Origin of the sequence: Leucobacter chironomi DSM 19883 (genome assembly GCF_000421845.1) — a bacterium.
GTDB lineage: Bacteria > Actinomycetota > Actinomycetes > Actinomycetales > Microbacteriaceae > Leucobacter > Leucobacter chironomi.
This window is the reverse complement of the sequence record NZ_ATXU01000005.1, coordinates 1-57671: the sequence shown is the minus strand read 5'-3', so window position 1 is coordinate 57671 and position 57671 is coordinate 1. Positions and strand designations below refer to the sequence as shown.

The 57671-nt window shown below is 70.7% G+C and carries 47 protein-coding genes and 2 pseudogenes (1 of these 49 running past the window's edge); 34 read left to right on the top strand and 15 right to left on the bottom strand.

Features of this window, described 5'->3' with window-relative positions; all coding sequences use genetic code 11:
- On the bottom strand, positions 1-2079 hold the 5' portion of the coding sequence (gene purL / locus H629_RS0106565; RefSeq protein ID WP_024356497.1) for a phosphoribosylformylglycinamidine synthase subunit PurL. It extends 255 nt beyond the left edge of the window; only the first 2079 of its 2334 coding nucleotides appear in the window; the start codon lies at positions 2077-2079; its stop codon lies off the left edge, out of view.
- 209 nt (positions 2080-2288) lie between these two features.
- Between purL and H629_RS0106560 the strand changes: the two genes are divergently transcribed.
- The 6 genes from H629_RS0106560 (at position 2289) to H629_RS0106535 (ending at position 8016) form a co-directional block, all read left to right on the top strand.
- A complete protein-coding gene (locus H629_RS0106560) occupies positions 2289-3290 on the top strand; it encodes a hypothetical protein (RefSeq protein WP_024356496.1) in 1002 nt (333 codons plus the stop codon).
- Positions 3291-3313: 23 nt separating this feature from the next.
- Positions 3314-3790, top strand: coding sequence for a GNAT family N-acetyltransferase (locus tag H629_RS0106555; protein ID WP_029746660.1), 477 nt, complete (start codon positions 3314-3316; stop codon positions 3788-3790).
- A gap of 173 nt (positions 3791-3963) precedes the next feature.
- Positions 3964-4962 carry a siderophore ABC transporter substrate-binding protein gene (locus tag H629_RS0106550; RefSeq protein WP_024356494.1) on the top strand — a complete coding sequence of 333 codons (999 nt, stop codon included), beginning with the start codon at positions 3964-3966 and terminating at the stop codon, positions 4960-4962.
- Positions 4959-6128 (top strand): ABC transporter permease, encoded by a 1170-nt coding sequence (locus H629_RS0106545; protein WP_240471067.1) that lies wholly within the window; start codon positions 4959-4961, stop codon positions 6126-6128. Before H629_RS0106550 ends, H629_RS0106545 begins: the two co-directional genes overlap by 4 nt.
- Before the next feature lie 2 nt (positions 6129-6130).
- Positions 6131-7162: an iron chelate uptake ABC transporter family permease subunit gene (locus tag H629_RS0106540; protein WP_240471065.1), complete on the top strand. Its 1032-nt coding sequence runs from the start codon at positions 6131-6133 to the stop codon at positions 7160-7162.
- A 137-nt stretch (positions 7163-7299) separates the two neighbouring features.
- Positions 7300-8016, top strand: coding sequence for an iron ABC transporter ATP-binding protein (locus tag H629_RS0106535; RefSeq protein ID WP_051137835.1), 717 nt, complete (start codon positions 7300-7302; stop codon positions 8014-8016).
- Between the two features lie 193 nt (positions 8017-8209).
- On the opposite strand, the gene H629_RS0106530 is transcribed toward H629_RS0106535, so the two are convergent.
- Positions 8210-9517: a glutamyl-tRNA reductase gene (locus tag H629_RS0106530; RefSeq protein ID WP_024356490.1), complete on the bottom strand. Its 1308-nt coding sequence runs from the start codon at positions 9515-9517 to the stop codon at positions 8210-8212.
- 109 nt (positions 9518-9626) lie between these two features.
- Between H629_RS0106530 and hemE the strand changes: the two genes are divergently transcribed.
- The 6 genes and pseudogenes from hemE to H629_RS0106500 all read left to right on the top strand — a co-directional run bounded on the left by hemE (position 9627) and on the right by H629_RS0106500 (position 16548).
- The gene (gene hemE / locus H629_RS0106525; RefSeq protein WP_024356489.1) at positions 9627-10745 is read left to right on the top strand and encodes a uroporphyrinogen decarboxylase; all 1119 of its coding nucleotides are present in this window, start codon (positions 9627-9629) and stop codon (positions 10743-10745) included.
- Positions 10735-12153, top strand: a pseudogene (locus H629_RS15640) (protoporphyrinogen/coproporphyrinogen oxidase); the annotation flags it as partial. The gene hemE and the pseudogene H629_RS15640, both read left to right, overlap by 11 nt.
- Positions 12154-12228: 75 nt before the next feature.
- The gene (hemC, locus tag H629_RS15560) at positions 12229-13362 is read left to right on the top strand and encodes a hydroxymethylbilane synthase (protein WP_051137834.1); all 1134 of its coding nucleotides are present in this window, start codon (positions 12229-12231) and stop codon (positions 13360-13362) included.
- Entirely contained in the window at positions 13359-14222 is an 864-nt protein-coding gene (locus H629_RS0106510) for a uroporphyrinogen-III synthase (protein WP_024356488.1), read from the top strand. Before hemC ends, H629_RS0106510 begins: the two co-directional genes overlap by 4 nt.
- Complete coding sequence (gene hemB, locus H629_RS0106505; protein WP_024356487.1) at positions 14219-15208, top strand: porphobilinogen synthase; 990 nt, start codon at positions 14219-14221, stop codon at positions 15206-15208. Before H629_RS0106510 ends, hemB begins: the two co-directional genes overlap by 4 nt.
- On the top strand, positions 15196-16548 hold the full coding sequence (locus H629_RS0106500; protein WP_076623944.1) for a glutamate-1-semialdehyde 2,1-aminomutase: 1353 nt from the start codon (positions 15196-15198) through the stop codon (positions 16546-16548). The genes hemB and H629_RS0106500 overlap by 13 nt, the downstream gene beginning before the upstream one ends.
- A gap of 159 nt (positions 16549-16707) precedes the next feature.
- Here the strand turns inward: H629_RS0106500 and purQ are convergent, their stop codons facing one another.
- From purQ to H629_RS0106485, 3 genes are all read right to left on the bottom strand, one after another.
- Positions 16708-17412: a phosphoribosylformylglycinamidine synthase subunit PurQ gene (purQ, locus tag H629_RS0106495; RefSeq protein WP_024356485.1), complete on the bottom strand. Its 705-nt coding sequence runs from the start codon at positions 17410-17412 to the stop codon at positions 16708-16710.
- Positions 17412-17669: a phosphoribosylformylglycinamidine synthase subunit PurS gene (purS, locus tag H629_RS0106490; RefSeq protein WP_024356484.1), complete on the bottom strand. Its 258-nt coding sequence runs from the start codon at positions 17667-17669 to the stop codon at positions 17412-17414. The genes purQ and purS overlap by 1 nt, the downstream gene beginning before the upstream one ends.
- Positions 17670-17771: 102 nt before the next feature.
- Entirely contained in the window at positions 17772-18701 is a 930-nt protein-coding gene (locus H629_RS0106485; protein ID WP_029746658.1) for a phosphoribosylaminoimidazolesuccinocarboxamide synthase, read from the bottom strand.
- A gap of 147 nt (positions 18702-18848) precedes the next feature.
- On the opposite strand from H629_RS0106485, the gene H629_RS0106480 reads away from it, so the two are divergent.
- Entirely contained in the window at positions 18849-19877 is a 1029-nt protein-coding gene (locus H629_RS0106480; protein ID WP_024356482.1) for an SRPBCC family protein, read from the top strand.
- 78 nt (positions 19878-19955) lie between these two features.
- Here H629_RS0106480 and purD read toward each other — a convergent pair whose 3' ends face one another.
- On the bottom strand, positions 19956-21218 hold the full coding sequence (gene purD / locus H629_RS0106475; RefSeq protein ID WP_024356481.1) for a phosphoribosylamine--glycine ligase: 1263 nt from the start codon (positions 21216-21218) through the stop codon (positions 19956-19958).
- 42 nt (positions 21219-21260) lie between these two features.
- On the opposite strand from purD, the gene H629_RS0106470 reads away from it, so the two are divergent.
- The 4 genes from H629_RS0106470 to H629_RS0106455 all read left to right on the top strand — a co-directional run bounded on the left by H629_RS0106470 (position 21261) and on the right by H629_RS0106455 (position 22736).
- Positions 21261-21614 (top strand): sterol carrier family protein, encoded by a 354-nt coding sequence (locus H629_RS0106470; RefSeq protein ID WP_024356480.1) that lies wholly within the window; start codon positions 21261-21263, stop codon positions 21612-21614.
- Positions 21615-21736: 122 nt separating this feature from the next.
- A complete protein-coding gene (locus H629_RS0106465) occupies positions 21737-22132 on the top strand; it encodes a hypothetical protein (protein ID WP_024356479.1) in 396 nt (131 codons plus the stop codon).
- A 32-nt stretch (positions 22133-22164) separates the two neighbouring features.
- Complete coding sequence (gene tatA / locus H629_RS0106460; RefSeq protein WP_024356478.1) at positions 22165-22431, top strand: twin-arginine translocase TatA/TatE family subunit; 267 nt, start codon at positions 22165-22167, stop codon at positions 22429-22431.
- A gap of 32 nt (positions 22432-22463) precedes the next feature.
- The gene (locus H629_RS0106455; RefSeq protein WP_024356477.1) at positions 22464-22736 is read left to right on the top strand and encodes a twin-arginine translocase TatA/TatE family subunit; all 273 of its coding nucleotides are present in this window, start codon (positions 22464-22466) and stop codon (positions 22734-22736) included.
- 78 nt (positions 22737-22814) lie between these two features.
- Here H629_RS0106455 and purF read toward each other — a convergent pair whose 3' ends face one another.
- The gene (gene purF / locus H629_RS0106450; protein WP_024356476.1) at positions 22815-24275 is read right to left on the bottom strand and encodes an amidophosphoribosyltransferase; all 1461 of its coding nucleotides are present in this window, start codon (positions 24273-24275) and stop codon (positions 22815-22817) included.
- A gap of 123 nt (positions 24276-24398) precedes the next feature.
- Between purF and purM the strand changes: the two genes are divergently transcribed.
- Positions 24399-25508: a phosphoribosylformylglycinamidine cyclo-ligase gene (purM, locus tag H629_RS0106445; protein WP_024356475.1), complete on the top strand. Its 1110-nt coding sequence runs from the start codon at positions 24399-24401 to the stop codon at positions 25506-25508.
- A gap of 107 nt (positions 25509-25615) precedes the next feature.
- On the opposite strand, the pseudogene ispD reads toward purM, so the two are convergent.
- Together ispD and H629_RS0106430 are read right to left on the bottom strand one after the other, a co-directional pair.
- Positions 25616-26892 (bottom strand): annotated as a pseudogene (gene ispD, locus H629_RS15730) (2-C-methyl-D-erythritol 4-phosphate cytidylyltransferase).
- Positions 26893-27092: 200 nt separating this feature from the next.
- Positions 27093-27578 carry a CarD family transcriptional regulator gene (locus H629_RS0106430; RefSeq protein ID WP_017883579.1) on the bottom strand — a complete coding sequence of 162 codons (486 nt, stop codon included), beginning with the start codon at positions 27576-27578 and terminating at the stop codon, positions 27093-27095.
- 163 nt (positions 27579-27741) lie between these two features.
- On the opposite strand from H629_RS0106430, the gene H629_RS0106425 reads away from it, so the two are divergent.
- Positions 27742-28323, top strand: a complete 582-nt coding sequence (locus H629_RS0106425; protein WP_024356472.1) for a hypothetical protein — start codon at positions 27742-27744, stop codon at positions 28321-28323.
- A gap of 262 nt (positions 28324-28585) precedes the next feature.
- Here the strand turns inward: H629_RS0106425 and H629_RS0106420 are convergent, their stop codons facing one another.
- Both H629_RS0106420 and H629_RS0106415 read right to left on the bottom strand, forming a co-directional pair.
- Positions 28586-29281, bottom strand: a complete 696-nt coding sequence (locus H629_RS0106420) for a response regulator transcription factor (protein WP_024356471.1) — start codon at positions 29279-29281, stop codon at positions 28586-28588.
- A gap of 22 nt (positions 29282-29303) precedes the next feature.
- Complete coding sequence (locus H629_RS0106415; RefSeq protein WP_024356470.1) at positions 29304-30518, bottom strand: sensor histidine kinase; 1215 nt, start codon at positions 30516-30518, stop codon at positions 29304-29306.
- A gap of 138 nt (positions 30519-30656) precedes the next feature.
- Between H629_RS0106415 and phoU the strand changes: the two genes are divergently transcribed.
- From phoU to rlmB, 3 genes are all read left to right on the top strand, one after another.
- Positions 30657-31298: a phosphate signaling complex protein PhoU gene (gene phoU / locus H629_RS0106410; protein WP_024356469.1), complete on the top strand. Its 642-nt coding sequence runs from the start codon at positions 30657-30659 to the stop codon at positions 31296-31298.
- Positions 31299-31385: 87 nt separating this feature from the next.
- Entirely contained in the window at positions 31386-32894 is a 1509-nt protein-coding gene (gene cysS / locus H629_RS0106405) for a cysteine--tRNA ligase (protein ID WP_024356468.1), read from the top strand.
- Positions 32891-33880 carry a 23S rRNA (guanosine(2251)-2'-O)-methyltransferase RlmB gene (gene rlmB, locus H629_RS0106400; protein ID WP_024356467.1) on the top strand — a complete coding sequence of 330 codons (990 nt, stop codon included), beginning with the start codon at positions 32891-32893 and terminating at the stop codon, positions 33878-33880. The genes cysS and rlmB overlap by 4 nt, the downstream gene beginning before the upstream one ends.
- 132 nt (positions 33881-34012) lie before the next feature.
- Here rlmB and H629_RS0106395 read toward each other — a convergent pair whose 3' ends face one another.
- Positions 34013-34552 carry an Rv3235 family protein gene (locus tag H629_RS0106395; RefSeq protein ID WP_024356466.1) on the bottom strand — a complete coding sequence of 180 codons (540 nt, stop codon included), beginning with the start codon at positions 34550-34552 and terminating at the stop codon, positions 34013-34015.
- A 309-nt stretch (positions 34553-34861) separates the two neighbouring features.
- Between H629_RS0106395 and H629_RS0106390 the strand changes: the two genes are divergently transcribed.
- Positions 34862-36400, top strand: coding sequence for a sensor histidine kinase (locus tag H629_RS0106390; protein ID WP_024356465.1), 1539 nt, complete (start codon positions 34862-34864; stop codon positions 36398-36400).
- Positions 36401-36472: 72 nt separating this feature from the next.
- Here the strand turns inward: H629_RS0106390 and H629_RS15480 are convergent, their stop codons facing one another.
- A complete protein-coding gene (locus H629_RS15480) occupies positions 36473-37072 on the bottom strand; it encodes a hypothetical protein (RefSeq protein ID WP_169447471.1) in 600 nt (199 codons plus the stop codon).
- Complete coding sequence (locus H629_RS0106380; protein WP_024356464.1) at positions 37069-38847, bottom strand: PspC domain-containing protein; 1779 nt, start codon at positions 38845-38847, stop codon at positions 37069-37071. Before H629_RS0106380 ends, H629_RS15480 begins: the two co-directional genes overlap by 4 nt.
- Positions 38848-38961: 114 nt before the next feature.
- Between H629_RS0106380 and H629_RS0106375 the strand changes: the two genes are divergently transcribed.
- Both H629_RS0106375 and H629_RS0106370 read left to right on the top strand, forming a co-directional pair.
- Positions 38962-40530 carry an ATP-binding protein gene (locus tag H629_RS0106375; RefSeq protein ID WP_024356463.1) on the top strand — a complete coding sequence of 523 codons (1569 nt, stop codon included), beginning with the start codon at positions 38962-38964 and terminating at the stop codon, positions 40528-40530.
- Positions 40527-41228, top strand: a complete 702-nt coding sequence (locus H629_RS0106370; protein WP_024356462.1) for a LuxR C-terminal-related transcriptional regulator — start codon at positions 40527-40529, stop codon at positions 41226-41228. Before H629_RS0106375 ends, H629_RS0106370 begins: the two co-directional genes overlap by 4 nt.
- Positions 41229-41280: 52 nt before the next feature.
- Here H629_RS0106370 and H629_RS0106365 read toward each other — a convergent pair whose 3' ends face one another.
- Positions 41281-42858, bottom strand: a complete 1578-nt coding sequence (locus H629_RS0106365) for a phospholipid carrier-dependent glycosyltransferase (protein ID WP_051137828.1) — start codon at positions 42856-42858, stop codon at positions 41281-41283.
- A 230-nt stretch (positions 42859-43088) separates the two neighbouring features.
- Here H629_RS0106365 and H629_RS0106360 point away from each other — a divergent pair, with 230 nt between their 5' ends.
- From H629_RS0106360 to infB, 9 genes are all read left to right on the top strand, one after another.
- A complete protein-coding gene (locus H629_RS0106360) occupies positions 43089-44870 on the top strand; it encodes a proline--tRNA ligase (RefSeq protein WP_024356460.1) in 1782 nt (593 codons plus the stop codon).
- A gap of 244 nt (positions 44871-45114) precedes the next feature.
- Positions 45115-45408 (top strand): WXG100 family type VII secretion target, encoded by a 294-nt coding sequence (locus tag H629_RS0106355; protein ID WP_024356459.1) that lies wholly within the window; start codon positions 45115-45117, stop codon positions 45406-45408.
- A 40-nt stretch (positions 45409-45448) separates the two neighbouring features.
- Positions 45449-45754: a hypothetical protein gene (locus H629_RS15130; RefSeq protein ID WP_152485654.1), complete on the top strand. Its 306-nt coding sequence runs from the start codon at positions 45449-45451 to the stop codon at positions 45752-45754.
- Complete coding sequence (locus tag H629_RS14975; RefSeq protein ID WP_084705355.1) at positions 45751-47703, top strand: alpha/beta hydrolase; 1953 nt, start codon at positions 45751-45753, stop codon at positions 47701-47703. The genes H629_RS15130 and H629_RS14975 overlap by 4 nt, the downstream gene beginning before the upstream one ends.
- Positions 47700-48422, top strand: coding sequence for a hypothetical protein (locus tag H629_RS0106345; RefSeq protein WP_024356457.1), 723 nt, complete (start codon positions 47700-47702; stop codon positions 48420-48422). The genes H629_RS14975 and H629_RS0106345 overlap by 4 nt, the downstream gene beginning before the upstream one ends.
- Before the next feature lie 35 nt (positions 48423-48457).
- Complete coding sequence (locus tag H629_RS0106340; protein ID WP_024356456.1) at positions 48458-53173, top strand: FtsK/SpoIIIE domain-containing protein; 4716 nt, start codon at positions 48458-48460, stop codon at positions 53171-53173.
- A gap of 121 nt (positions 53174-53294) precedes the next feature.
- The gene (gene nusA / locus H629_RS0106335; protein WP_024356455.1) at positions 53295-54290 is read left to right on the top strand and encodes a transcription termination factor NusA; all 996 of its coding nucleotides are present in this window, start codon (positions 53295-53297) and stop codon (positions 54288-54290) included.
- Positions 54291-54584: 294 nt separating this feature from the next.
- Positions 54585-54860 carry a YlxR family protein gene (locus H629_RS14770; protein WP_240471063.1) on the top strand — a complete coding sequence of 92 codons (276 nt, stop codon included), beginning with the start codon at positions 54585-54587 and terminating at the stop codon, positions 54858-54860.
- Between the two features lie 74 nt (positions 54861-54934).
- Complete coding sequence (infB, locus tag H629_RS0106330; RefSeq protein WP_024356454.1) at positions 54935-57643, top strand: translation initiation factor IF-2; 2709 nt, start codon at positions 54935-54937, stop codon at positions 57641-57643.
- The last annotated feature ends 28 nt before the right edge of the window (positions 57644-57671 follow it).

Genomic DNA, 57671 nt, shown 5'->3' with positions numbered 1-57671 from the left:
GCCGTCGCGCGAGATGATCTCGTCGATCCACACGCGGACGCCCACGCCGAAGCGCAGCGCACCGTCGGCGATGGCCTGTGCGAGGCCTCCCTCGGAGAGGTCGACGGCGCCCGAGATCAGGCCGCCCTGCGAGCCCGCCTGCAGCAGCTCCGCGAGCGCGCGCTCGTCGTCGAGCACCGCCACGGGCGGGCGCCCGCCCAGGTGCTCGTGCACGGCCTCGGCCCAGGCCGAGCCGTCGAGTTCGTCGCGGGTGACGCCGAGCAGGTAGAGGTGCTCGCCCTGATCCTGCCAGCCGGTGGGGATGCGGCGGGCGACGTCGTCGATGATGCCGAGCACCCCCACCACCGGGGTCGGGTGGATCGGGGTGTCGCCCGTCTGATTGTAGAGCGAGACGTTGCCGCCGGTGACCGGCACCTCGAGTGCGAGGCAGGCGTCGGAGAGGCCCTCGACCGCGCGCGAGAACTGCCACATGACCTCGGGGTTCTCAGGGCTGCCGAAGTTGAGGCAGTCGGTCACCGCGGTGGGCACGGCACCGGCGGCGGCCACGTTGCGGTAGGCCTCGGCGAGTGCGAGCTGCGAGCCGACGTAGGGGTCGAGCTGGCAGTAGCGGCCGTTCGCGTCGGTGGAGATGGCGACGCCGAGGCCGCTCTCCTCGTCGACGCGGATCATGCCGGCGCCGTCGGGGAAGGAGAGTGCGGTGTTGCCGAGCACGTACTTGTCGTACTGGTTGGTGATCCAGTCGACGGAGGCCTGGTTCGGCGAGCCGGCGACGGCGAGCATCTGCGCGCGCAGCTCGTCGCCCGAGGCTGCGCGGGCGAGACCGGCCGCGCGCACGCCCGAGGCCTGCAGCCCGTCGATCCATGACGGGTAGGCGACGGGGCGCTCGTAGACGGGGCCGTCGACGGCGACCGTACGGGGATCGACGTTCACGATCTCCTCGCCGCGCCAGTTGATGATGAGGCGACCCGTGTCGGTGACCTCGCCGAGCACGCTGGTCTCGACGTCCCACTTCTTCGTCACCTCGAGGAAGGCGTCGAGCTTCTCGGGCGCCACGACCGCCATCATGCGCTCCTGGCTCTCCGACATGAGGATCTCCTCGGCGGTGAGCGAGGGGTCGCGCAGCAGCACGCTGTCGAGCTCGATGAACATGCCGCCGTCGCCGTTCGCCGCGAGCTCGGAGGTGGCGCAGGAGATGCCGGCCGCGCCGAGATCCTGGATGCCCTCGACGAGTTCGCCGCGGAAGAGTTCGAGGCAGCACTCGATGAGCACCTTCTCGGCGAAGGGGTCGCCGACCTGCACGGCGGGGCGCTTCGTGGGGCCGCCCTCGCTGAAGCTGTCGGAGGCGAGGATCGAGGCGCCGCCGATGCCGTCGCCGCCGGTGCGCGCACCGAAGAGGACGACCTTGTTGCCGGTGCCGGAGGCGTTGGCGAGATGGAGGTCCTCGTGGCGGAGCACGCCGACGCCGAGCGCGTTGACGAGCGGGTTCTGCTGGTAGACGCGGTCGAACACGGTCTCGCCGCCGAGGTTCGGCAGGCCGAGGCAGTTCGCGTAGGAGGAGATGCCGGAGACGACGCCGTGCACCACGCGGGCGGTGTCGGGTTCGTCGATGTCGCCGAATCGCAGCTGGTCCATCACGGCGACGGGGCGGGCGCCCATCGAGATGATGTCGCGGATGATGCCGCCGACGCCGGTCGCGGCGCCCTGGAAGGGCTCGATGTAGGAGGGGTGGTTGTGGCTCTCGACCTTGAAGGTGACGGCCCAGCCCTCGCCGATGTCGATCACGCCGGCGTTCTCGCCCATGCCGACGAGCAGACGCTCGCGCATCTTGTCGTTGACCTTCTTGCCGAACTGGCGCAGGTAGATCTTCGACGACTTGTAGGAGCAGTGCTCCGACCACATCACCGAGTACATGGCGAGCTCGCCCGAGGTGGGGCGGCGGCCGAGGATCTCGCGGATCTGCTCGTACTCGTCGGGCTTGAGACCGAGCGCGCCGTAGGGCTGCTCCTTCTCGGGGGTGGCGATCGCGTCGGCCACCGTATCGGGGCGGGGGGCGTCGATGTGGGCGGCAGTGTCGGTCACGCTCGGTGTGCTCCAGTGAGTGAGGGATCGGGATCGGCTCAACGAGCCGAAACATGCAGTCCCAGTCTAGCCCGCCCCGTGACAGGGGCCGCCCGCCCGGCGCGGGCGCGGAGGACGGCGCGGGTGCGCGCGCAGGATCGCGCGGGTGCGGAAGATCGCGCGGCGGCGGACGGTTGCCGTTTCACAGGGGAACGCGCAAGACTTGGTGCATGAGCGATCCGAACCCGAACGCAACCGGTCCGAACCCGAAAGCGTCGCAGCCCGTGCCCGAGACGTCGCGGCAGGACGCCTTCTCCTGGCAGCAGGGGGCGGACGGGGGCGCAGCCCCGGCCCAGGGCGCGACAGCGGGGGCATCGCACCCGACGGCGCCGCCGAAGCAGCGCAAGCGCGCCGCGAGTCCCGAGGCACGCGGCGAGGGTCTCTCGACCTTCCTGAAAGTCAGCATCATCCTGCTGGCGGCGCTCACGATCGCCTCGATCTCGCTGCTGTTCATCGGTGATCTCGAGGGCAAGTTCGAGCGCGTGTTCTCGACGTTCGTGCTCTTCGCGGTGTTCGTGCTGCTCACTGCGCTCGACACCCGCCGCGAGCAGCGCTCGGAGTGGTACGCGCCCGTCGCGCTCATCGCCAACGCCTACATCCTGGGGCTGCTCCTCATCGTGATCTGGATGACGCCGTACCAGCCCTTCGGGCTCGTGCTCGAGATCTTCTGGAAGTCGGTGTTCGTGATCCTCGTCACGAGGCTCGTGATCCTGTGCTGCCAGCTGCTGCTCGGCATGAGTGCGAAGCTGCCCGTCGTGGTGACTCGTTTCGCCTTCGTGACGAGTGTGCTCGCGGTGCTCTCGGGCATCCTCTTCACCGCTCCGGTGGGCATCGAGGCCTTCGATCTGCACATCCCCGATCTCTACTGGAAGATCGCGACCGCGCTGCTGATCCTCACGGCGCTGGGCCTGTCGATCACGCTGCTGCTGCGATGGTCGTTCGGGTCCGCGGCGCGCGAGGCGGCGCGCGGGGCGCGCTCCGCCGCGCTGCCGTCGGCTCAGCCGGTGCAGCCGTACCGGGCTCAGCCGCAGCCGGCTGCGATCCAGCAGGCGCCGCGGGCTGAGAGCCCGCAGCCGCTGCTGCCCTGGCCGACGTTCCCGGATGGGCGTCCGCTGCCCGCGGGGGCCGACGGGCAGCCCGACTTCTCCGCACTGCAGCCGCCCCGGAGGTGACCGCGCGGGTCGAGATCCGCAGGATGCGCGTCGACGAAGTCGATGCGACGAGCGGGCTGCTGCGCGCCGCCTACGGCGGCGACTACCGTCTCGATCCCGGCTACCTCGATGAGATCGCCGATGTGAGGAGCCGTGCCGAGTCGGCGCAGCTGTGGGTGGCGGCGGATCGGGTCGGGGATGCTGTGCTCGGCAGTGTGACGACCCCGTTTCCGGGGCGACGGCTGCAGCGCGACAGCGCGCCGGATGAGATGGATGTGCGGCTGCTGGGCGTTGCGCGGGAGGCTCGCGGGCGGGGTGTCGGCGAGCTGCTGATGCGCCACTGCGTGTCGCTCGCGCGGGAACGCGGCGCCCGGCGACTGGTGCTGCACACGGCTTCGCAGATGGTCGCGGCTCAGCGGCTCTACGAGCGGATGGGGTTCGAGCGGGTGCCCGAGCGGGAGCACGACTTCGTGGCGATGGGTGAGCGCCGCCGCCTCATGGCATACGCACTGACCCTCTGACCTGGGGTTTCTGTCGGGGATGTCGATTCTCGCTTGAACATCAGATGAAGGTGTGTATAGGCTTACTTCGGGGTTCTGGAGAGTCGTGATCGCGCCTCCGGGACCGCGAAGCACTGATGCGCGCACCGTATCGGTGCTTTCTTTTTTGCCCGTCGATCCTCAGGAGCCACACCGTGTCCAATCGCACCACCCGCAGCGCAGCCGCTGCGCTGACCCTGGGCGCAGCACTCGTCCTCTCGGCCTGCGCCTCCGGCGCCCCCGCGAACGAGGAGCCCGCCGGCTCGGCCGCCGCGACCGTGACCATCACCGACAACCACGGCGAGGTCGAGGTGCCGGTCAACCCCGAGACGGTCGTCGCGCTCGACAACACGGTCTTCGACACCCTCGACGAGTGGGACATCGAGCTCGCCGCAGTGCCCAAGGACGTCATGGGCTCGGTCTGGCCCGGCTACGTCGACGACCCCGAGGTCGCCAACGTCGGCAACCACCGCGAGCCGAACCTCGAGGTGATCGTCGCCGAGCAGCCCGACCTCATCATCGGCGGCTACCGCTTCGGCGACTACTACGAGCAGATCAAGGAGCAGAACCCCGAGGCGGTCGTCATCGAGATCGCTCCCCGCGACGGCGAGGACCAGTTTGGCGAGCTCAATCGTCAGACCGAGATCCTGGGCCAGATCTTCGACCGCGAAGACGAGGCCGCCGCGCTGAACACCGACCTCGACGACGCCATCTCGGGCGCGAAGGAGGCATACAACGGCACCGACACCGTCATGGCCGTCAACACCTCGGCCGGCCAGATCGGCTACCTCGCCCCCGTCGTGGGCCGCGGTCTCGGTCCGGTGTTCCCCGCACTCGGCTGGAAGGCCGCCCTCGAGGTCGAGGGTGCGACGGACGATCACCAGGGCGACGACATCAGCGTCGAGGCGATTGCGGCCTCGAACCCCGACTGGATCGTGGCGCTCGACCGCGACGCGGCGTTCGCCCCAGAGGAGCGCGAGCCCGGTTCGGCGCCCGCCGACGAGCTCATCACGAACTCCGAAGCGCTGCAGAACGTCACCGCGGTGCAGCAGGACCGCATCGTGATCCTCGATCCCAACTTCTACCTCACCGAGGGCATCCAGGCCTACACCGCGCTGTTCACGCAGCTCCAGGAGGCGTTCTCGGCCGCATGAGCCCCACGGCCATGACCCCGGGGAGCCCGGAGAGCGGGGCGCACGTTCGAGAGAACGGGCGCCCCGCTCGGCGCGCCCGCGATGCGGCGGGAACGGGTGCGCGCGGATACAGCGGCACCGGGCCGCAGGCGGGCGAGACGGGCGGATCCGGATCCGCCGCCGGATCCGCTCATCTCGCCGTGATCGGTGGCACCCGGCCCGTCGCCCCCGAGGCCGCCCCGCCGCAGCGCCGCCCCTGGCTGCTGCTCGCAGCGGTCGTGGTGGTGCTGGGCCTGCTCGCCGCATCGCTCGCGATCGGCGTCTACGACATCTCGGGCAGCGACTTCGGACCCGAGATGTTCTGGATCACCAGGGTGCCCCGCACGATCGCGCTCGTGCTGGCCGGCGCCGCGATGGCCACGAGCGGTCTCGTGATGCAGATGCTCACCCAGAACCGCTTCGTCGACGCCACCACCTCGGGCACGACCGAGTGGGCGGCGCTCGGGCTGCTGCTCGCCGCACTGCTGCTGCCCGGGATCGGGCTCGTCGGCAAGATGGTGATCGCGAGCGGCTTCGCATTCGTCGGGGCGATGCTGTTCATGCTGATCCTGCGCCGCGTCGTGATCCGCACCACCCTCGTCGTCCCCCTCATCGGGATCATGCTCGGCGCGATCGTGAGCTCGCTCACCACCTTCCTCGCCGCGCAGTTCAACCTGCTGCAGATGCTCGGCACCTGGTTCATGGGCAGCTTCACCGCGGTGGTGCGCGGCCGCTACGAGGTGCTGTGGGTGGTTGCGGTGGTCACGATCCTCGTGTTCCTCATGGCGGATCGCATCACCGTCGCCGGCCTCGGCAAAGACGTGGCGACGAGTGTCGGCGTGCGCTACGAGGCGATCCTCATCGGCGGCACCGCGCTCGTGGCCGTGGCCGCCGGCGTCACCACCGTGGTCGTCGGCTTCCTGCCGCTGCTCGGGCTCGTCGTGCCCAACATGGTCTCGATGATCCGCGGCGACAACGTGCGCAGCAACCTGCCGTGGGTCTGCCTGGGCGGGATCGCTCTCGTGGTCGCCTGCGACATCGTCGGGCGCCTCATCATCATGCCCTTCGAGATCCCGGTCTCGATGGTGCTGGGACTCGTGGGCGCCGCGGTGTTCGTCGCGCTCCTGCTGCGGCAGCGGGAGAAGTGACCGTGGAGAGCAGCATCGTCAGGCTCGCGAGCACTGGGGAGCCGCCGGCCGACCCGCCGTCGCGCGCCTCCCGCTGGCGCGCGGCGCTCCCCATCGTCGTCGTGTTCGCCGTTGCGGCCGTGCTCGCCGTCGCGATCCTCATCTACGGCAATCCGGCCCCCGCCGGCAGCCCCGGGTTCTGGGTGATCGTGCAGTCGCGCCTCACCTCGCTCGCGACGATCGCCTTCGTCGCCGTCGCTCAGGCGCTCGCCACGGTGCTCTTCCACACCGCGACCTCGAACCGCATCCTCACCCCCTCCATCCTGGGCTTCGACGCGCTGTACGTGCTCACCCAGACGGCGCTCGTGTTCGTCTTCGGCACGACGGCCGCGAGCATGGAGGGGATCCCGAAGATCATCGCGCAGAGCGTGCTGATGGTGCTGTTCGCGACGCTGCTGTACGGCTGGCTGTTCTCGGGCACGCGCGCGAACCTGCACCTGCTGCTGCTCGTCGGCGTGGTGCTCGGGGCCGGCTTCGGCTCGGTCTCCACCTTCATGCAGCGCACGCTCACCCCGAGCGAGTTCGACGTGCTGAGCGCCCGCCTCTTCGGCAGCATCAGCAAGGGCAACCCCGACTATCTGCCGATCGCCGCGGCGATCGTGTGCGGGATCCTCCTCTTCGCGTGGCTGCGCCGGCGCACCTACGACGTCGTCGCGCTCGGCCGCGACGTCGCGATCGGCCTGGGCGTGAACTACCGGCGCGAGGTCGTGACGGTGCTCGTGATCGTGGCCGTGCTCGTCTCGGTGTCGGCGACGATGGTCGGCCCGATGACCTTCTACGGCTTCCTCGTGGCGACCCTCGCCTACCAGTTCGCCAAGGGCGACTCGCACGCCGAGACGATCCCGCTCGCCATCGGCATCGGGCTCGTCACGCTGTTGGGCGCCACCTTCGTGCTCAAGCACGTGTTCGCCGCGGCCGGCCTCGTGACGGTGATCATCGAGTTCGCGGGCGGCCTGCTGTTCCTCATCGTCCTGCTGAGAAAGGGGATGCGTTGACCGACGCGCACAACGGAACCGGGGCCGGAGCCCCGCCGGAGACGGCCGGGGCCGCGGTGCTCGCCGCGGAGTCCGAGCCGGGCCGCGGCCCGGGCATCGAGCTGAGCGGCGTCGGGAAGGCGTACGCGGGCCGGCAGGTGCTCGGCCCCGTCGACCTCAGCCTCGAACGGGGCGGCGTCACGGCGCTCATCGGCCCCAACGGAGCCGGCAAGTCGACCATGCTCACCATCATCGGGCGACTGCTCGAACCCGACAGCGGGCGCGTCACCGTGGGCGGGCTCGACGTGCGCACCGCCAAGCCGAAGCAGCTCGCCCGGGTGGTGTCCATCCTCAAGCAGGAGAACCACTTCATGGCGCGCCTCACCGTGCGCCAGCTGGTCACCTTCGGCCGCTTCCCCCACTCGGCGGGGCGGCTCACCGAGACCGACCAGCGCGCGATCCACGCCGCGATCGCCTTCCTCGACCTGGCCGGGTTCGAGGAGCGCTTCATCGACGAACTGTCCGGTGGTCAGCGGCAGCGCGCCTTCGTGGCCATGGTGCTGGCGCAGGACACCGACTTCGTGCTGCTCGACGAGCCGCTGACGGGGCTCGACATGCGCCACGCGGTGAGCATGATGGGGCAGGTGCGGGCGGCGGCCGATGCGCTCGGCAAGACCGTCGTGCTCGTGATCCACGATGTGAACTTCGCGGCGGTCTACGCCGACCGCATCGTGGCGCTCGCCGAGGGGCGGGTCGTCGCGTCGGGCACGCCGGACGAGATCATCACCCCGGAGGTGCTGGAGCGCGTCTTCGAGACGCCCGTCGACGTGATCGAGCACGGCGGTCACCGCGTCGCGGTGTACTACCGGCCGTAGACGGCGTCGGCGCCCTCCGCGCTGGGGCGACACGGCCGGTGTTTCGGATCGGGCCGGTGTTTCGGATCGGGCCGGTGTCTCGGATCGGGCCGGTGTTTCGGATTGAACTGCCGTATGCGGATCCGAAGCATCGGCCCGATCCGAAACATCGAAGCCGGGGCCGGCGCGAGCTGCGGCGGAGGCGGCGCCGAAATCAGGATCCGCCGCGCGTCGACGGCTCGCCGAGCAGCGTCGAGACGGCGCCGGCGCCCTCCCCGGCGCGGCCCTCGCGGGCGAGCTCGCGCAGGCGCACGGTGGGGCGGTGCAGCAGGCGCCCGGCCAGGTGCCGCAGGGCGGCCTCGGTCTCCGCGGTGTGATCCGGCTCGGTCGCGCCGCCGGTCGCGCGATCCCGGATCCGCGAGAGCTCGTCCTCCAGGATCCCGTTCACGAACGATCGCAGCTCGCGCAGCGCCGGGATAGCGTCGCGCTCGGCACGCAGCGCCGTGAACTCGGCGGCCGCGGTGCGCACGATGTCGCGCGCTTCGAGCTCGGCCCCGAGCTCGGGGATCGGCGCGTGCAACGCGATCGTCTCGAGGTCGAGCAGTTCGACCCCCGCAACCCCGGCGACGTCCGGCGCGATGTTGCGGGGGAGACCCATGTCGATGAGCAGCCGCGGCCGCGTGCGGCTCCGCTCGGGGGCCGGCAGTCTGCCGAAGCGAGAGCAGAACGGCGGGCTGCCCTCGGTGACGGTGTCGTCGAAGCGCTCCCGCGTGAGCAGAGGCTCGTGCACGGTGCTGCACGCCACCACGAGGTCGGTGTCGCGCAGTTCGGCGTCGAGGGCGTCGCGCGCCACGGGGCGGATGCCGTGCGAGTCGGCGAAGGCGTCCGCCCGGCCGGAGGGGGAGTAGACCCCGATGTGCTTGGCGCCGTGCGCGCGCAGTGCGGCGAGGCTCGCTCCGGCGTAGGCGCCGGTGCCGATGAGCAGCACCCGGCACGCCTGCCAGTCGCCGACCCGGCTGTCGACCAGGGCGAGCGCGAGCTGCACGAGCGATCGGCCCCGGGTCTGCAGCCCGGTGCGGTGCTTGACCCGCTTCGAGACGACCATGGCCTGCTGGAAGAGCCGCTCCAGTTCGGTGCTCGCCCGGCCCGAGGCGCGCGCCGCGTCGATGGCGCGGCGCACCTGCCCGGCGATCTCGGCCTCGCCCACCGAGGCCGACTCGAGGCCGCTCGAGACCGCGAAGAGGTGCTCGGCCGCGGCTTCTCCGCGGTGCACGGAGCAGGCCGCGGAGAGCTCGGTGCGCGACAGGCCGGTGGCTCGCGCGAGCCCGTCGAGGGCCTGCTCCGGAGCGAGGCCAGGGGCGTCGAGGTAGGCCTCGAAGCGGTTGCAGGTCGCGAGCACGACGGCGCCGCGGGCGAGCTCGGGGTCGCTGAGCGCGGTGGTCACGGTGTCGGTGCGCCGCTCGATGCGTTCGAGCAGCGCCAGGTCGGCGTTCCGGTGATCGACGGTGAGGCAGAGCAGCATGGATTCTCGGCAGGGTCCTCGGGGTGGAGCGTGGATCAGCCGAGCGCGGCACGCCAAGCTGAACAGATCTGATGTTTCACATCAGATCTATAAGCTAGCATCTCGACCGATGAACTCACTCCCAGCTTCGCACCCGCTCGTCGACGGTCGCACGAGCGACGCCCCCCTGATTCGGGCCCTCCACGGGCACCGCCCCGAGCGGATCCCCGTCTGGTTCATGCGCCAGGCGGGACGGTCGCTCCCCGAGTACCGCAGCATCCGTGCAGACCACCGTATGCTCGACGCCTGCGTGAACCCCGAACTCGCGAGCGAGATCACGCTGCAGCCCGTACGGCGGCACGGCGTCGACGCCGCGGTCTTCTTCAGCGACATCGTCGTGCCGCTGAAGCTCGCCGGGGTCGATGTCGACCTCGTCGCCGGGCGCGGCCCGGTGTTCGCGGATCCCGTGCGCAGCGCCGCCGACGTCAGGCGCTGCCGCGCGGAGTTCACCGCGGATCGGCTGCGCGCGGCCCTCGACCCCGTGCGCGACGCCGTACGGCTGACCGTCGCGCAGCTCGGAGGCACGCCGCTCATCGGCTTCGCCGGGGCGCCGTTCACCCTCGCGGCCTACCTCGTGGAGGGCGGCCCCTCGCGCGACCACCTGCGAGCCCGCACCCTCATGCACGCCGACCCGGAGACCTGGCGCGAACTGCTCGACTGGGCGGCCGAGCTCAGCGGCGTCTTCCTCGAAGCGCAGGTCGAGGCCGGCGCCAGCGCGGTGCAACTGTTCGACTCGTGGGCGGGATCGCTCAGCGCCGCCGACTACCGCGCCCACGTGGCCCCCGCCTCGCGCCGCACGCTCGACGCCGTGCGGGACATCGCATACCGGCACCCGCTCCGCGACGGCTACGCCGCGTGCGAAGAAACCGTGCCCGCGATCCACTTCGCCGTGGGCTCGGGGCACCTGCTCGAAGAGCTCGCGGCCGTCGGCGTCAGCGCCATCGGTGTCGACTGGCGCACCCCGCTCGACGAAGCGAGCCGCAGGCTCGGCGACACGGTGCCGCTGCAGGGCAACCTCGACCCGGCCTACCTCGGAGCGCCGCCCGAGCGGCTTGCAGCGCACCTCGACGACGTGCTGCGGCGGGGCACCCGCGCACCCGCCCACGTGCTGAACCTGGGCCACGGCGTGCCGCCCGAGACCGATCCGGACGTGCTCACCCGCCTCGTGGAGCTCGCCCATGCCCGCTGACGGCGCTGACGGCGCTGACGCCGCCGCTGGCACTGACGGCGCTGACGCTGCTGCCGCCGCCGGACGCCGCGTCGCAGTGGTGGGCGGGGGCGTCTCGGGGCTCGTCGCAGCCCGCGAGCTCGCGCTCGGCGGCGCCGACGTCGTGCTCTTCGAACAGCAGCCCAGCCTCGGTGGCCGCGTGCAGCGCGAGACCCTCGCGGGCGTGCCGATCGACCTGGGCGCCGAAGCCTTCGCCACACGAGGGGGCGCCGTCGCAGAACTGCTCGCGGAACTCGGCCTCGCCGACCGCGTCGAACGCCCCGCCCCGCTCGGATCGTGGATCGTCGCCGCGGGCCGGGCACTCCCGCTGCCGGCGGCCGGTACCGTCGGGATTCCGGCCGCGCCGCTCGCGGCCGATACGAGGCGAGCGCTCGGACTCCCCGGGGCTCTGCGAGCCGCGATCGAACCGCTGCTGCCCCGCTCGCTCGGCCGTGGCGGCTCCCTCGGACGCCTGGTGCGCGTGCGGCTCGGCGCACGCGTGCTCGACAGGCTCGTGCGCCCCGTCGTGCGGGGCGTGCGCTCCGCCGACCCCGACGAGCTGCCGATCAGCGCAGTGCCCGGTCTCGAAGCCGCCCTGCAACGCCGCGGCTCGCTCGTCTCTGCCGCTCGCGATCTGCGCGACGGGCGCTCCGCCGCGGGTGGCGCCGTTGCCGGCCTCCGAGACGGAATGGGGTCGCTCGTCGACGCGCTCGACGCCGAGCTCCGCGGCCTCGGCGTCGAGACGCGCGCCGCCACGGGGGTGCGCGAGATCGCGGCCGACGCCGCAGGCGGGATCCTGATCCGCATCGAGCACACCGCCGCCGCGAGCACCGAGCTCGTGGACGCCGCGGTGCTCGCCGTGCCGGAGGCCGTCGCCCGGGAGCTGCTGGGCGCCCCGGCCGCAGGCCCCGAGACCCGCGTCGAGGTCGTCGCGCTCGCGGTCGACGACCCGCGCCTCGACGCGGCGCCCCGCGGCACCGGTGCCCTGGTCGCCGCCGGTGAGCACGGCATCCGCGCGAAGGCCCTCACCCACGTCACCGCGAAGTGGCCCCGGCGCGCCGACGCACTCGGGCCCGGCCATCACCTCCTGCGACTCTCCTACGGACGTCTCGGCAGTGCGCCCGAAACCGCAGGCCTACCCGACGAGCGGGTGCGCGAGATGGCTGTGGAGGACGCGTCCCGCATCCTCGGCGTCGCGCTCGACCCGGCGTCCGTGCGAGACATGCGCCGCCGCGAGTGGTGCAACGGATCGGCCGGCGGCTCGGGCGGCGGCACCGGATCCGCCGCCGGATCCGCTGCACCGGATCTCGGGGCGCCGCCCCGCGTCGCCGTCACGGGAGACTGGGTGAGCGGCACGGGGCTCGCCTCGGTCGTGCCCGGCGCCCGCGCTGCGGCGCGCAGGATCCTCGACGTCCTCGCGCACCCCAGACCGCCCCTCAGTCCCGCACTCCGAAGGAGGCCCGCGATGACCGATCGCACACCCGCCACCAGCCCCCGCGCGCCGCGCGTGCGTCGCTCCGACGTGCCTGTCGAGGCCGCCCCCGGGCTGATCCGCATCGGTACGCGCGGCAGCGCCCTCGCCGTCGCCCAGTCCACGACCGTCGCCGAGGAGGTCTCGATCGCCACCGGGCTCGAAGCCGTGCTCGTGATCGTCACCACCCGCGGCGACGTCTCCCAGGCCCCCCTGGCGCAGCTCGGGGGCACCGGAGTCTTCGTGAGCGCGCTGCGCGACGCACTGCTCGACGGGGCGTGCGATCTCGCCGTGCACTCGCTGAAAGACCTTCCCACCGGAGCCTGCCCCGGCATCGAGATCGGCGCCATCCCCGTGCGCGCCGACGCGCGCGACGCGCTGTGCGCCCGCGACGGGCTGACCCTCGCCGAACTGCCCGAGGGCGCCCGCGTCGGCACCGGTTCGCCGCGCCGCGCCGCGCAGCTGCTCGCCCGGCGATCCGATCTCGACGTCGTCGACCTGCGCGGCAACGTCGACACCCGGCTCGGCCGGGTGGGCGCCGACCTCGACGCGGTCGTGCTGGCCTGCGCCGGGCTCGACCGGCTGGGGCGCGAGGCCGCCATCACCGAGCGCTTCCCGCTCGACGAGGCCCCGGCCGCCCCGGGGCAGGGCGCCCTGGCGATCGAGGTGCGCAGCGAGGATGCCTCCCGCGCCCCCTACGCGGCCGCGCTCGCTGCCCTCGACGACGCCGAGTCGCGCGCGAGCGCGCTCGCCGAGCGCGCCGTGCTGGCGACGCTCGAAGCGGGCTGCGCGGCACCCGTCGGCGCCACCGCGCAGGTCGTCGGTGCGCGCCTCGTGCTGCGCGCCGAGGTCTCGAGCCTCGACGGCACCCAGCGGCTCGTCGCCGAAGAGACGCTGCCCTGGGCCGCTGCTGCTGCCGGTGCTGCCGGTGCCGGTGCTGCTGCCGCTGCTGGTAACGGTGCTGCTGCCGCTGTGCTGGAGACCCCGCAGCGCCTCGGCGAGACCGTCGCGAGGCGCCTCTTCGAGATGGGCGCCGCGAGGATCGCCCCGCTCGGAGGGGCGGATCCCGAGACCACCAGCCCCGCGACCACCAGGCCCGAAACCACTAACCGCGGAGGCTCCCGGTGACCTCCCTCCCCACCGGCCGTGGACCCGGCGCGCCGGATCTCACGGGGTGCCGCATCCTCGTGCCGCGCGGCGGCGCCGCCGGCGAACGGCTCGCGGCCGAGATCCGCGCGCGCGGCGGCCTCCCCGTTATCGCGCCGCTCACGACGACCGCGCCGCCGCAGCACCCTGCCGCGCTCGCCGCAGCGGTCGAGAGCTGGAACCGGGGCGACTACGACTGGCTCGTCGTCACGAGTGCGAACGGGGCGCACGCCGTCGTCGCGGCCGGCGCCCGCCCCGGCGCGGGGAGCGTCGCAGCGGTCGGCCCCGCCACCGCCGAACCACTGCGCGAGCACGGCTTCGCCGTCGACGTGCAACCCGAGCGCGACTTCTCGGCCGTCGGCCTCGCCGATGCGCTGCTCGCGGTGCTCGACCGGGTGGACCGGCCCGAGGAGGCCCGGCGCGTGCTGCTGCCGCTCTCCGAGATCGCGGGAGCCGAGCTCGAGCACGCGCTCGCCGCGGCCGGTCACGCGCCGCACCGCGTCACCGCCTACCGCACGCTGCCCACCCCGCGGGATCCGCGCTTCGAAGCCGAGGTGCGGGGCGGGGCCGTCGACGCGATCCTCGTGATGAGCGGATCCGGCGCCGCCGAGACCGCCCGCCGCTTCGACCCCCTCCCCGAGAGCACCCGGCTCGTCGCGATCGGCGGTCCGACGGCGCAGGCGCTCGCAGCCCACGGACTCCGCGCCGACGCCGTCGCGACCCGACACACCTCGGACGGGCTGCTCGACACCCTCGCCGCGATCCTCTCCGGCGCGGCTGCTGGCCGCCCCACCGCAGACCATCCCGAAACCTCGCACCACCCGGAAGGAAGATCCGCATGATCCCCACCGTCCGCCCGCGCCGCCTGCGCAGCACCCCCGCGATGCGCCGGCTCGCCGCCGAGACCCGGCTGCACCCGGCCGAGCTCATCCTCCCCGCCTTCGTGCGCGAGGGGATCGACGAGCCCCGCGCGATCTCCGCGATGCCGGGAGTGCTGCAGCACACCCTCGACTCCCTGCGCCGAGCCGCGGCCGAGGCGGCCGAGGCCGGCGTCGGCGGCATCATGCTGTTCGGCGTGCCCGCTGTGCGCGACGCCCGTGGCAGCGCCGCCGACGACCCCCGGGGCATCCTCAACGTCGCGACGCGCGCCGTCGCCGAGGAGGTCGGCGACGCGCTCGTCGTGCAGACCGATCTCTGCCTCGACGAGTTCACCGACCACGGTCACTGCGGGGTGCTCGACGCTCGCGGCGAGGTCGACAACGACACCACGCTGGACAGGTATCGCGCGATGGCGCTCGCGCAGGCCGAGGCCGGATCGGCCGTGCTCGGGCTCTCGGGCATGATGGACGGCCAGGTCGCCGCCGTGCGCGACGCGCTCGACGCGGCGGGGCACCAGGCCACCGCGATCCTCGGGTACTCCGCGAAGTACGCCTCCGCGTTCTACGGCCCCTTCCGCGAGGCCGTCGACTCGCAGCTCGGTGCCGACCCTTCGAGCACCGGCGACCGGCGCAGCTACCAGCAGGATCCCGCGAACCGTCGCGAGGGTCTGCGCGAGGCGGAGCTGGACATCGCCGAGGGCGCCGACATCGTCATGGTGAAGCCGGCGATGAGCTACCTCGACGTGCTCTCGGACGTCGCGGCCGTGAGCCCTGTGCCCGTCTGGGCCTACCAGGTGTCGGGCGAGGCGGCGATGATCGAGGCGGCGGCCGCGAACGGGTGGATCGACAGGCGGCGCACCGTCGAGGAGTCCGTGCTCGGCATCAAGCGCGCGGGGGCCGATGCCATCCTCAGCTACTTCGCCGTCGAGCTCGCGGGATGGGTGCGATGAGCGGCGGATCGACGACCTTGAACGCCCGGCTCGCCGAGCGGGCGGCGCGCGTGATCCCCGGTGGCGTGAACTCCCCGGTGCGGGCCTTCGGCTCGGTCGGGGGCACCCCTCGCTTCCTGGTCTCGGGGAGCGGCCCGTACGTCACCGACGTCGACGGCACCGAGTACGTCGACCTCGTCGCCTCGTGGGGGCCCGCCGTCCTGGGGCACGCCCACCCCGCGGTGATCGACGCGGTGCAGACCGCGGCGGCGCGGGGGCTCGGCTTCGGCGCCTCGGTTCCCGAGGAGGCCGAGCTCGCCGAGGAGATCATCTCCCGGGTGCCCGGCATCGAGCGCCTGCGCCTCGTCTCCACCGGCACCGAGGCGACCATGACCGCCATCCGGCTCGCGCGCGGGGCCACCGGCCGCCCGCTCATCGTGAAGTTCGCCGGCCACTACCACGGTCACTCGGACGGACTGCTCGCCGAGGCCGGATCCGGTCTGGCTACGCTCGCGATGCCGGGTTCGGCGGGGGTGACCGCCGAGACCGCGGCGCAGACGCTCGTGCTGCCCTACAACGATCCGGCTGCCCTGGCAGCGGCGTTCGCCGAGCACGGCGACCGCATCGCCGCGGTGATCGCGGAGGCGGCGGCCGCGAACATGGGGGTGCTGCCACCCGAGCCGGGGTTCACCGAGTTCATGATCGGACTCGCGCACGGGCACGGCTCGCTGGTGATCCTCGACGAGGTGCTCACCGGCTTCCGCGCGGGCCCCTCGGGCTACTGGGGGATCGAGCAGGCCCGGGTGCCGTCGGCGCTCGCACCGGATCTCTTCACCTTCGGCAAGGTGGTGGGCGGCGGGCTGCCGCTCGCGGCGCTCGGCGGGCGTGCGGAGATCATGGAGATGCTCGCGCCGCTCGGGCCGGTCTATCAGGCCGGCACGCTGTCGGGCAATCCGCTCGCCGTCACCGCGGGGCTTACCACGCTGCGCCACGCCGACGTGCCCGCCTACGCGGCGCTCGGGCGGGCCGCCGACGCGATCTCCGGCGAGGTGAGCCGCGCGCTCGACGCGGCCGGGGTGCAGCACCGCGTGCAGCGGGCGGGCACCCTCTTCAGCGTGCTCTTCGGCGAGTTCCCCGAGGCGCCGATCGACTATGCGGCCGTGCAGCGGCAGGAGACGCAGCGGCACCGGGCGTTCTTCCACGCCATGCTCGAGGGCGGCGTCAACCTGCCGCCCAGCGCATTCGAGGCGTGGTTCGTCACGGCCGCCCACGACGACGCCGCGATCTCCCGCGTGGTCGAGGCGCTGCCGGCGGCCGCGCGGGCTGCGGCCGAGGTCGGCCCCGCAGCTCCTGTGGCCTGACCCGAACGGGCCCCGCCGTGGATATGGGATCTGCCGGAGATATGGGATTCAGGCCCGGATCCGCCGGATCTTCGGCAGATCCCATATCGAGAGGTCGCGCTTGAAAACGACGAGGGGCGGGGATCGCTCGATCCCCGCCCCTCGCCGTTGAGACGGCCGTCAGACCCGCGCAGCGAGAGCCGCCACGGCGCTCTCGAAGAAGCGCAGGCCGTCGATGCCGGAGCGCATGGCGTCGGGCATGTCCGGGCCGAAGCCCGGCTCGACCGCGTGCTCGGGGTGCGGCATGAGGCCGACCACGTTGCCGCGCTCGTTGGTGAGGCCCGCGATGTCGGCCAGGGAGCCGTTGGGGTTGACGCCCGCGTAGCGGAAGGCGATGAGCCCCTCGCCCTCGAGGCGCTTCAGCGTCTCGTCGTCGGCGATGAAGCCGCCGTCGCCGTTCTTGAGCGGGATCACGATCTCCTCGCCCTGCTCGAAGCGGTTGGTCCACGCGGTGTCGGCGTTCTCGACCACGAGACGCTGATCGCGGCGGATGAACTGCTGGTGCGCGTTGCGGATCAGCCCGCCGGGCAGCAGGTGCGACTCGACCAGCACCTGGAAGCCGTTGCAGATGCCGAGCACGGGCATGCCCTTGCGGGCGGCCTCCACGATCTCGGTCATGATCGGCGAGACCGCCGCGATGGCGCCCGGACGCAGGTAGTCGCCATAGCTGAAGCCGCCGGGCAGCACGATCGCGTCGACGCCCTGCAGATCGTGATCCGCGTGCCAGAGCTCCACCGGCTCGGCGCCCACGAGGCGGATCGCGCGCTGCGCGTCGCGGTCGTCGAGGGAGCCGGGGAAGGTGACGACGCCGATGCGGGTCGACATCAGCGAGCCTCGCCGTCGACGCTGATCGCGACCACGTCTTCGATGACCGAGTTCGAGAGGATCTCGTCAGCGAGCTGGCGCACCTCGGCGAGCACGGTCTCGTCGACCTCGCCCTCGACGGTGAACTCGAAGCGCTTGCCGATGCGCACGTTCTCGAACTTGCCGTGGCCGAGGCGCGCGAGCGCCCCCGTGGTCGCCTTGCCCTGCGGGTCGAGCAGTTCGGCCTTCGGCATGACATCAACAACAATCGTGGGCACTAGAGAGCCTCCAACTCGAGAACACAGAAGTCGAGCACCAGTCTACCCGCAGCGGCCGCCGGGTTCGTCGCGGCGAAGACACGGCGAAGACGGGGCGCGGGATCACTCGCCGTCAGGAGTGCCGGCGGGTGCGCCGGTGAGTCGCGCGTAGAGCTCGGCGTAGCGATCGTAGGTGCGCGAGACGATCTCCTCGGGCAACACCGGAGGCTCGCCCTGACGGTCCCAGTTGGCCGAGAGCCAGTCGCGCACGATCTGCTTGTCGAACGAGGCCAGGCGATCCGCCCGCGGGTTGTGCTCGTCGAAGTACGCGGAGGCGTCCCAGTATCGCGACGAATCGCTCGTGAGCACCTCGTCGGCGAGTACCAGCTCGGCGGGATCCTCGGCGCGCGGATCGCGGCCGAACTCGAACTTGGTGTCGGCGAGTACGACGCCGCGCTCGGCGGCCAGGTCGCGGGCCGCGGTGAAGATGCGCAGCGATGCGTCGCGCAGGGCCGACGCGACCTCCTCGCCGACGAGCTCGACGCTCTGCTCGTAGGTGATGTTCTCGTCGTGCTCGCCGAGCGGGGCCTTGTACGCGGGGGTATAGATGGGGGTGTCGAGCAGGTCGCCGTCTTCGATGCCGGCGGGCAGCTCGATGCCGCAGACGGCTCCCGTGCGCTGGTACTCGGCGAAACCGGATCCCGTCAGCGCTCCGCGCACGACGCACTCGATCGGGTGCATCTCGAGCTTGCGGGTCACCACGGCGCGATCCGCGACCTCGTCCGGAACCGCGGGCGCACCGGCGCCCGCCAGATGGTTAGGGAGGTCGATGCGCTCGAACCACCAGTTCGACAGCGCGGTGAGCAGGGCGCCCTTGCCCGGGATCGGCGGCTCCAGCACGTGATCGAAGGCGCTCACGCGATTGCTCGCCACCACGAGCAGGTGCTCGTCGGATCCGTCGGCGGGGACGTAGAGGTCGCGCACCTTCCCGGAGTAGACGTGCGTCCAAGCGGCGAGCTGCTGAGGCGAGGCGAAATCGGTCACGACCTCCATTCTTCCACGCGAATTGCCACTCGAATGAGACCTCCTTGTCAGCGGGGAGGGCTACGCTTCCTATCGAGGGGAACCTCCGTGTCGCGGGCTCGCCGGGAGCCGGGCGCGAGGGAGACGATGACCCGGTGAGCAACGCTGAGGAGAAACATGATCCCGCTGGGACCGGTGGTGGCTCGGAGCCGCATGAAAGCCGCGCGGGCCGGGGTGTGGTCGTACGTGAGCGACCCCGCACGACGCGCCGAGTGGTGGCCGGAACTCGAGCTGGAGACGCGGATCGGCGGAGAGATCGCCGAGCGCTGGAGCGAAGGCTCGGGCGATGACGCCGTCAGCCGCGATGCGGCCGGCCGGGTGGACGTCTGGGTGGAGGGCCACGCGGTCGGCTTCACCTGGCGCGAAGCCGGCGATCCCCGCGACACGGCTGTGCTGCTGACCCTCCGCACGCAGGGCGGCGAGACCGGGGTCACCGTCACCGAGACCGGTTTCGACGCGCTGCCGGCTCCCGCCGAACGCGCCGCGGCCTCGCAGCAGGGTTGGGAGGTGCTGCTCGCCGCGCTGTCGCAGGCGATCGACGCCGGCGTCGCCGCGGGCATCATCACGGCGGAGGCGCCGCCCGCGCCCGCTGCAGAGCCGGAAGGCGTGGCCGCGGCGGACACCGGCGCGGACCGCATCGCCGAAGCCGCGATCGCGGATGCCGCGAGCCCCGACACCGGCGACGAGGGTGGGAGCGACGAGACCGTACCCGTCGCACGGCTGCCGCGCGAGGGCGCCGGCGACGGTCCGTTCGGAGCCATCGAGCTCGCACCCGAGGAGGTCGACGGCGAGGTCGTCGAGACCGAGACGGAGGTGTCGCTCGAACTCGACGCCGAGCCGCAGCTGGGCGAGCACCTCGAACTCGGCACCGCCTCCGTGCAGATCATCGAGCCCGATGCCGCGGCCGAGCCCGGCGCAGGAGACGGCGCCGCGAGCGGCGCGGCCGAGGCTGACGCTGGCGCCGAGGCTGAGGGGGCTGAGACCGCGGCGGGCCCGGCTGAGACCGAGGCCGCTGAAACGGCGGCGGATCCGGATCCCTCCGCCGGGGCCTCCGATCTGCCGCGGCAGTCGAAGCGACGCGCCGAACCCGAAGCGGACAGCCTCACGGGCGACCCCGACTTCGACGCTCTCATCCGGGGCCTCTGACCGACGCGCGCCTCGCGCGCTTGAACGCGAACGGCGCCCGCACCCCTCGACCGGGATGCGGGCGCCACGCGCGCTGCGCTACGCGACGCGCGCCGCGATGTCCGTGCGGTGCTGCGAGCCCTCGAGCGCGATCCGCCCCACCGCCTCGTAGGCGCGCTCGCGCGCCGCTGCGAAGTCTGCGCCGCGGGCGACGACGCCCAGCACCCGACCGCCCGTCGCGACCCAGCCGCCCTCGGCGTCGCGTTCGGTGGCTGCGTGCACCACGTGCACGCCCGGCACCCGCTCGGCGTCCTCGATCCCGGTGATCCCGCGCCCGGTGGCCACCTCGCCCGGGTAGCCCTCGCTCGCGACGACCACGATCACCGCGGGCTCGTCGGAGAACTCCGGAGCGGGCTGCGCTGCGAGCTGGCCCCGCGCTGCGGCCAGCAGATAGCGGCTGAGCGGCGACTCGAGGCGGGCCAGCACCACCTGGGTCTCGGGGTCGCCGAAGCGCGCGTTGAACTCGATGACGCGCACGCCCTTCGACGTCACGATGAGGCCGCAGTACAGCAGGCCGACGAACGGCGTGCCCTCGGCCTCGAGACGGCGCACCGTCGGCAGCGCCACCGTGCGGGTGATCTCCTCGACGAAGGCGTCGACGCCGCCGGGCAGCCAGGGCAGCGGAGAGTAGGCGCCCATACCGCCCGTGTTGGGGCCCTCGTCGCCGTCGAAGATGCGCTTGTAATCCTGGGCGGGGGTCAGCGGCAGCACGTCGTGGCCGTCGGCGAAGAAGAAGAGCGACACCTCCTGCCCGTCGAGGAACTCCTCGATCAGCACGTCGCCGTGGGGTGCCCAGGCCGCCACGTGGTCGAGCGCCGCCGCCCGATCCTCCGTCACCAGCACGCCCTTGCCCGCGGCGAGGCCGTCAGCCTTCACGACGTACGGAGCCCCGAACTCGTCGAGCACCGCGCCGGCCTCCTCCACCGAGGCGACCCGGGTCGCTCGCCCGGTGGGAACCTCGGCGGCATCCATGACGCGCTTGGCGAACGCCTTCGACCCCTCCAGCTGGGCGGCGGCCCGGTCGGGCCCGAACACCGGCACGCCCGCGGCGCGCAGCGGATCCGCGACCCCCGCCACCAGCGGGGCCTCGGGCCCGACCACGACCAGATCGAAGCCGCGCTCGCGCACGAACGCCGCGACGGCCTCGGGATCGGTGTAGGCCAGCTCGGGGGTCTCGACCCCGCTCGCAGAGATCCCGGCGTTGCCGGGAGCGCAGACGATCTCGTGATCGGGTGACTCCGAGCGGAGAGCGAGGACGATGGCGTGTTCGCGGGCACCCGGGCCCAGGACGAGAATCTTCACCGTTCCAGGATAGTGGGGTGGTGCGCCGGTACAGTGGGACGCGTGGCGAAGCGGAAGGTGTCGATCGAGGACGGGCGGGCCGCGCTCGCCGCAGTGCGGGCCGGAGCCGACGCCCGCACCGTGCTCGCGACCGCGGTGCGCTACCTGCTCGAGGAGCTCGCCGAGCGGGCGCCGGGCAACTCGGTCGAGGTGAGGGTGCCGCCGTTCGGTGCCACGCAGTGCGTCGCCGGTCCCCGCCACACGAGGGGCACCCCGCCCAATGTCATCGAGACCGATCCGGCGACCTGGATCGCCCTCGCGACGGGCGAGCTCGACTGGGAGACCGCTCTCGGCGCCGCGCGGGTCGTGGCCTCGGGATCCCGAGCCGACCTTCACGGGCTGCTCCCGCTCGCGTGACCGGCCCGCGCGATGCGCTCGCGTGACCGGCCCGCGCGACCGGCGAACCCGGCCGCCCGCGCACGGCGGTCTCGCACCGGCGTCGGAGCCGACGCACAGACGCAGGCTGCGACAATAGAGGCATGAGCACTCCCGATGCCGCGGGCGAGCAGCCGCAGCGCGCCGCCGTCGAACCCGAAACCGCAGAGGCCGCACCGGCCCCCGTCGAAGACGCCCTCGAACCGCACGTTCCCGTGATCGAGGAGACGGAGCACGAGGTGGTGCTGCAGCGCACCGTGCGCTACGGGCGTGTGCTCATCGGCGGCGCCGTGCTCGGCGCGATCGTGGCGATGCTCGCCTGCCTGCTCTTCCCCGTTCCCGAAGACGCCGAGTACACGATGGGGCAGGCCGTCGGCATCAGCGCGATCATCGGCGGCGCCATCGGCCTCGGCATCGCCGGGCTCTTCTCGATCGTCCTCGGATTCCTCGCGAAGCGCGGCAGCGGGGTCGGTGTCGCCATTCAGCGCGACGTGCGATAATCGCCCCATCACTCACGAACGGAGTTCATCCGATGCTTGGAAACCTGGGTGGAGCGCACCTCGTCGTCATCCTCTTCATTGTGCTGCTGCTCTTCGGTGCGCCGAAGCTGCCGGGGCTGGCGAAGAGCCTGGGCCAGTCGATGCGCATCCTCAAGAAGGAAGTGCGCAACGACGACGTCGAGGCCGCTCCTCGCGCCGACACCGTTGCGGAGGCGCCCGCCGTCCCCGCGGCTCAGGTCGCGACCGCTGCTCCGGCCGCAGCGCAGGAAGCGGCGCCTCAGCGCCCCGACCTGCCATAATGATCTGACCCTGACGATCGGAGTCCTCCAGCATGCTCGGCAACCTCAACGGCCCCACCCTGGTGGTCATCCTCTTCATCGTGCTGCTGCTCTTCGGTGCGCCGAAGCTGCCGGGGCTGGCGAAGAGCCTGGGCCAGTCGATGCGCATCCTCAAGAAGGAAGTGCGCAACGACGATGCCGAAGCCGGCACGGCCAAGCGCAGCGACGTCGCCCCTGAGGCGCCGAGCAGCGAGGCCGGGCGCACCGACACCGCGCGTCCCGAGTCGCGGGAGACCGGCGACGGCGCTCCTGGCGACAAGCCGTAACCGTCACTCCGAAACACCGCAGCGGGGGCCGCGCTCACTGAGCGCGGCCCCCGCTGTCGTCGTTCGGGGTGCCGGCCCTCAGCTCTCCTGCGTCGCCTCGACCCAGGCAAGATACTCGGCGTCGACGTTGCCCGCGATGTACTCGCCGGTGAAGCAGCTCTGCTCGAGCTCGGTCACGCGATCCTGGCCCTGCATGATGGCGCGGTTCATGCCCTCGACGCTCATGTAGATGAGGTGGTCGGCGCCCAGCTCGGCTGCGATCTCCTCGGAGCTGCGGCCGTGCGCGATCAGCTCGCCGCGCGAGGGCATGTTGATGCCGTAGACGTGCGGGAACACCACGGGGGGAGCAGCCGAGGCGAAGATGACCGACTTCGCGCCGGCGGCGCGGGCCATCTCGACGATCTCGCGCGAGGTGGTGCCGCGCACGATCGAGTCGTCGACGATGAGCACGTTCTTGCCCTTGAACTCGATGCTCATCGCGTTGAGCTTCTGGCGCACGCTCTTCTTGCGCACGGCCTGGCCGGGCATGATGAAGGTGCGGCCGACGTAGCGGTTCTTGAAGAAGCCCTCGCGGTACTCGATGCCGAGCTTCTGCGCGACCTGCATGGCGCTGGGGCGCGCGGAATCGGGGATCGGCATGACCACGTCGATGTCGACGTCGGGCAGCTGCTCGGCGATCTCCTCGGCGAGCACGTCGCCGAGACGCAGTCGCGCGTCGTACACCGCGATGCCGTCGAGCACCGAGTCGGGCCGGGCGAGGTAGATGTACTCGAAGGCGCAGGGCACGAGGCGGGTCTGCGCCGCGCACTGGCGCGACTCCATCGTGCCGTCGGGGGAGATGAGGATCGCCTCGCCCGGCTCGACGTCGCGCACGACCTCGTAGCCGCCCGACTCGAGCACCAGCGACTCGGAGGCGACGACCCACTCGTCCGCCCCGGAGGCGGCGGTGCGGCGGCCGAGCACGAGCGGACGGATGCCGTTCGGGTCGCGGAAGGCCAGCAGGCCGTAGCCCGCGATGAGCGCGATGGTGGCGTAGGAGCCCTCCACGCGCTGGTACACGCGGGAGACGGCCTCGAAGACTTGATCCGCGTCGAGCGAGAGGCCCGCGATGCCGGCCTGCAGCTCGTTCGCGAGCACGTTGAGCAGCAGCTCGGTGTCGGAGTGCGTGTTGAGGTGGCGGCGGTCGACGTTGTAGAGCTCGGCGGTGAGTTCACGGGTGTTCGTGAGGTTGCCGTTGTGCACCAGGATGATGCCGTACGGGGCGCCCACGTAGAAGGGCTGCGCCTCCTCTTCTGCCGCTGCCGAGCCCCGGGTGGCGTAGCGCACGTGCCCCAGGCCGATGTTGCCCTTCAGCGTGCGCATGTCGCGCGTGCGGTAGGCCTCGCGCACCTGCCCCTTCGCCTTCACCGCGTGGAAGAAGTCGCCGTCGAGCGTGGCGATGCCCGTCGAGTCCTGGCCGCGGTGCTGCAGGAGCAGGAGGCTGTCGTAGACCTGCTGGTTGACCGGTTCTTGCGAGACGATACCGACGATGCCGCACATGCTGGTGTGATGCTCCCTGGGATGCGATGGGACGTCAGACAGACGCAGGGTCTAGTGTCCCACATGCCGCTGTGTGCGCGAGGCCCTCGCCGATGCCGCCGCGGGGCACGGTACGCTGGTGGGGTGAGCGAAAACGCGTCGATCTATGCCCAGTCCGGAGTCGATACCGCGGCGGGCGACCTCGCCGTCGAACTGATGAAGTCCGCGGTGGGCCGCACGCACGGCCCCGAGGTGCTGGGCGGCGTCGGCGGTTTCGCCGGCATGTTCGACGCGAGCGCCCTGCTCGGCTACAAGCGGCCGCTGCTCGCCTCGTCGACCGACGGCGTCGGCACGAAGGTGGCCATCGCGCAGGCCATCGACAAGCACGACACGATCGGCCAGGATCTCGTCGCGATGGTCGTCGACGACATCGTGGTGGTCGGCGCGAAGCCGCTCTTCATGACCGACTACATCGCCTGCGGCAAGGTGGTGCCGCAGCGCATCGCCGACATCGTGCGCGGCATCGCCGAGGCCTGCGAGGCCACCGGCACGGCCCTCGTCGGCGGCGAGACCGCGGAGCACCCGGGTCTCCTCGGCCCCGACGACTACGACGTGGCGGGTGCGGCGACGGGCGTGGTCGAGGCCGACCGCATGCTGCAGCCGGCGCTCGTGCAGCACGGCGACGTGGTGCTCGCGATGGCGGCATCGGGGCTGCACTCCAACGGCTTCTCGCTCGTGCGGCACATCCTCTCGGAGCGCGGCATCGGCTACGGCGACCGCAGCGACGATCTGGGGGCGAGCTACGGCGAGGCCCTGCTCACGCCCACCGCGCTGTACACGGCTCCGCTGCTGCGCGTGCTCGACGACCCCTCGCTCGACGGCGCGATCCACGTGCTGAGCCACGTCACCGGCGGCGGTATCGCGGCGAACCTGGCGCGCGTTCTGCCGCAGGGTGCGTGGGTCGAGGTGGATCGCGCCTCGTGGTCGCCGCTGCCCGTCTTCCGCCACCTCGCTGAGCTGGGCGGTCACACGCTCGAATCGCTCGAGGGCGCCTGGAACCTCGGCATCGGCATGTTCGCGGTGGTGGCCGCGGATCGCGCCCCGCAGGTCGCTGCGGCGCTCACCGCGGAGGGACTCGACACCTGGGTCGCGGGCACGGTCTCGACGTCGGCGCGCGACTTCGCCGGCTTCGAGCAGGGCGCGAAGGGCGTCGACGGGGGCGCGGTGCGCCTCGTGGGCGGCTACGCGGGCTGAGCGCCGCGGCGCGCCGGCCTGGGCGGCCGGGCTGGTCGGGGGCGGCCGCACCGCCACAGGCTTCCGGCCGCACCGGCCCAGCCTTCCGGACGGATCGGCCCAGCCGGTCAGGCTCGCGCGATGAGGGCGGTCGCGATCGCCGCGAGGCCTTCGCCGCGGCCGGTGAAGCCGAGGTGGTCGGTGGTGGTGGCACCGAGGCTCACCGGAGCACCGACGAGGTCGCTCATGATCCGCTGCGCCTCGTCGCGGCGCGGTGAGAACTTCGGCCGGTTGCCCACGATCTGCACCGACACGTTGACCGGCCGCCAGCCGTGCGCGTTCAAGCGTGCGAGCGCCAGACGCACGAATCCGGTGCTCGCCGCGCCCTCGGTCTCGGGCTGATCGACTCCCACGAGACCGCCGATGTCGCCGAGGCCCGCCGCCGAGAGCAGCGCGTCGACCACGGCGTGGCAGACGGCGTCGCCGTCGCTGTGACCCGACAGGCCGGTCTCGCCCGGCCAGTCGAGGCCGGCCAGGCGCAGGGGCGATCCCGCGTCGTAGGCGTGCACGTCGAAGCCGGTGCCCACCCGGATCTGCGGAACGGCGGGGTGCGCGGCTTCCGCGGGGGCGCTCACGCCTCAGCCTCCAGACCGAGCAGGTTGGCGGTGAGGAAATGCTCGAGGATCGCCAGGTCGGCCGGCGTGGTCAGCTTGTGGGCGCGCTGCTCGCCAGGCACGGTCCGCACCAGTGCCCCGGCGCGCTGCACGACCTCGGCGTCGTCGGTGGGGAGGCCGCCCTCGTGCTGCAACTGCGCGGTGGCGTGCGCGGCTGCGAGGGTCTCGCGCACGAAGCCCTGAGGGGTCTGCACGGCCACGAGGGGCGCGCGGTCCACCGTCTCGTGCACGACCCCCGCGGCGTCGACGCGTTTGAGCGTGTCGACCACCGGCAGCGCCGGCACCACCGCGTCACCGGTGCGCCGCACCTCGGCGATCACCCGCTCGAACAGTGCGGCGCTCGCGAAGGGGCGGGCGGCGTCGTGCACGAGCACCGCCTCGACGCTCTCGGGCAGCGCGTCGAGTCCGAACCGCACCGACTCGTGGCGCTCGCGACCGCCGGGCACCACCGAGACGTCCCAGGAGGATCCCTCGGGCAGCACCTGCTCGACGATCTCGAGGGCATGCGCCGCGTGCGACTCGGGGGCGACCACCACGAGATGCCCGGGGTGGGGCAGGGAGGTGACGACGCCGATCCCGAACTCGAGCAGCGCCCGCCCGCGGAGCTCGACGAAGGCCTTGGGGGCCCCTGCGCCGAGTCGTTCGCCGCGCCCCGCAGCGACGAGCACGACGCCCAGGGCCGGCAGCTCGTGCGGAGTCGATCCGGGCACGTCGTTCGCGAGGGGGCTCATAGCCCCAGCGTACCCGCCCGGCACGGACACCGCGCGGGCCCGGACGCCTGCTGCGCGCCCCCGGGAGTCCGGTGCGCGAGACGCGGCGCGCGCTTCGAGCGCGGTGGAGCGGAGCCCGGCCGGGAGCCCCGGAAACGCGAAACGCCCCGCTCGGGGCGGGGCGTTTCGCGTGGGGGATCCGGGATCCCGAGGCGTGCGGATCAGGAGGCGAGCACCTGATCAAGCACCTCGGAGGCCTTCTCCTCATCGGTCTTCTCGGCGAGCGCGAGCTCGGATACGAGGATCTGGCGAGCCTTCGCGAGCATGCGCTTCTCGCCGGCGGAGAGCGAGCGCACCTCCTGGTCGCGGCGCCACAGATCGCGCACGACCTCGGACACCTTGATCACATCGCCCGAGGCGAGCTTCTCGGTGTTCGCCTTGTAGCGGCGCGACCAGTTGGTCGGCTCTTCGGTGAAGGGGGCGCGCAGCACCTCGAACACGCGCTCGAGGCCTTCCTTGTCGATGACATCGCGCACGCCGACGAGTTCGCAGTTCTCGGCCGGGACCTCGATGGTGAGATCGCCTTGATCCACCTGCAGCTTCAGAAAGAGCTTCTCTTCACCGCCGAGTTTGCGCTTCTTGACATCGATGATCCTGGCGGCACCGTGGTGGGGGAAGACGACGGTCTCTCCGACCTCAAATTGCATCGAGTTGGCTCCTTTACAGCAGTTCGGGTACTAGAATACCACACTCGTCACCTCTGGGTTAGGCTTACCTAAGCTGCGTCCGGCAAACGGGGACCGGTATGATGAGTTCAAACTGTGATCGCGTATGCGACGCATGTCATCGAACCACCGCTCGGAGGACCTCTTGAAGATTCGGATCGCCTCGTCCATCGCTCTCGCGGCGGCGCTCGCGCTCGGCGCGACGGGATGCAGCCTGATCGCACCCCAGGGCACCCTCGAGCCCTACGCTCCCAGCGACGGCCGCGACATCTCCACCAAGAACGTCGACGTGCGCAACATCATGCTCGTCGCCGACGAGACCGGCGAGAACTTCAACGTGGTGTTCAGCGCGGTCAACCGTAGCGGCAGCACGCAGCAGCTCACCATCAACTTCGTGGGCGCGGGCTCGTCCTCCGCCAGCGCCGAGTTCGACATCCCCACCGGCAACACCCGCTTCGGCAACCCCGACGGTGAGCAGACCCCGGTGCTCGTGTCGCTGCCCGGCCTCGCCGCCGGCGCCACGGTCACCGCCTACTTCCAGGCCGCCGGCAGCCCCGAGGTCGAGTACAAGGTCCCCGTGCTCGACGGCACGCTGGCCGAGTACCGCGACTACGTGCTGCCCGCCGACTTCAGCCGCGCCAGCGAGCAGGCCGAGCAGTCGACCGCCAAGCAGCAGGAGGCGGCAGAGTCGCACATCGCCGAGAACGACGAGGATCAGCCCCAGTAGCGCACTTCGTCCTCACGCAGAACGCCCCCGGATCCGCCTCTGGCAGATCCGGGGGCGTTCTGCGTGCGGTATCAGCGACTTTCCCCCGGCTCTGCCCCCGGAGGCCTGCGCAGTTCAGGCAGTGGATCGCAGCTCAAGCGGACGTTCTCGCCGAATTTCTCCGTCTGAACTGCGATCCACTGCCTGAACTGCGCCACCAGGGTGGGGGCAGGGTGAGGGAGGGAGGGGCAGGGTGGGGGAGGGCGGGGGTAGGGCGGGGCGATCAGCCGAAGCGGTAGCCCACTCCGCGCACGGTCGAGATGAGGGTCGGTTTGGAGGGCTCCTCCTCGATGCGCGCCCGGATCCGCTTGATGTGCACGTCGAGGGTCTTGGTGTCGCCGTAGTAGTTGCTGCCCCAGACCCGGTCGATCAGCTGACCGCGCGTCAGCACCCGCCCCGAGTGGCGCATCAGCATCTCCAGCAGCTCGAACTCGCGCAGCGGCATCGCGATCTCCTCGCCGCGCACGGTCACCGCGTGGCGCTCCGAGTCGAGGCGGATCCCGAGCTCGTCGAGCACCATCTCGTCGAGCTCCTCCTCGCGATCCTCCTCGCCGGCGCCCGAACGGCGCAGCGCCGCCCGAACGCGGGCGAGCAGCTCGCGGGTGGAGTAGGGCTTCGTGATGTAGTCGTCGGCACCGAGTTCGAGGCCCACGACGATGTCGATCTCGCTGTCCTTCGCGGTGAGCATGATGACGGGCACGCGGGAGGTGAGGCGGATCGCGCGGCAGACCTCCGTACCGGGCAGGCCGGGCAGCATGAGGTCGAGCAGCACGAGGTCGGGGCGCGAGCTGCCGAACACGGTGACCGCCTCGGCGCCGTCGTCCACCACCGTCACCCGGTAGCCCTCCCGCTCCAACAGGAAGGCGAGCGGGCGGGAGATCGACTCCTCGTCCTCGACGAGCAGGATGTGCTGGGCCACTGCGGGGTCCTTTCGTGCGGGCTTACGGGGCCGGTTCGGGGGCGGGTGCGGTCTCGGCGGATCCGCGCGTCGAGCGTCGCGCCTTCTTCGCGCGCTTCGAGCTCTTCGCCGAGCCCTCGGGGTCGTGGAGCGGGAACGCGAGCGTGAAGCTCGAGCCGACGCCCGGCTGCGACCACACGTCGACGTCGCCACCGTGCGCGCGCATGGTGTGGCGGGCGATGCTGAGGCCGAGGCCGGTGCCGCCGTCGCCGCGGGTGCGGGCGCCGTCGACGCGGTAGAAGCGCTCGAAGATGCGGGACTGGTGCTCCGGGGCGATGCCCGCGCCCTGGTCGGTGACGGTCACGATGAAGCTGCGGCGGCGGATCGTCATGCCGACACCCACCCGGCCCCCGTCGGGGGAGTGCCGGATCGCGTTGCTCAGCAGGTTCGCGACGGCCGCGCCGAGCGAAGCGGGGCGGCCGAGGATCACCGCATCGCGGTCCTGATCCGACTCGTCGGTGACGACCAGCTCGATGCCGTGCTGCACCGCGAACTCCCGGTGCGACTCCACCTCGCTGCGCACGAGGTTGCGCAGCGACACCGATTCGCGGTCCTCGGGCCGCAGCGCGGACTGCGCCTCGGAGAGCTGGATGATGTCGCGGCTCAGCTCGCCCAGCCGGCGCGACTCCTTCACGAGGCTCTTCGCGAAGTCGAGCACCACCGCGGGCTCGTCGGCGGCCTGCTGCACGGCCTCGGAGAGCAGCCCGATCGCGGCGATGGGGGTCTTCAACTCGTGGCTCACGTTCGCGATGAAGTCGCGTCGCATCGCGTTCACGCGCTGTTCCTCGCCGAGGTCCTCGGCGAGGATCACGGCGAAGCGTCGCTGGATGCGCACGATGTGGATGCGGACCGTGTCGGAGGGGTCCGTCGGATCCGGTTCGTGCGTGTCGGGGACGCCGGTGGTCATCACGCGCCGCACCCGCAGCAGGAAGTCGGGATCGCGGATGTCGTCGTCGCTGATGTGGCGCTCCTGGCGCGCGATCGGGTTCGCGTATACAGGGGTGAGCGAGGAATCGAGCACCACCGCGAACATGTCGATCTCGTCAAGGATCGTGGTGGCGACCTCTTCGAGCTCGGGGCGCAGCTCCGCCGCTCGGCGACGGCCCGCTCGGCGCATGCCCAGGATGGCGACGGCGACGCCCGCGCCGGCCACCGCCCCCAGCGCCGTCGAGGCGAGAACGAGCAGGGAGGGGTCCATGTCTTTTATCGTAGAGGTGGCCCCCGGCGGGAGATCCAGAGTTCAACTGTTGTTCACCTGCCCGTGCGCCGCGGTTCACCGGCCCGGCCCAGACTGGTGAGGGTGCCCGTTGGGCGCAGGATTTAGAGAGGAAACGGCATGCGTGAGGTCTTTCAGCAGGAACTGCGCGAGGTGCAGGAGCGACTGGTCAAGATCGCCGAGCTCGTAGAGGCGGCGATCGAGAACGCCACCGCAGCCTTCGGCAACTCCGACGTCGCGCTCGCGGAGCAGGTGCTCGACGGCGCCGAGGAGATCGATGTGCTCGCGGCGCAGCTCGATCAGCTCACGATCGACATCCTGGCCCGCCAGCAGCCGGTCGCCTCCGACCTGCGGCTCATGGTCGGCGCCCTGCGCATGAGCGCCTCGCTGGAGCGCATGGGCGACCTCGCGCAGCACATCGCGCAGCTCGCGCGCTACCGTTACCCCGAGAGCGCGATCCCGAAGGGCCTCAAAAAGATCTTCGTCCGCATGGGGGCGCTCGACGTCGAGATGGCGAGCAAGATCGTCGAGCTGCTCGGCGCGCTGGATCCGCGGGTCATCGAGGAGGTGCGCGACCTCGACGACGATCTCGACGAGCTGCACGCCAAGGTGTTCGAGAAGGTGCTCAGCGACAAGCTCGCCGACAACCCGATGGGGGCCGTCGATGCGACGCTCGCGAGCCGCTACCACGAGCGCTTCGGCGACCACGCGGTGAGCATCGCGAAGCAGGTGCAGTTCTTCCTGAGCGGCACGCTCGACTGAACGCGGTCGAGGGGCGCGCGTCGGAATCGATCGCGCGTCTGCCGCGCTCGCGTCTGCCGCGCGGCCGGCCGCAGGTAGGCTTAGAGGGTGAAACAACGCATCTACGACTCGCGCGCGCAGCAGGTCGTCGATCTCGAGCCCCGCGAAGCGGGCCGGATCGGCCTCTACGTCTGCGGCCCGACCGTGCAGTCGGCCCCCCACATCGGGCACCTGCGCAGTGCGCTCGTCTACGACCAGATGCGGCGTTGGTTCACGGCGAGCGGGCACGACGTCACGCTGATCCGCAACGTCACCGACATCGACGACAAGATCCTCGACCACGCCCGGGCGGCGCAGCAGACCGGCTCGAGCGAGCAGTGGTGGGCGCTCGCCTACCGGGTGGAGCGGGAGTTCACCGCCGCGTATGACGCGATCGGCGTGCTGCCGCCCACGTACGAGCCGCGGGCGACCGCGAACGTCGCCGAGATGGTGGCGCTCATCGAACGGCTCGTCGAGCGCGGCCACGCCTACGCGGCGACCGACGGTTCGGGCAGCGTCTACTTCGACACGGCCAGCTGGCCGGAGTACGGCACGCTGACGCGCCAGAGCCGCGACCAGATGGAGGACGCCGCCGATTCGGCGAACGCGGGCGGCAAGCGCAACCCGCAAGACTTCGCTCTGTGGAAGGCGCACCGCGAGCACGAGCCAGTCTCGGCGTCGTGGGAGTCGCCGTGGGGGCGCGGCCGGCCCGGCTGGCACATCGAGTGCTCGGCGATGGCGACGCGCTACCTCGGCGAGGAGTTCGACATTCACGGCGGCGGGCTCGACCTGCGCTTCCCGCACCACGAGAACGAGCTGGCGCAGTCGCAGGCGGCCGGTCACCCGTTCGCGCGCCACTGGATTCACAACGGCCTGGTGAACACGGGCGGCCAGAAGATGTCGAAGTCGCTCGGCAACTCGCTGTTCGCGGCGGATCTGCTCTCGGCGGCGCGTCCCATCGTGCTGCGCTACTTCCTCGGATCCGCCCATTACCGCTCGGTGCTCGAGTTCTCGGAGCACTCGCTGGTCGAGGCGGAGGCCGCGTTCTCGCGGATCGAGGGCTTCCTGGAGCGCGCGGAGAAGTACGGCGAGTCCGAGAGCGCCCGGCACCAGATGATGGAGTTCGACACGGGAGCGAGCGGAGGCCTGCTGCCGGCACGTTTCGAAGCCCTGGAGCACCTGGGCCGTCCCGCCGAGTTCGACGCGGCCATGTATGACGACTTCGCGATTCCGCAGGCGCTCGCGGTGCTGCACGGCGCCGTGCGCGCCGGCAACGCGGCGATCGATGCCGATGACGCCGTCGAGGTGCGGGTACGGGAAGCCGAGGTCGTCGCCATGCTCGACGTGCTCGGCCTCGACCCGCGCGCGCAGTCGTGGGAGGCAGCCGCCGGCGGATCCGCCGCCGATGATGCGGCCGCAGCCGCCCTCGACGCGCTCGTGCAGCAGCTCTCGGATGAGCGCGCCGAGGCCCGCAAGAACAAAGACTTCGCATTGAGCGACGCGATCCGCGACCGCCTGCTGGTAGTCGGCATCGCGCTGGAAGACACACCGAACGGAACCCGCTGGAGCCTGTCATGAGTAATAAGAAGAGCCGTACCGGCGCCGTTCGCAAGAAGGGTCTCGGCAAGGCCGTCGGCTCGGGCGGGCAGGGGCGTCAAGCGCTCGAAGGCCGGGGCCCCACGCCGCGCGCCGAAGACCGCGAGTATCACGCCGCGTACAAGGCCAAGAAGTCGCGCGAGCGCTACGAAGCGGCGAAGCAGCGGCACGCGGGAGGCGCCGGACGCGCTCCCGAGCGCGGTCGCGGCGGGGCGAAGAAGGACGAGTCCGAACTCGTGACCGGCCGCAACGCCGTGCTCGAAGCCCTGCGCACCCGCATCCCCGCCACCACGCTGTACATCGCCGCCCGCATCGAGATGGACGACCGCACGCGCGAGATCCTGCGCCTCGCGACGAACCGCAACCTGCCGGTGCTCGAGGTGATGCGCCCCGAGATGGATCGCATGACCGAGCGCGACACGGTGCACCAGGGCGTGGTGCTCAAGGTGCCCCCGATGGAGTACGCGCACCCCCTGGAGATGCTCGACGAGATCATCGGCCGCAACGAGGTGCCGCTGATCGTCGCGCTCGACGGCGTCACCGATCCCCGCAACCTGGGAGCGATCATCCGCTCGACCGCCGCCTTCGGCGGGCAGGGCGTCGTCGTGCCGCAGCGCCGCTCGGCCGGCCTCAACTCGGCAGCCTGGAAGACCTCGGCCGGCGCCGCCGCGCGCGTCCCCGTGGCGATGGCGTCGAACCTCACGCAGACCCTCAAGGAGTTCAAGAAGCAGGGCGTCTTCGTGCTCGGGCTCGACGGCGGCGGCGACGTGTCGCTGCCGGGACTCGAACTCGCGGATCGCCCGCTCGTGCTCGTGATCGGCAGCGAAGGCAAGGGGCTGTCGCGGCTCGTCACCGAGCACTGCGACGCCGTCGTGTCGATCCCGATCTCCTCGGCGACCGAGTCGCTGAACGCCGGCATCGCGGCGAGCGTGGCCCTCTACGAGGTGGCGAAGCTCCGCGCGGAGTAGTCCAGCCGTGCGGGCCGGGCAGGCACCCGGGTTCGGGGCCGGCGCGTCCGCACAGCTGCCGCGCGTGCTCCGTTGCCCGCGCGTGCTCCGTTGCCTGAGCGTGCTCCGTGCCCGAGCGTCGACGGAGCCGCCTCACAGCACTGTGAGATCTGTGGCGCGCCAGCGCCCGGCGACGTGCTCGAAGCGCAGTGCGACGGCGCAGGAGCGCGGTTGGGCGTAGAGCACCACGGTCGCCTCGACGACGTGGGGGAGCGGGCGCCCGATGTGGGCGCGGCCTGGAGTTGCGACGATGCGGCGCTCGTCGCGGTAGACGGTGCGCCGTTCGGTGCGGGCCGCGCGGCGCTCGCGCAGATTCTGCACGACCTCCGAGGTGACCCAGCCGCCGAGTTGCGCGATCGCGCGGGTGCCCTCCAGCGCCTCGAAGGCGTAGAGCGCGAGCTTCTGGATCAGCTGCGCGGACGGTGCGGGGATCGCCTCGTCCGAACCCGGTTCCGCGGATGCCCGGTGAGCGGATGCCGCAAGCGCGGGAACCGCGTGCAGATGGCGGGCGGGGGCGCTGCGCTCCGGAGCTGCGGGAGTGGGCGCCGGGGCGGCACCCCGTTCGGATCCGGGCGGAGGGGCCGGGCGCATCAGGGCGTTGCGGGCGGGCCTGCGAACGGCGGAAGGGGGCATGATGGTCTCCTTTCGGCCCGGCGATGAGGGCGCCGGGCGATGATGCGACAGTGCATCGTCGTGACATCCGCGGCAGCTGTCGCGGAGTCAGTGGAAGGTCCATGCTAGAGAATGCTCGGTGGAGGCGGTCAAGTGCGTTTGGAAACTGGTCGAAAAAGCTGTGTTTTTTCTGTGTTTTAATGTGGAATCGCCGATTTGCCGGTGATGGGTTGGATCTTGGTGTGAAGTCGAGCGGCGCGGTGCGGCGCATGGGCCTGACCGGATGAGAATCCCGGTCATCCCGGGGTCGGGGTGCCCTAGGCTGAGGGGGTGGCAACTCTGCGTGATCTCGCGACGAAGTACTCGACCCTGAACGAAGAGGAGATCGAGTGGCTCGAGCTGCTCGCCCTCGACTGGCAGCTGCTCGCCGACCTCGCCCTCAGCGACGTCGTGCTGTGGGTGCCGACGGAGAACGGGGACTACCTCGCCGTGGCGCACAGCCGCCCAGCCGGTTCGGTCACGCTGTTCTACCGCGACGTGATCGGCGAGTTCCTGCGGCCGGACTGGCGCGAACTCGTCGACGAGGCGATGGGCACCGGGGAGCCGGTCATCTCGACCTCTCCCGCCTGGTACGAGGAGAACCCGATGCGGCTCTCCGCCTACTCGGTGAGTCGCCGCACCGAGAACGAGGAGGAGGGGCCGTTCGCGGTTGCGACCGTGCACACGAGCGTCGCCGACACCCAGAAGGCCTCGCGGATCGGTGCCGCCTTCCGCGAGGTCTCGGACGACATGTTCGCGATGATCCAGCACGGCCTCTTCCCGTCCCCCGGCACCTCCGCGGGGCGCCAGCACGGCGCGCCCCGCGCCTCGGACGGCTTGGTGCGCATCGACCTCGAGGGGATGGCGACCTTCGCGAGCCCCAACACGCAGACCATCTTCAACAGGCTCGGATACCGCGATGAGCTCGAGGGCGAGAACTTCTCGGAGGTGATCGCCGAGATCGTCAAGGGGCAGTTCGACACCAACGAGTCGCTGCCGCTCATCGCGCAGGGCAAGGTTGCGAAGCGCGGCGAGATCACCGCGCGCGGGCGCACCGTGAACCTCAGGTCGATCCCCGTGATCCGCGACGGCTCGCGCGTCGGCGGCATCGTGCTCACCCGCGACGTCACCGAACTGCGGCAGCAGGCGCAGGAACTGATCACCAAGGACGCCACGATCCGCGAGATCCACCACCGGGTGAAGAACAACCTGCAGACCGTGGCCTCGCTGCTGCGGGTGCAGGCGCGCCGGGCGCGCAGCGAGGAGGCCAAACAAGTGCTCGGTCAGGCGATGCGCCGAGTCGCCGCGATCGCCGTGGTGCACGACACCCTCTCGACGGGGCTCTCGCAGATCGTCGACTTCAACGTGGTGTTCGACCGCGTGCTGGGGCTCGCGGCCGAGGTCGCGAGCCTGCACAACACGACCGTCCACCTGCGCAAGGAGGGGGAGTTCGGCGAACTCCCCTCGGAGTACGCCACTCCACTCGCCCTGGCGCTCACCGAGATCGTGACGAACGCCGTCGAGCACGGCCTGGCCGGCCGCGAGGGCGAGGTGCTCATCCGGGCCGACCGCAACGACGACAGGCTCTCGGTCGAGGTCATCGACACGGGTACGGGCTTGCCCGGCGGCACCGTCGGCGACGGTCTCGGCACTCAGATCGTGCGCACTCTGGTCGAGGGCGAGCTGGGCGGCAGCATCGTCTGGGGTCCGGATACTGGGGGCGGCACGCGCGTGGCGGTGCAGGTGCCGCTGCACTGGATCTCGGCGCAGACGCGGGAGATCCCGCGCATTCCGACGCCCACCCGCGAGATTCCCCGGATCCGCACCTAGGCGCGACGCGGGCGCCGTTGCCGGCGCGCACCGCGGTGGGATGCGGCGGTCGTCGCCGCCCCACCGCGGCGATCAGCGTCTGCCTCGCAGCAGGATCGCGCCGCCCACCACGAGCAGCAGCACTCCGAGACCGATCACCGTCGACGTGATCCACCAGGCGGTGTCGAGGCCGCCGGTGCCGAATGCCCGCTGCACGGCATACCCGCAGAATGCGAGGATCAGCGCGCCCCAGACGATCGGACCCGTGCGCGGCCCGACCCGGGTCGGCGGTTGGGCCGACTTCGAGGGGGTCGCGGCGCCCGGTTGGGCGGGACCGGGGGCGGCGGGGCCCGGGGCGGCGGGGCCCGGGGCTGTGGCGCCGGGGGCGGTGGCACCTGGGGTGGTGGCAGCTGGGGCGGTGGCACCGGGGGCTGCGGCAGCCGGGGCTGCGGCACCTGGAGCTGCGGCAGCTGGGGCTGCGGTGTTCGACGAGTGCGCGGTGTTCGCCGCGGTGGCAGCGCCCGCCTGCGGGTCTGCGGAGCCTAGGGGATTCGCTGGGCCGGCGGGGTCGACGGCACCCGTGGGGCCGGTGGGGGATGCCGGGCCGGTGGGGCCTGCGGGGCCTGCAGAGCCTGCGGGGTCCGCAGGGTTCACCGGACCGGTGGGATCGGAGTCGTGGTGGTTCGTGTTCATCGCGCCATCTCCTGTTCGAGGTCGTTCACGGTGTCGAGCAGATCTTCGCGCTGCCGCTCGAGATCTCGCCGGTCTGAGGCTGTGAGGCCCGGCTCCTGCAACTGCCAGTCGATCCGTTCGAGTTCTTGCCGTGCGTCGGCGAGGCGCTCGCGGTCGGCCGCCTGCTGCTCGGCGATGTCGCGCCCGCTCTCCTCAGCGAGGCGATCCCGCTCGGTTTCGCCGCTCTGCCGTTTGAGCCGGTCGGCTGAGGATCCGCTGCCCTCGATACGCACATTGCCTGCCACCAGGTATACAGTGACGTGCGCGATCGACTCGTCGGCGAAGGCCTCGCGGCTGCTGATCGCGACGTTGCCGGTGTCGTGCGACAGGAACGGGCCGGAGACCCGCGACCCCTCGCGCTCGGTGGCCTCTTCCTTCACGTTGCCGGCGAGCACCCGCACCCGCACGGCCGTGGCACGATGCTCGGGCAGCTGGACCGTGGTGTTGCCCGCGAGCTGCCAGATCTCGATGTCGCGGGGCTCGTCGGGGAGATCGTCCAGGTCGCGCAGATCGACGTTGACATTGCCAGCCAGGACGACGGTGCCCGCTGGGCTCAGCCCGTCGACGTGCACGGTGCCGAAGGGGTGGAAACGGGTGCCCCAGGGCAGCACCACGGTGATGAGCAGGGCGAACACGCCGCAGGCCGCGAGGAAGCCGACCCAGCCCGTGTGCCGGCCGCGTACCCCCGCCACGATGAGTGAGACGGCGAGCACGGCGAGCGCGGCGATGATGGCCGCGAGCAGGGGAGCGGGAGCGACGCTGCTCACCTGCGGCGGCGCGTCGAGGCCCATCACCCAGAGGGCGGCGCCCCCGGCGGCCAGCAGTGCGAGCGCGAGGGTGAGCACCGCCTGCGCGGCGCCCATGCGGTGCGCATCGTGGTGCTGCGCGTAGCGCGCGCTCCACTCGTCGGCCTGGCGGCCGACTTCATCGCCCCAGCGGGTGGCCTGCTCGCCGACGCGCTCGCCCCACGCCGCGGCTCCATCCGCGGTGCGCTTCGCGAAGTCGTCCGTGCGCTCGGCGAATGAGCGGCTGCTCTGCGCCGAAGCGGCCTGATCGGAGATCGGGGGTGCGAGCGGCTCGGTGCCCGACCCGTCGACCGTGGCAGCGAAGGTCGGAACGGTCGGCGGAGCGGGGTGCGATGCAGCCGTCGGGCTGCCGGCTGCGGCTGCGGTATCGGCGGCGGATGCACCCTGCTGCTCGCTCTGGCGGCGCCCCCGGTTCAGCATGGCCTTGCGCAGCCACAGCAGGCCGAACACGATGATCGCGATCCAGAACAACCAGGCGGCGGTGCGCGGGATCCAACCGGGCACGTTGATCGCGCTCCAGAGATCCCAGCCCCAGAATCCGGGGAAGCCGAGCAGCGGCGCGCCCGTGAGCGCGATTCCGAAGGTTGCCGGGATGACGACTAGCGCGGCGATGATGATCGCCGCGGTCAGCACCCCGGCCGATGCTCGCCCCCGGATGATGTCCTCGAGATGGATGCGGTCGCTGCTGTCGGGCAGCAGCAGCCAGCCGGCCAGGTACAGGAGCACGCCGGGTCCGCCGAGCAGCGCCAGCACGATGAAGATGCCGCGCACGATGATCGGGTCGATCCCGGTTTTCGCCGCGATGCCCCCGGCTACGCCGGCGAGCCAGCGGTCGGAGCCGCGCACGATGTCGAGGCCGCGGAGCCAGGCGAAGAAGCCGTGCCCGGCGGGGGCGCCCTCGGGGCGTTCGGAAGCTGGTGATTCGTTCATGTTTCGAGTCTGACGCCGACCACCGACATCGTGCCATCGGGGTTCACCCTGAGCGACCCCTGAGGTTTCGACCCCGATCCCGTCGGTGTCGGTGGCCCGTGCTTGGATGGGACCATGCAACGACCACCCCTGACGCGATCGCGCGACGCCGGCGTCCTCGCCGGTGTGTGCGCGGGCCTCGCCGAGCACCTCGGCTGGCCGGTCGCGGTGGTGCGCGGGGTCATCCTCGGCTCGTGCGTCTTCGGCGGGGCGGGCGGGCTGCTCTACCTGTGGTTCTGGGGCACGGTGCCGCTCTCGGGCGACGACGGCGCTGTGTTGCCGCTGCGCCGCGCGCTCACCCGGCCCGCCGAGGGCAGCACCCGGTCCGAGCAGACCGCGCCAGCGGGGGTGTCGAGCGTTGCAGCCCGAGGCGGCGGCGCGGCGTCAGTACGCCCGGCAGCTCGGGCGCGCATCTCAGGCCATGCGGGCGCGGCGGGATCGGCAGGCTCGGCGGGCTTCGTCGGTCCGGTCGGGTCAGACGGCTCGGCCGGGCCGGGCAGCCCGCTTGGGTCGGCAGGCCCATCGGGCGAGGCCGTGCCGCGCCGGCGGTGGCCGATCGCCGAGCTGCTCCTCGGGGTGTGTCTGCTGATCGCCGGGGTCGGGCTCGTGCTCGACCGCTTGGGGGCGCATCTCGAACTCGAACTGCTGCTGCCCGCGCTCGCGGTGCTCGTCGGCGTGGGGCTCACCTGGTGGCAGATCGCAGATCGCGATCGCCCCGACCGCAATCAGCTGCCGCGCGTGCTCGGAGCGCTCGCCCTCGTCGCCGTCGGCGTGCTCATGATCTTCGTGACCTCGCGCGAGCCGAACGCGTGGACCGTGGTCGCCGCGTCGCTGGCGGTGCTCGCGGGGGTCGCGCTCGCGATCGCGCCGTGGTTGCTGCGGATCAACCGCGAACTGATCGCGGAGCGTGCGGCCCGCGCCCGAGAGGCGGAGCGCTCGGACATCGCAGCGCATCTGCACGACTCCGTGCTGCAGACCCTTGCGCTCATCCAGCAGCGTTCCGAGCCGGGCAGCGATGTCGCGCGGATCGCCCGGGGCCAGGAACGTGAGCTGCGGGAGTGGCTGTTCCGTTCGGCGGACGGAGCCCCGCCACCGCCGCGCGAAGCCGTCGACGCCGATCTGCGGGCGCACGCGACGGCGCTCGAAGACGGCCACTCCGTGCGCTTTGAAGTGGTCTCCGTCGGCGGCAGCGCGGCCGCCCCGGAGGCCATCGTGCTGGCCGCGCGCGAGGCGATGCTCAATGCGGCGCGTCATGCCGGCGGCGACGTGACCGTTTACATTGAGGCCGCGAAGCACCGCGTCTCCATCGACGTCACCGACCGGGGTCCGGGCCTCGACGCCGAGCGGCTGCCCGAAGGGCGCATGGGAGTGCGAGAATCGATCCTCGGCCGCATGGAGCGGGCGGGCGGTTCCGCGAGGATCGTGCCCGGCCCGGGCGGCGGTACCTCGGTACGTCTCGCGATGCCCGTCGAGCAGCCTGTGGCTGACATAACTGCACAGCCCGCGCCCGGCTCCGGTGAGCAGCACGTGCCCGGCTCAGCTGAGGATCCTGCCCCCGGATCGGGCGAACAACCGCCGCGCAGTTCCGTCGAGCGCCCGATGGCCGCGCCCGGCGAACACGACCCCCGAGGGAGCGAACGATGACGGATCAGCACGAGACCGACCGCCGGCACGAGGAGCCGACCCCCTCGATCCGGGTGGTGATCGTCGACGATCACCAGATCTTCCGCACCGGACTGCGGGCCGAACTCGGGCCGCAGCTCGACGTGGTGGGTGAGGCGGCGAGCGTCGACGAGGCCGTCGAACGCATCGCCGCGCTCGCTCCGGACGTCGTACTGCTCGACGTGCACCTGCCCGGTGGGAGCGGCGGCGGCGGGGCCGAGGTGGTGCAGCGGCTCGCCGCCGATCCCGCCCTGCGTGCCACGCGCTTCCTCGCGCTCAGCGTCTCCGACGCCGCCGATGATGTGGTGAGCGTGATCCGCGCCGGTGCTCGCGGCTACCTCACCAAGGCGGCGTCCGGTTCCGAGGTCACCGCTGCCGCGGTGCGCGTGCACGGCGGAGACGCCGTGTTCTCGCCGCGGCTCGCCGGGTTCGTGCTCGACGCCTTCGGTGCGGGAGGCGGCGAGACGGCCGCGGCCGATGACGAACTCGACAGGCTCTCGGCGCGAGAGCAGGAGGTCATGCGTATGATCGCCCGAGGGTACGCCTACAAGGAGGTCGCTGCCGAACTCTTCCTCTCGGTGAAGACCGTCGAGACCCACGTGTCGAAGGTACTCCGCAAACTGCAGCTCTCCAACCGGCACGAACTCACCGCCTGGGCGCTGCAGCGACGTCTGCTCTGAGCACCGGCTGCTCGGCCCGAGTCCGCGTGCGCAGGCAGTCCGGCCGCCCCGCTCAGCTCCACCCGGGCAGCCACAGGTGCAGCTGCCAGAACCAGCCGGCGACCGGCATCCCCGTCCAGACCGGCAGGAAGAAGAGTGCCAGCACCGCCGCCACCACCAGGAACAGGGCCACCGCGATCCGCCGCCCGAGCAGCGCGTCCGGGTCGCGGTCGATCGGAAGCACGAACTCCGAGCCCGAACGCGAATACAACGGCAGCCCGCACAGCAATCCGAGCAGGATAGCCAGCGCCAGCGCCGAGAACGGCGTCAGCACCACCGCGTAGAACTGGAACACCGCCGAGCGCGAGAATGTCAGCACCCACGGCAGCCACCCTGACAGGAACCCGGTGAGCACGAAGGCCCCCACGACCGGGAGCGGGCTCGCGGTCGTCGCCGCACCAGACGCGATCGCGCCCCTGCCGCGCGCGCGGAGCAGCTGCCGCACGACCAGCCAGCCGAGCACGATCAGCGCCGCAGCACCGCCCCAGGTTACGAGCGGGTTCGGCAGCGGCGAGATGCCCGAGACGCACTCGCGCCAGACGCAGCCCTCGGTCCAGCGCACCTCGTACATCGCGGTCGGCACGAGCGCGAGCGGCCAGCTCAGCGGATGCGACTGGTAGGGGTGCGGTGCGGTCAAGGTGCTGTGCCACGCCAGCATCTCGGCGTGGTAGTCGATGAGGTCCGCGGGCCACGGCGTGCCAGGTGTGCGCGCCCACCCTCCGGGGCGCAGGATCCAGCCCGCCCAGCTCGCGAGATACGCGAGGGCTGCCGCGGGCAGTGCCAGCACCGCAGACACCCCGGCCTGCAGCATCGAGCGCCGAAGAGCGCCGCGCTCGCCGCGGCGCAGCCGCACGAGCAGATCCCGCACCGTCACGAAGACGAGGAAGAACGCGAGCGGGTAGAGCCCCGACCACTTCACCGCTGCGGCAGCGCCGAAGGTGAGACCGGCGGCGATGAGCCAGGGTCGCCAGAGGAGGATCGGCCCGGTCCACCGGGGTGGTCCCGCCGCCCCGGCAGAGTCTCGACGCTGGGCCGGTCGCAAGCGGGCCTCAGCCCGTCGCGACGTCCACTCGATGTCCATCCAGACGAACAACGCTCCCAGTGCGATGAACAGTGTGAGAAACCCGTCGAGTAGCCCCACCCGTGTGAGCACCACGTGCACCCCGTCGATCGCGAGCAGCAGCCCCGCCAGCCATGCGACCATGAGATTGCGCGAGAGCAGCCAGCCGAGCAGCATCACGACCCCCACCGTCGCCACCCCTGCCAGCGCGACCGCACTGCGCCACCCCCAGCCGTTGTCCGGGCCGAAGGCCAGGATCCCGAGACCGATCAGCCACTTGCCGAGCGGCGGGTGCACCGCGTTCGACGGAGCATCGGTGAACCCGTTCGCGCGCCCCGCGGACATCGAGGGGTCGTCGTCCGGCCACATCGTCGGGAAGCCGTGCGCGAGTTGGCTGATCGCGTCGCGCACGTAGTAGAGCTCGTCGAACACGAGCACCCCGGGTCGCCCCAGCGCCCAGAATCGGAGCGCGGCTGCGATCCCGAGCACCAGCACAGGCGAGATCCACCGCAGCCAGCGCATTCCCCTCATGCCCCCAGACTAGGGCCGCCGGACGCCGCCCGCCCGCGTGGGCGACTGCATGCCCGCCCGCGTGGGTGCCGCCTGGCCGATATGCAGCTCAGGCGGTGGATCGCAGCTCAGGCGGTGGATCGCAGCTCAGACGGATCGAAGTGTGCGAAATCATCCGTTTCAGCTGCGATCCACCGCATGAAGAGAGAGAAACGAGGGGATCGACTGCTCGCGAGGGCTACGATGGTGGGGTGATTACGCGGCTCAGCAACTACTTCCTGAAGACCCTCCGTGAGGATCCCGCCGACGCCGAGGTGGCCAGCCACAAGCTGCTGGTGCGCGCGGGCTACATCCGCCGACAGGCGCCGGGCGTGTTCGGGTGGCTGCCGCTGGGGCTGCGCGTGAAGGGCAAGATCGAGCAGATCATCCGCGAGGAGATGGCCGTCGCGGGTGCCCACGAGGTGCATTTCCCTGCGATGCTGCCGCGCGAGCCCTACGAGGCCACGGGGCGCTGGGAAGAGTACGGCGATGCCCTCTTCCGGCTGCAGGATCGGCACGGCGCCGACTACCTGCTCGCGCCCACGCACGAGGAAGCCTTCACACTCATGGTGAAGGACATCGTCTCGTCGTACAAGGATCTGCCGCTGTCGCTGTACCAGATCCAGGATAAGTACCGCGATGAGGCCCGTCCTCGCGCCGGACTGCTGCGCGGGCGCGAGTTCACCATGAAGGACGCCTACTCCTTCGACGTCTCCGACGAGGGGCTTGCCGCGAGCTACCAGCGGCAGCGCGACGCTTACGAGCGCATCTTCGCGCGCCTCGGCCTGGAGTATGTGATCGTGTCTGCCGACGCCGGTGCGATGGGCGGATCGCGCAGCGAGGAGTTCCTGCTGCCGACCGCGATCGGCGAGGACACCTTCGTCCGCTCGGCGGGCGGCTACGCCGCGAACGTCGAGGCCTATGAGACGCCGGTGCCCGACCCCGTGCCCGCCGAGGTGATCGCGGGCCTGCCCCAGCCGATCGTGTTCGACTCGCCCGACACCCCCACGATCGACACCCTCGTGGCCCACACCAATGCGGTGCTGCCGCGCGAGGATGGCCGTGACTGGGATGCCGCCGACACGCTCAAGTGCCTCGTCTTCGCGGTGACCGATCTCGAGGGCGAACGCTCGCTCGTGGTGATCGGTGTGCCGGGCGATCGCGACGCCGACATGAAGCGGGTCGAGGTGGCGTTCCCGGGTTGCGAGGTCGAGCCCGCCACCGCCGCGGACTTCGAGAAGCACCCCGCGCTCGTGAAGGGGTACATCGGTCCCAATCTGAACGGCGAGGCCGTGCTCGGGCTCGAGGGTTCGAGCGGGATCCGCTTCCTGCTCGATCCGCGGGTCATCGACGGCACCCCCTGGGTGACCGGTGCGAACGAGCACGAGAAGCACGTCGCGTACCTCGTCGCCGGGCGCGACTTCGCCGCGGACGGCGTCGCCGACATCGCCACGGTGCGCGATGGCGACCCGGCTCCCGACGGATCGGGACCCATCGAGACCGCCCGCGGGATGGAGATCGGCCACGTCTTCCAGCTCGGCCGTAAGTACGCCGAGGCACTGGGCCTCAAGGTGCTCGACGAGAACGGCAAGCTCGTGACTGTGACGATGGGCTCGTACGGCATCGGCGTGACCCGCATCATGGCGATCCTCGCCGAGCTGCACCATGACGACCGCGGCCTGATCTGGCCGGCCGCAGTGGCGCCGTTCGACGTGCACCTCGTGGCGACCGGCAAGGACGCCGCTGTGTACGACATCGCCTCGTCGCTCGCGTCGGACCTCGAGTCGGCTGGCGTCGACGTGCTGTTCGATGATCGCCCCAAGGTCTCTCCCGGTGTGAAGTTCGGCGATGCCGAGCTGCTGGGCGTGCCGCGTGTCGTGGTCGTGGGCCGCGACGCCGCGGAGGGCTTCGCCGAGGTGTGGGATCGCGAGTCGGGCACGAAGGAGCGGGTGGCGCTGAGTGAGGTTCCTGCGCTCTTCACGGCTTCGCAGTAGCCGTCGCCGGCGCGGGATCGCGCGAAGTCCGAGGCCCCGGATCGCATTGCGATCCGGGGCCTCGTGCGTGTAGCGCTCCGCTCACAACCGGGCCAGGCGACCGATCGTGACGGGTTATCCACAGATTTGCTCAAACTTTGCTTATAAAATCCATAGCTTCACTAAGGTGGCGTGTATCGATACGCATCGATAACTCATCCAGGCCGACGAGGCTCCCTCGCCGGCCCGAGCGATTGGAACCACTATGGCGAACATCAGTGTCTCCTACGCGGAGATCGAGCAGTCGGCGACTCAGCTGGGAGTCGGGCGCGACGAGATCACCCAGAAGCTGCAGGTGCTGCAGCAGCAGATCGCCGCACTCGTGTCGTCGGGCTTCGTCACCGATCAGGCATCGGTGAAGTTCAACGACGCCTACAACCAGTACACGGCGAGCGCGAACACCGTGATCGAAAAGCTCACCGAGATCCAGAGCTTCCTCACCCAGACCGCGAACGCGATGCGCGACATGGACGCGCAGATCGCGGCGCGGATCAACTAGCGCAGTCGGGGCGGGGTTCGGTAGAGGGGAGGGGTGCGTGGTGCCCGATGTGAAGTTGTCTACCGCGGAGCTGGACGCAGCAGCGTCCTGGCTGCGACGTGCAACCGGTGCGGTTGCCGCGAGTGATGTGCTGGCATTGCCGATGCGTGGTGCCGCCACCTACGAGGGTGTGACCGGTCGTATCGACGCATTCATTCAGACGGTCGCGAATGGCATGGCAGAGCTCTCAGCCTCACTGGCTTGCTCCCGCAACTCGGTGGTCACGATCGCTGATGCTGCGAAGCAGACCGATACGCATCTTGCGCAAAGCGTGAGTTTTGGCGATACCGTGGCGGCCTCGACATGACTGTAATCTTCCCCGTGATCGAGGGCGGGGTGCTGCAAGAACGGTCGCCCATTGTAGGGACGCCGGACGATGCAGCGCAGGCCGCCCACGTCCTACGCGGCGTCGTGCGTCAGGTCGAAGACATGGTTGGGCACGCGGTGCAGGCCTCGGGAACTCTTGGTGCGATGCAGGGAGTGAGCCTCACGACGCTGCGAACTCGGCTCGACGGCCGGGTGGTGCCCGCCGCTCGCGCATTCACGCATTCGGTGGCTGCAGGTGCGCAGGCTTTTGCAACCTACGGTTCCGAGATCGAGGGAATTCACCGTGCGGCACGCGCGGTCGTTGCGACGGTGGAGTCTGATCTTCACTTGATCATCGCGGCGTCACATCGACTCGAAGCCGCATGTGCCGTTCTGGGGGTGGGCTCCTGCTGCGTGCCCGATGTTTGGCACGCACCTCCGAGTTTGTGCCCGCCTGTAGGTCCTGTTGGGTCGAGGTATGACGGATCCGAGTCGGGCGATCCTGCGGCCGCAATGCGACGGGCGGTGAGGCGTGCGGCGCGGGCTCAGGCCGAGACAGACTGGGTCAGTGCGGCTCAGGTATGGGTGGGCGCGCTGGAACGAATCTCAGCAGAGCAACGCATGTGGCGAGCTTTGGTCGAAGACCGCAGGGCTGCCGAGTACGCACTCGTGAACGCATTGGATCTTACGGATCTCGGCGAGCTGATTCGCTTCTCCGGCGGTGCCGTCCAATCAGGCATATTCACCGCCGTTCTCGGCGGAGCAGCGCAGCCGCAGAACTTCGCTGAAGATTCGAATCTGCAAAGAATTCTCTCTGGTGCACTTTCAGAGGCTGAAGTCGCTGCAGCGTGGAAGTCCATCCGCGAGTCGGGGCGGTACGGAAAAGGTGACGTGCAGTGCCTCCCTCTCGAAGTGCTCGCAGTGCTGGCTCGGACGAACGGAATTCCGGCGTGTGTGCAGGACATTGCGGGGCGCGCCGTGCTCGAGCGTGCTCTGACTGATCCTGCTGCGGGATACGAGCGCGTGTACGGCTCGCGACCCGGCGATCCGCTTGCTCTCACGGAGTTCATGCGACACATCGATGGGTTGAACAAGGCGCTCATCGACGCTGAAGGGAGAGTAGGAGGCGAGCTCCCCAAAGCAACGAAGATCCAGTTGGTGAATCTGGGCGTTCACGATGGTGCCCTGACCGCTGGGATCTCGCTCGGCAACCTCGATCGTGCATCTCATGTAGGGGTGAACTATGCGGGCATGGGTTCGAGCGTCGCCGGAATCGGCAACGGAGTGGACGGCGTTGCGGAGATTTTCAAGGAAGCGCAAAGGGGGTTTCCGGGCGGATCGTATGCGGTAGTGATGGTGATCGGATACCGAGCGCCCTCGCTCTGGGGTGTGGGGTCGATGATGCGCGCGACCGGGGCCGCGGAGAATATCGCGAGCTTTCTCGATGGTATTCAGGCAAGCCGTGGCACGAGATACCCTCCACTCGAACAGCTCGCGGTGTTCGCTCACTCTTACGGTTCAACCGCGATTGCGGAGGCGCTGCAGCACGGCTCGCTGAACTTCAAGGTCGACAACGTCGTGACCTACGGATCCGCCGGGTTCGCGGCCGACACCACCTATGAAGATCTGAGACACGGGATCAAAGACACGGGGCGTCTGTATGCAACGCAAGCAAGGAAAGACTCGCTAGCGCAGGTGCCGATTAAGGCTCAGGAAGGAACGGACTTCTACCTGAGCGATCGGATCGATCCGCGGCAGATCGGGGCCGTTGAGCTCTCGGCTGAGGGGGGCAAAGGCGAGAAAGAAACCAACGTGCATGACATGTTCGTGCCGGAGATCGATGAAAACGGTGCGCCGAGCGACAAGGTCGGGTATCTGTCGCCCGGGACAAGCTCGGTGAGAGAAATCGCATCGATTCTTGCGACAGGGAAGTTAAGGAGTAGCACATGAGGTCGAAAATGGCTCGAGTATTCGCGGTGGCCCTGGTGCTGTTGTGTTTGGTGGCTGTGTCGGGATGCGTACGTGCCGAGAGAGAAAACGGAGAGGTCGGCGTGATGCTGAAGAGCGATGTGCGAGATGCGGCTGGGCTCACCCGGTCTGAAATGGAACGGATGCCACTCGGGGAGCAGTTCGCCTTGCTGGGCGAGCGGTATGACCTGTTGCAGGATCTCTTGGCTGAGGCGCAGAAGCAAGTGAGCGCGGATGGATGGAAGTACCTCACCAGGGGCATGGCCCCATCGAACGGGTTGTTCGCTCCGGGAGGCGCGCTGCCAGGAGCGGGAGGTGAGGGTTCTTACTACTTAGGAGCTGATCGTGCGATTGAGCTTCCGGGAGCGGTGGGGGATCGGGCCGACCTTGATCCGATTCTCACGTACTTCGACGCTCGGGGCTGGGAATACCAGATCAACGATGTGGCTGAGTTTCACCACGAGGTGTATGCGGATGCGGGGGACGGGTACTGGCTGGAGTATCGCGTGCAGGCGAACGGGTGGTACGTGATGAGCGTGTCCGCCGGTCCGTTCTGGGGGAGTGACAGCGTGCTTACAGCTGAAATCGTCAAGCGCACGCCCGATGAGGCTTTTGACGACGAACTCACGGTCCCCGGGGTCCGGGTGCCGTTCCCCGCCTGGGACGACCCCGTAGTGAATCCGCCGAAGCAGAACCGATAGCGATCGGTAGCGCGCGAGCCGGAGAGGTGTGAGTCATGAAACTGAAGGTGTCGGTCGTGCTGCCGCGTGGCGGCGAGTGCGACGTCACGCTGTCGTGCGATATCACGGCGACGGTGGCCGACGTCGCGCGGGCCCTCATCCGTGCCGGACTCGGCTCCGATCCGCGATTCGTTGAGATCGCGAACCGCAGACTGGCGCCGCTGACCCTGCGCGCCGGTCGCGGCGACGCGCGTGCACTGCTGCTCGACCCTGCCACCCCCGTGGCGGTCTCCGGCCTGCAATCCGGCCAACTGGTCCAGCCGGTCCCCGAATTCGGATTCCTCGGCCCGGCCCAACGCCTCATCGAGACCGCAGCGTCCCTCGAAGTGTTGAACGGTGGACAGCGAGGCGTGCACTTCAGCCTGATCGCGGGCAGCAACCTCATCGGACGCGACCAGAACTGCCGAATCGAGCTGCTCGATCCGAGCGTGTCCCGCCGCCACGCGGAAGTGCGCATCGACCCCGACGGTGCCATCGCCGTGCGAGACCTCGGCTCGGCCAATGGCGTGCTCGTCGCCGACGAGCAACAGCCCGTGCACCGCGTCACCGGGCCGACGACGCTGCGTCTCGGCGCGGTCGATCTCCGTATCACGCCGGGGCCGCCATCCCACGGTGCCCCGTCTCTGTCTCATCGCGTGGCGCACACCCGGTCCCCGCGGGTCTCCCCGCACTTCCCGGTGTCGAAACGAGCCCTGCCGGCACCGCCCACCCCCGCCGAGGCCGGGCGGATCCCGATGCTCGCGATGCTCGCCCCCATGCTGATGGGCGGTGCGATGTACGCGATCACGCAGTCCCCGATGAGTCTCATGATGGTCGCGTTCTCGCCGGTGATGATGATCGGTTCGTGGATCGACGGGCGGATCGGCGGGCGTCGGAAGCTCATCCGCGAAACCGGCCGGTTCGAGCGCGAGCTGCGCGGAGAACAGACCGAGCTCGTCGCTCTGCGCGAGCAGGAGATCAGAGTGCGCGCCGCCGAGACCCCCACTACCGAGGAGGTTCGCGTCGCGATCGAGCAGCGCGACGAACTGCTCTGGACGCGGCGTCCGGAGCACCGATCCTTCCTCGAAGTCAGGTTCGGGGACGGCACCCTTCCCAGCCGCACAGAAATCGAGTTGCCCGAACGGGGCGAAGCTCCGCGCAAGCAGTGGGATCGGGTGCGGCAGCTCGCCGAGGAGTTCGCGCACGTCGCTCCGGTGCCGGTGATCGAGCGGCTCGATCGTTGCGGTTCGCTCGGCGTGGCGGGCGAGCGGTACTGGGCCGAGGGTGCAGCAGCGTCGCTGGTGCTGCAACTGGTCGGACTGCACTCGCCCCACGAGCTCGTGCTCGCGTGTTTCGCCGGTGCGGAGCACGATGAGACCTGGGGGTGGCTGAAGTGGTTGCCCCACGTCGACCCGGTCGCGAGTCCCATCCCGGGCTGGCAGATCGCCGACTCGGAGGCGAGTTCGGTCCGGCTGATCACCGCGATCGAGGGCGTGCTCGAAGCCCGGAAAGCCGCCCGCGGTGCGCGCACCGTCGTCCGCTCCCACCTCGACGCGCGCACCCGCAACGACGAGGCGCAGGGCGAAGCAGTCTCCGAGCTACCCCTACTGCCCGCCATCGTCGTGCTGGTGCTCGCAGACGGGCTGGTCGATCCTGCTCGCCTCATCGAACTCGCGGAGACCGGGCCGGATCACGGCGTGCACCTGATCTGGGTGGCCGGCGACCGCGCGTCCCTGCCCGCTGCCTGCCGCACCTTCGTCGAAGTCGGCAGCGGTGAGGGTCGCGTGCACTTCGTGCGTTCGGCCAGCATCGTGCCCCTATCGCGGCACGAGCACGTCGAATCGCCGCGGGCCTACGATCTCGCTCGGCGGCTCGCCCCCGTCGAGGACACCGCCGCGCGCGTGCTCGACGAGAGCGACCTGCCGCGTGCTGTGAACCTGCGAGAGCTGCACACCACCGACCTGCTCGGCGGCGCGGCGCCTATCGCTCAGACCTGGGCCGACACCGGCTCCCTCGTCTCTGAGTGGCAGCAGGGGCGGGATCGCGAACCGATCTCGCTCGCCGCCGTCGTGGGGCAGGGGCCCGACGGCCCCGCGGTCCTCGACCTGCGCACGCACGGCCCGCACGCTCTCGTCGGAGGTACCACCGGTGCCGGCAAGTCGGAGTTCCTGCAGAGCTGGATCATGAGCATGGCCGCGAAGCTGAGCCCCGACAGGCTTACCTTCCTGCTCGTGGACTACAAGGGCGGTGCCGCGTTCGCCGAGTGCGTGGATCTGCCGCACGCCGTGGGACTCGTCACCGATCTCAGCCCGCACCTCGTGCGCCGCGCCCTCGCCTCGCTGCGCGCCGAGCTGCGCTACCGCGAGGAACTGCTCGCCGCCCACGGGGCGAAAGATCTCATTTCCATGGAGCGGCGTTCAGCAGTCGGGGCTCCGCCCGTGCTGATCATCGCGATCGACGAGTTCGCTGCCCTCGCGAGTGACGTGCCCGAGTTCGTCGACGGTGTCATCGACGTCGCCCAGCGCGGTCGGTCTCTCGGCCTCCACCTGGTGATGGCGACGCAGCGTCCAGCGGGCGTCATCACCGACAATCTGCGGGCCAACACGAACCTGCGGGTCGCGCTGCGCATGGCCGATGAATCCGACAGCGCCGACGTGATCGGGGTGAAGGACGCCGCGCTGTTCGCCGCGGAGACGCCGGGGCGCGGAGCGATCAAAGTGGGGCCGGGCCGGATCGCCCACTTCCAGACCGGGTACCTCGGCGGGCGGCCCTCGGTAGAGCATCGTGCCGCCGACATCGAAGTGCGATCCCTCGGTTTCGTCGAGGGCGAGCCGTGGAACATCCCCTCCGAGCTGCGGCCCCCGAGCCGCGGTGGCCGCCAGCCCCGCGACATCGAACGGCTGCGCGACGGCATCGTCGAGGCCGCGCGCGCACTCTCGGTGACTCCGCCGCGCCGACCGTGGCTCGACGAGCTGCCGCCGTTGCTCACCCTCGAGAGCGTGGAGCAGCGGATCGCCGACGGTTCGACCGGCCCCATCGGCCTGCGCGACGACCCGGCCGCGCAAGCGCAGCACCCGGTGCGCATCGACTTCGAGGAAGCCGGCAACGTCTCCATCATCGGGGCGGGCGGCACGGGAAAGACCAGCGCACTCGTCACCCTCGTCGCCGCTCTGAGTGCTGCGGCCGACCGGGATCCCGTGCAGATCTACGGCATCGACGGCGCAGGAGGCGCGCTGGGGACGATCAGCTCGCTGCCGACCGTCGGTGCCGTCGCCCCGCTCGCCGACGCCGAGCTCATGCACCGGGTGCTCCGTCACCTCGGGGAACTGGTCGAAGAGCGCGGCCCCCGCTACGCCTCGGTGCGGGCCGGCGGGCTCGCCGCCTACCGCGTCGCGGAGCCGAACAGACAAGAGCCCCGCGTGTTCCTGCTCGTCGACGGCTTCGCCGCCTTCCGGCAGGCCACGGAAACGCTGGGAGGCGCGGAGCCCCCGTTCCAGCTGCTCAGCGAGATCATGATGCGCGGACGGGCGGTCGGCGTGCACGTCGTACTCACCGGAGACCGCCCGTCGGTGATTCCGGCATCGATGAGCGCGAGCCTGCAACGGCAGTTCGTGCTCAGACTCGCCAACCCGCACGACTACGGCTCCCTCGGTGTGCCGGCCGATGCGCTCGAAGCCGCGCCGCCCGGGCGTGCGGTCCTCGCGGGTGACGACCGCGAAATCCAGTTCGCGGTCGCCGGAGGCGCCGACCTCACCGAGCAGTCCGCGGCGATCGAGGCGCTCGCCGCCGAACTGAGCCACCGGCGCATCGATGCCGCCCCGCGCATCGTGAACGCGCCCGAGCTGCAGCCACTCTCCGAGCTGCCGGCGACAATCGCCGGTCGGCCTGTCTTCGGGATCGACGTGCGCAGCTTTGAGCCCGTCGTCCTGCCGCCCGCCGGTCTCGGAGTGATCGCCGGCCCCAGCGGCGCCGGGCTCTCCCAGGCGGCACTGTGCTGCGTGACCGCCGTCGAGCGGGCTGCGGCCGAACGCGGCGAACCCCTTGAGACGGTGCTGCTCAGCTTCGACGAGAACGGAATCGGGGCCAGTCGGAACTGGAGTAGGGTCGCCTGCGGTGCAGCGGATGTCGAGCGGGTCGCCGCCGAGCTCGTGGTCGCACTCGGCGGACAGAGCCCTGCGCGAGGTTCAGCTCTGGGAGGCGGCGGAGTCATCGGCGGCGGCCTCATCGGTTCCAGCCTCGGCGGCGGCCTCGTGGGTTCCGGACTCGTGGGTGCCGGTCTCGGAGCTGCCGGACTCGGTGGCGCAGCCGGAGGCGGCGGAAGCCCAGAGCTGGAATCGGGGTCCGGGCGTGCGGCCTTCCCTGCTGCAACCGGTGCCCGCGGAGTGATCGTCATCGAGCGTCCCGCCGAGGCCGAGGGGACCGCTGCCCTGCCGCAGCTCGTCGCCCTCGTCAAGGCCGCGCGCCGGGCCGGGGTGCTCGTGCTCTGCGAGTTCGAGACCGGCACGGCGAGCGCCATCTGGGATCTCTACCAGGCGCTCAAGCAACCGAAGTGGGGACTGTCGTTGCAGCCGGACCAGCACGAGTCCCAGAGCCCGTTCCGCGAGGATCTCGGCCGGGTGCGGCGAGCAGACTTCCCGCCCGGTCGCGGTTTCGCCGTCGAGAACGGGAGGGCGATCCCGGTGCACGTCGCGCTCCCGGATCCCGCGGCGCTCAGAGAAGCCATGCCGGTCTGAGCGAGATCCTGGAGCGGGCTGCGTCCCCGATCCGCTGCGGAGACAGGTGGGCTAGAATGCTGGTTTGATCCGATGCCGGATCGATAGCTGAATAGACATTTCAATAACTCAAGGAGGCGCCGTGAAGATCGAACTCGTCACACTGCGACAGATCGAGCGCGAGAAGGAGATTCCCTTCGACGAGCTCGTCGAGATCATCGAGCAGGCGATCCAGTCCGCCTACCTGCGCCACGCGGAGAACCAGAGCATCCCGGTTCCCAAGGAAGACGAGGTCCGCGTGACGCTCGACCGCAAGAGCGGCGAGATCTCGGTGCTCGTGCCCGAGGTCGACGATCAGGGCGAGGTCATCGGCGAGGCCTACGTCACCACCGACGAGTTCGGCCGTGTCGCCTCGAGCGCTGCGAAGCAGGTCATCAACCAGCGCCTGCGCGACCTCACCGACGACGCCGTGCTCGGCGCCTTCAAGGACAAGGAAGGCCAGATCATCTCCGGCGTCGTGCAGCAGGGCCCGAACCCTCGCATGGTGCACGTCGACCTGGGCGACCTCGAGGCGATTCTGCCTCCCGAGGAGCAGGTGCCGGGCGAGAAGTACCCGCACGGCGCCCGCATCCGCGTCTACGTCACGAGCGTCTCGAAGGGCCTGAAGGGCCCGCAGGTGATCGTGTCGCGCACTCACCCCGGCCTCGTGCGCAAGCTGTTCGAACGGGAGGTGCCCGAGCTCGCCGAGGGCATCGTCGAGATCGTGTCGCTCGCCCGCGAGGCGGGACACCGCACGAAGGTCGCCGTTCGCGCGAAGCAGCCCGGCATCAACGCCAAGGGCACCTGCATCGGTGAGATGGGCAGCCGCGTGCGCGCCGTGATGAGCGAGCTGGGGGAGGAGAAGATCGACATCGTCGACTACTCGTCCCAGCTGCCGGCGTTCGTCGCGAACGCGCTCTCGCCCGCCAAGGTGACCGACGTGTTCATGCTGAACGAGTCGCTGAAGCAGGTGCGCGCGCTCGTGCCCGACTTCCAGCTGTCGCTCGCGATCGGCAAGGAGGGCCAGAACGCCCGCCTCGCTGCGAAGCTGACGGGCGCGAAGATCGACATCCAGCCCGATTCGATCATGAACGACTGAGATGATCGGGCTGGGTGTTTCGATCTTTGCGCCGGAGCGCTCAGAGAGATCGCGCCAGCGATCTCGTGCTCCGGTTCGCGAGCGGCAGCGAGCGCTGCAAATACTGACATCCAGCCCGATTCGATCATGAACGACTGACACTCAGGCCCCGGCGGTGATCCGCTCGGGCAGTGGATCACAGTTCAGGCGGAGGAATCGCACGAGAAACCTCCGCCTGAACTGTGATCCACCGCCTGAGACGACGCCCGGGATCGCTGTGAGCGGACGCCGGGCGAACGCCCGGGAGGATGCGTCGTGGAGGAAGCTGGTAAGATGGATCCGATTCGGACCTGTGTCGCGTGCCGCAAGCGCGCGTTGCGTGATGAACTGCTGCGAGTGGTGCTGCAAGATGGACGGCTGATTGCCGATGATCGGGCGGTGCTTCCGGGGCGGGGCGCCTGGGTGCATCCCACGGCGCGGTGTCTGGATCGAGCAGTGTCGCGCGGAGTTTTTCCGCGTGCATTGAAGGTGTCGGGGAAGCCCGACGCCGGCCCTTTAGAGAACAGGCTGAAAACACTCATGGACAACTAATGAGCGGCTCACAATGAGGCCCGTCCGATAACCAAGGTTCTCGCCTGTCTGGCGTGAACCCAGACAGGAGAAAAGTGGCAAACCCACGCGTACACGAGATCGCTACTGAGATCGGTGTCGACAGCAAGGTCGTCCTTGCAAAGCTCAAGGAGATGGGCGAGTTCGTCAAGGCGCCCTCGTCCGCAATCGCGCCCCCGGTGGCGCGCAAGGTCAAGGCCGCCCTCGAGGCGGATGGCGTGACCAAGAAGGACGGCGCCCCGGCCGAGGCGAAGCCGGCGGCCAAGAAGCCCGCCGCGCCGAAGCCCGGCCCGAAGCCGGCGCCGAAGGCCGTCGAGGAGCCCGAGGCTCCCGCAGCCGAGGCCCCGAAGAAGCCCGCGACCCCGAAGGCCGATGAGGCCTCGACGCCCGCGGCCGCACCGAAGTCGGCGGCAGGACCGAAGCCCGGCGCGAAGCCGGCGGCTGCGTCGCAGTCGGGCGCCAAGCCCGGCCCGAAGCCTGCGGGCCCGCGCCCCGGCAACAACCCGTTCGCCTCGAGCCAGGGCATGGGCATTCCCCGTCCGCCCCGTCCGGGCAACAACCCCTTCTCGCCCAACCAGGGCATGAACCGCGGCGGCGCTGGCCGCCCGAACCCCGGGAACATCCCCCGCCCCGCACCTCGCCCGCAGGGCGCCGGCGCGGGTGCCGGCCGTCCCGGCGGCGCGGGTCGCCCGGGCGGCGGACGCCCGGGCGGCGGAGGCGGCTTCAACCGTCCCGGCGGCGGTGGCACCGGTCCCGGCACCGGCACCGGTTTCGGCGGGCCTCGTCCCGGCGGCGGCTTCGCAGGTCGCGGTCGTGGTGGTCGTGGTGCCGGCACTGCCGGCGCGTTCGGCCGTGGCGGCTCCAAGAGCAAGGCGCGCAAGTCGAAGCGGGCGAAGCGGCAAGAGTTCGAGATGCGGCAGGCGCCGTCGATCGGCGGCGTGCAGGTTCCTCGCGGCGACGGCAACACGCCGATCCGTCTGCGTCGCGGCGCATCGCTCTCCGACTTCGCCGACAAGATCGATACGAGCGCGTCGAACCTCGTGACGATCCTGTTCCACCTCGGTGAGATGGCGACGGCGACGGAGTCGCTCGACGAGGCGACCTTCGAGATCCTGGGCGACGAGCTGGGCTACAAGATCCAGATCGTCTCGCCCGAGGACGAGGACCGCGAGCTGCTCGAGGGCTTCGACATCGATATCGAGGGCGAGCTCGAAGACGAGGGCGACGAGGTGCTGCAGCCGCGGCCCCCCGTGGTCACCGTCATGGGCCACGTCGATCACGGTAAGACCCGACTGCTCGACGCGATCCGCAAGGCGGACGTGGGCGGCGGCGAGGCCGGCGGCATCACGCAGCACATCGGCGCCTACCAGGTGCACACCGTGCACGACGGCGTGGATCGCGCGCTCACCTTCATCGATACCCCGGGTCACGAGGCGTTCACCGCAATGCGTGCCCGTGGTGCGCAGGTCACCGACATCGCGATCCTCGTGGTCGCCGCCGATGACGGCATCATGCCCCAGACGATCGAGGCGCTGAACCACGCCCAGTCGGCGAACGTGCCGATCGTGGTCGCGGTCAACAAGATCGACAAGGAGGGCGCGAACCCCGAGAAGGTGCGCCAGCAGCTCACCGAGTTCGGTCTCGTGTCCGAGGAGTGGGGCGGCGACGTCATGTTCGTCGACGTGTCGGCGAAGAACAACATCGGCATCACCGATCTGCTCGACGCCGTGCTGCTCACCGCGGATGCGGGTCTCGACCTGCGCGCGAACCCCGACAAGGACGCGCGAGGTGTCGCGATCGAGGCGAAGCTCGACAAGGGCCGCGGATCTGTCGCGACCGTGCTCATCCAGTCGGGTACGCTGCGCGTCGGCGACGCGATCGTGGCGGGTACCGCCTACGGCCGCGTGCGTGCGATGAGCGACGAGAACGGCGATCCCGTGCTCGAGGCGCTGCCCTCGCGTCCGGTGCAGGTGCAGGGTCTGTCGAGCGTTCCGCGCGCCGGCGACAACTTCATCGTCACCTCCGAGGACCGCACGGCCCGCCAGATCGCTGAGAAGCGTGAGGCTGCCGAGCGCAACGCCCAGCTCGCGAAGGCTCGCAAGCGCATCAGCCTCGAGGACTTCACGAAGGCCCTCGAGGACGGCAAGGTCGAGTCGCTCAACCTCATCATCAAGGGTGACGTGTCGGGTGCCGTGGAGGCGCTCGAGGAGTCGCTCATGAAGATCGAGGTCGACGAGTCGGTGCAGCTGCGCATTCTGCACCGCGGTGTCGGCGCGATCACCGAGTCGGACGTGGATCTCGCCACGATCGACAACGCGATCGTCATCGGCTTCAACGTGCGGCCGGACGTCAAGGCTCGCGAGCGCGCTGCGCGCGAGGGCATCGACATCCGCTTCTACAACGTCATCTACAACGCGCTGGACGACATCGAGAACTCGCTCAAGGGCATGCTCAAGCCCGAGTACGAGGAGGTCCAGTCGGGTGTGGCCGAGATCCGCGAGGTGTTCCGCTCCTCGAAGTTCGGCAACATCGCCGGTGTCATCGTGCGCAGCGGTACGATCACGCGCAACGCGAAGGCGCGCGTCATCCGCGAGGGCGTCGTGATCGCCGATGGCCTGGCCATCGAGTCGCTGCGTCGCTTCAAGGACGACGTCACCGAGGTCAAGACCGACTTCGAGGCCGGTATCGGTCTGGGCAAGTACAACGACATCCAGCTGGGTGACGAGATCGAGACCACCGAGATGGTGGAGAAGCCGCGCGCGTAGCGAGCGGTTCCCGCGAACAGGGGCGGGG

Excerpts from the sequence above, each read along its gene's own strand:
- H629_RS0106480 (WP_024356482.1), top strand. The coding sequence starts at position 18,849 with ATGATCCCGCTGGGACCGGTGGTGGCTCGGAGCCGCATGAAAGCCGCG.
- H629_RS0106380 (WP_024356464.1), bottom strand. The coding sequence starts at position 38,847 with ATGAACGAATCACCAGCTTCCGAACGCCCCGAGGGCGCCCCCGCCGGG.
- H629_RS0106455 (WP_024356477.1), top strand. The coding sequence starts at position 22,464 with ATGCTCGGCAACCTCAACGGCCCCACCCTGGTGGTCATCCTCTTCATC.
- H629_RS0106395 (WP_024356466.1), bottom strand. The coding sequence starts at position 34,552 with ATGCCCCCTTCCGCCGTTCGCAGGCCCGCCCGCAACGCCCTGATGCGC.
- hemC (WP_051137834.1), top strand. The coding sequence starts at position 12,229 with ATGACCGATCGCACACCCGCCACCAGCCCCCGCGCGCCGCGCGTGCGT.
- H629_RS0106465 (WP_024356479.1), top strand. The coding sequence starts at position 21,737 with ATGAGCACTCCCGATGCCGCGGGCGAGCAGCCGCAGCGCGCCGCCGTC.
- tatA (WP_024356478.1), top strand. The coding sequence starts at position 22,165 with ATGCTTGGAAACCTGGGTGGAGCGCACCTCGTCGTCATCCTCTTCATT.
- H629_RS0106530 (WP_024356490.1), bottom strand. The coding sequence starts at position 9,517 with ATGCTGCTCTGCCTCACCGTCGATCACCGGAACGCCGACCTGGCGCTG.
- H629_RS0106555 (WP_029746660.1), top strand. The coding sequence starts at position 3,314 with ATGCGCGTCGACGAAGTCGATGCGACGAGCGGGCTGCTGCGCGCCGCC.
- hemB (WP_024356487.1), top strand. The coding sequence starts at position 14,219 with ATGATCCCCACCGTCCGCCCGCGCCGCCTGCGCAGCACCCCCGCGATG.
- H629_RS0106375 (WP_024356463.1), top strand. The coding sequence starts at position 38,962 with ATGCAACGACCACCCCTGACGCGATCGCGCGACGCCGGCGTCCTCGCC.
- H629_RS0106415 (WP_024356470.1), bottom strand. The coding sequence starts at position 30,518 with ATGGACCCCTCCCTGCTCGTTCTCGCCTCGACGGCGCTGGGGGCGGTG.
- H629_RS0106370 (WP_024356462.1), top strand. The coding sequence starts at position 40,527 with ATGACGGATCAGCACGAGACCGACCGCCGGCACGAGGAGCCGACCCCC.
- purQ (WP_024356485.1), bottom strand. The coding sequence starts at position 17,412 with ATGTCGACCCGCATCGGCGTCGTCACCTTCCCCGGCTCCCTCGACGAC.
- H629_RS0106430 (WP_017883579.1), bottom strand. The coding sequence starts at position 27,578 with ATGCAATTTGAGGTCGGAGAGACCGTCGTCTTCCCCCACCACGGTGCC.
- rlmB (WP_024356467.1), top strand. The coding sequence starts at position 32,891 with ATGAGTAATAAGAAGAGCCGTACCGGCGCCGTTCGCAAGAAGGGTCTC.
- H629_RS15480 (WP_169447471.1), bottom strand. The coding sequence starts at position 37,072 with ATGAACACGAACCACCACGACTCCGATCCCACCGGTCCGGTGAACCCT.
- H629_RS0106365 (WP_051137828.1), bottom strand. The coding sequence starts at position 42,858 with ATGAGGGGAATGCGCTGGCTGCGGTGGATCTCGCCTGTGCTGGTGCTC.
- hemE (WP_024356489.1), top strand. The coding sequence starts at position 9,627 with ATGAACTCACTCCCAGCTTCGCACCCGCTCGTCGACGGTCGCACGAGC.
- H629_RS0106340 (WP_024356456.1), top strand. The coding sequence starts at position 48,458 with ATGAAACTGAAGGTGTCGGTCGTGCTGCCGCGTGGCGGCGAGTGCGAC.
- H629_RS0106500 (WP_076623944.1), top strand. The coding sequence starts at position 15,196 with ATGGGTGCGATGAGCGGCGGATCGACGACCTTGAACGCCCGGCTCGCC.
- H629_RS0106560 (WP_024356496.1), top strand. The coding sequence starts at position 2,289 with ATGAGCGATCCGAACCCGAACGCAACCGGTCCGAACCCGAAAGCGTCG.
- H629_RS0106355 (WP_024356459.1), top strand. The coding sequence starts at position 45,115 with ATGGCGAACATCAGTGTCTCCTACGCGGAGATCGAGCAGTCGGCGACT.
- phoU (WP_024356469.1), top strand. The coding sequence starts at position 30,657 with ATGCGTGAGGTCTTTCAGCAGGAACTGCGCGAGGTGCAGGAGCGACTG.
- purF (WP_024356476.1), bottom strand. The coding sequence starts at position 24,275 with ATGTGCGGCATCGTCGGTATCGTCTCGCAAGAACCGGTCAACCAGCAG.
- H629_RS0106345 (WP_024356457.1), top strand. The coding sequence starts at position 47,700 with ATGAGGTCGAAAATGGCTCGAGTATTCGCGGTGGCCCTGGTGCTGTTG.
- H629_RS14975 (WP_084705355.1), top strand. The coding sequence starts at position 45,751 with ATGACTGTAATCTTCCCCGTGATCGAGGGCGGGGTGCTGCAAGAACGG.
- H629_RS0106485 (WP_029746658.1), bottom strand. The coding sequence starts at position 18,701 with ATGGAGGTCGTGACCGATTTCGCCTCGCCTCAGCAGCTCGCCGCTTGG.
- H629_RS0106545 (WP_240471067.1), top strand. The coding sequence starts at position 4,959 with ATGAGCCCCACGGCCATGACCCCGGGGAGCCCGGAGAGCGGGGCGCAC.